This is a genomic window from Longirhabdus pacifica (assembly GCF_004115085.1).
In the GTDB taxonomy this organism is placed as follows: domain Bacteria; phylum Bacillota; class Bacilli; order Paenibacillales; family DSM-105158; genus Longirhabdus; species Longirhabdus pacifica.
The window spans coordinates 1-57,671 of the sequence record NZ_QXJP01000020.1 but is presented as its reverse complement, the minus strand read 5'-3'; the positions used below and the strand labels follow the sequence as shown (position 1 = coordinate 57,671).

Here is a 57,671-nt window from a genome sequence, read left to right as displayed (position 1 = left end):
TGATGATTACAACAAATGCTTATGCTTCTCATAATCAATTTGATGTTTGTGTAAGAAACGAGTTAAGCTCTTATAGTCTCTCTTTGGCGTAGCTAATATATATCCCTCGATGCAATGATCTATCGTTACTTCGGAAGCTTTTTTCTCTAATGCGACTTGACCAATTCTTGCAGCAATGGAGTGCTTCGCGATGTCTCTAAAAGCAGAGGGTACAGGGGATACGAGTAAATCAAGAAATTTTTTCGTTTCATCATTCCATAGATGCCTGCTTTTGTCCACATAATAATTTTGCCAATCTAATTTTGATTTCCCATCCTCTTTAGGCAGTACCTTCATAAACTTTCGAAACATAAAATAACCACCGATAGACATAGACCCAACTAATATAAATACCCAGAAAAAAATAAACCATTCGAACCACACTGGCATACTTCATTCACCTCAATTTGCATTATACATGACATTCATGAAGATTTGTAGTAGTTTGGCGCTATACATTGCCACAGCAAAGTAATATAGAGTACAATAGATGGAAGTAAAATGTGATGAAGGAGTGGAAGCAGAGTGAAGAAAATAGGTTCTCACGTTTCTTTCTCTAACAAAGGATTACTCAATGCTGCGGAAGAAGCGATTTCTTACGGATCATCTTCCTTTATGATTTACACGGGTGCACCTCAAAACACTCGTCGTAAACCGATTGAAGAGCAGTATATCGAAGAAGGCAAAACAGTAATGAAAGAAAATAATATTGAAGACATTGTGGTGCATGCTCCTTACATTATTAATCTAGGTTCTTACAAATCCAATACATATGAATTGGCAGTCGATTTCTTACAAGAAGAAATGAATAGAACCGATTATATTGGAGTGAAAAATATCGTCCTTCACCCTGGAGCTTATACCGATAAAGATGCGGAATTTGGTATACAGCGTATAGCAGAAGGATTAACAGAAGTGTTATCCGGTACAGAACGTACCGATGTAAATATTGCATTAGAAACGATGGCAGGTAAAGGAACTGAAATAGGACGCAGTTTCGAAGAGATTGCATCCATTATGGATAAAGTGAGTCATAACGAACGTTTGAAAGTTTGTTTGGATACTTGTCACATTCATGATGCTGGTTACGATATTGTGAACGATCTGGACGGTGTCATTCAAGAATTTGATCGTATCGTTGGTTTAGACAGACTTGCTGTCCTCCATTTAAATGATAGCAAGAATGTAAGAGGTGCCAAAAAAGATAGACATGCCCCTATAGGTTCGGGTATGATTGGTTTTTCCGCAATGAAACGCCTTGTAGATCACCCTGACTTGCAGCATTTACCAATGATTTTAGAAACACCTTGGATTGGTAAAGACAAAAAGACACAGCGTCCGATGTATGAAGTGGAGATAGCGCTTCTTCAAGATAGGCTAGCAGATAGATTTGGCGATTCATTTGTGGAAGAAGTAGAACAATTGAAACAATTTTTTGCGAAACAAGGATTAGCACACAGGGAGTTTATTTTGCAGCAATGGGAAATGCTAAAAAAGGATGCAAAGGCAAGAAAAGCAGACCCTAGGGAACCCATGGAAAGATTGTATGACATGGTGATGGAAGCTAACCTATTCTCAGATCTAAACGAAGAACAAATCAATCAGAGGTTAATCGCTTGGTTTGCGCAAGGAGGGGCAGAATAAACATTGTATCCTCATGATGCCAAACATCAGCAACGAATGACTTTATTTGAGCATAGGGCTACGATGTTAATATCTTGCCCAGATCAACCTGGTGTCGTTGCTGCAATATCCAGATTTCTTCATCGCTATGGAGCCAATATCGTACAGTCGGATCAGTACACTTTAGATCCTACAGGCGGTATGTTCTTTATGCGAATTGAATTTGATTTAGATGAACTATCCACAAAAATAAGTGTGTTAAGACAAGATTTTCAATCTGTAGCAGATGAATTTGATATGGAATGGCGTATTCACCTCAAGAAACAGAAGCGGAAATGTGCCATATTCGTATCGAAGGAAGATCACTGTCTGCTCGAATTATTATGGCACTGGCAAGCGGGTGATTTGCTTGCGGATATAGAGATGGTCATCAGCAACCACGATCATATGCGTCCGATTGTTGAATCATTCGGCATTCCTTATTATTATATACCTGTTACCGCAGAAACGAAGGAAGAAGCGGAACAGCAACAGCTAGCATTAATGCAAGGGAAAGTAGACACTGTAATTTTGGCAAGGTATATGCAAATTATATCGCCTACTTTTATTCAACACTATAAAAATAACATCATTAATATTCATCATTCCTTTTTACCAGCGTTCGTTGGAGGTAAGCCTTACAATCAGGCACACGATCGTGGAGTGAAAATCATAGGGGCAACGGCGCATTATGTTACCGAACAGTTGGATGGTGGACCTATTATCGAACAAGATGTACAACGTGTAAGTCACCGAGATGATGTGGACGCGTTGAAGAGAATAGGAAGCCACATTGAACGTATTGTATTGTCTAGAGCGGTTTCATGGCATGTAGATGATCGAATATTAGTACATGGCAACAAAACAGTCGTGTTTTAACTATACTTTAACGATATGATGTGACTTAAACGAAATGAGGGGGACAATATTATGACGACACAAAATACACCGATAGATCAATTAGCTGTAAATACAATTAGAACGTTATCTATTGACGCTATTAACAAAGCGAATTCAGGACACCCAGGTATGCCGATGGGTGCTGCTCCGATGGGGTACGAGCTATGGGCGAAACATATGAAGCATAATCCGGATAATCCGACATGGATAGATCGAGATCGATTTGTTTTATCCGCAGGACATGGTTCCATGTTGCTCTACAGCTTAATTCACTTGTTTGGCTATGATTTATCTATGGAAGACATCAAAAACTTTAGACAATGGGGAAGTAAGACACCTGGTCACCCTGAATATGGTCACACTGCTGGTGTGGATGCAACAACGGGTCCACTTGGACAAGGTTTTGCTATGGCTGTAGGGATGGCGATGGCAGAAACACATTTAGCAGCTACATATAACAAGCCTGACTTCTCTGTCATCGATCATCATACGTATGTGATTTGTGGTGACGGAGACTTGATGGAAGGGATTTCGAACGAATCTGCTTCTCTTGCAGGACATTTGAAACTAAATAAATTAATCGTACTTTACGATTCTAACGATATCTCTCTAGATGGAGAATTGAATTTATCTTTTTCCGAAGACGTGCATAGCAGATTTAGAGGATACGGTTGGAACGTACTAAAAGTAAACGACGGTAACGATTTAAATGAAATTAATCGTGCGATCGCACTTGCTAAAACAGAAGAGACAAAGCCAACACTCATTGAAGTGAAAACAACGATCGGGTACGGAAGTCCGAACAGAGGTGGAAAAGGCGGAAAAGAAGGTCTTCACGGTTCACCAGTTGGATTAGAAGAAACAAAACTAACGAAAGAGTACTACGGATGGCCAGCAGAGCCAGATTTCCATGTGCCGAGTGAAGTGCGAGATCACTTTGCAGCATTGAAACAACAAGGAATCGATGCACAAGCTGCTTGGAATGAGCGATATGAACAATATAAACAACAACATCCTGAACTTGCGAAACAATTAGAAATGGCGATCAACAATGAATTACCAGAAGGTTGGGACAAAGATCTTCCGCTTTATACACCGGAGGACAAAGCCATTGCTACACGTGCAGCTTCGGGCAGTGCGTTGAACGGTTTAGCGAAAAATGTACCATCTATTATCGGTGGATCAGCAGATTTAGAGTCATCAACGAATACAAACCTGAAAAATATGGGTCAATTCACTTCGCAAGACTACAGTGGTCGAAATGTATACTTTGGTGTTCGTGAGTTTGCAATGGGTGCAGCGATTAACGGAATGGTATTGCATGGAGGCGTGAAGCCATATGCGGGTACATTCTTTGTCTTCTCTGACTATGTCAGACCAGCTATCCGTTTATCTGCTCTAATGAATGTTCCTGCTATTTATGTACTAACACACGATAGTATCGGTGTAGGGGAAGACGGTCCAACGCATGAGCCGATCGAACAATTGCCAGCATTACGCATCATTCCTAACTTAACGGTGTTTAGACCTGCAGACGGTAATGAAACAAGCTATGCATGGCGTTACGCTGTGGAAAATAAAAACGAGCCAGTTGCTTTAGTATTAACGAGACAAAATTTACCGCAGCTAGAATCCACAGCAGAGAACGCAAAAGAAGGCATTGAAAAAGGAGCTTATGTCGTTTCAGATTGTAAAGAGAAACCTCAAGCACAAATTTTAGCGACAGGATCTGAAGTATCCCTTGCTATTGAAGCGCAAAAAGTTTTAGCAGAACAAGGTATTGAAGTTAGGGTCGTTAGTATGCCAAGTTGGGAAAAGTTTGAACAACAAGATCAAGCATACAAAGACGCTGTCATCTTACCAGATGTGAAGGCGAGACTTGCAGTGGAAATGGCTTACCCACAAGGATGGGAGCGTTACACAGGAGACCAAGGTGATATTGTTGGTATTAGCACATTCGGCGCTTCCGCACCAGGTTCAAAGGTGATCGAAGAATACGGATTTACAGTAGAGAATGTCGTACAAAAAGTGAAAAACTTACTGGCTTAATCTTGATTTAAGGGATGGGTATACAAGCGCATCATGACATGAAACATAGATTCAGGTTGTGATGTGCGCCTAAATAAAAAGGATAGGGGAGATATACTGTGAAACAACTTCAATTTGATTATAGTAATGCAATGCCGTACCTTGCTCAGCACGAAATAGACTATTTAGCTCCAGCGGTGAAAGTTGCACATGAACAATTACATCAAAAATCTGGTGCTGGCTCTGACTTTTTAGGGTGGGTTGAACTACCTACACAATACGATAAAGAAGAATTTGCAAGAATTAAACAAGCAGCAGAGAAAATTAATGCTGACTCTGACGTGTTAGTGGTTATCGGTATCGGAGGTTCATACTTAGGAGCTCGTGCAGCTTTGGAAATGCTTACGCATAGTTTCTACAACCAAATGCCAAATGGCAAAAAGACCGAAGTTTATTTTGCTGGACATCAAATCAGCTCTACTTACATGAGCCATCTCATCGAGTTAATTGGAGATCGTGATTTTTCATTAAACGTGATTTCTAAATCAGGTACGACGACAGAACCTGCTATCGCTTTCCGTATTTTACGTGAAGCATTAGAAAAGAAATATGGGATAGAAGAAGCAAGCAAAAGAATTTACGCGACGACGGATAAAGAAAAGGGAGCGCTGAAAAAATTAGCGGACGCTAAAGGATATGAATCCTTTATTATTCCAGATGATGTAGGTGGAAGATACTCCGTTTTGACTGCTGTAGGATTGTTGCCTATTGCTGCTGCGGGTATAAATATTGATGAAATGATGCAAGGTGCGAAGGATGCACAAGCGCAATATAACAACGATGATCTTGCTCAAAATGCAAGCTATCAGTATGCTGCTGTACGTAATGCTTTATATAGAAAAGGGAAAACAACAGAAATTTTAGTAAACTATGAGCCTTCTTTGCAATACTTCTCCGAGTGGTGGAAACAACTATTTGGTGAAAGTGAAGGGAAAGATCATAAAGGCATTTATCCTTCTTCTGTAAACTTCTCAACAGACCTTCATTCCATGGGTCAATTTATACAAGAAGGAACAAGAAATTTATTTGAGACGGTTATTCAGTTGGATAAACCAAGCATCGAATTGGAAATTCCACATGATGAAGACAACTTAGATGGACTTAATTTCCTAGCTGGTGAAACGATGGATTTCGTAAACAAAAAAGCGGCACAAGGAACAGTTCTAGCTCACTGTGATGGTGGGGTCCCAAACTTAGAAATTACGATTCCAGAGGCATCTTCCTATTGGTTCGGCCACCTCGTGTATTTCTTTGAAAAAGCATGTGGTATAAGTGGATACTTATTAGGTGTTAATCCATTTGACCAACCTGGGGTAGAAGCATACAAGAAAAATATGTTCGCTTTACTTGGGAAACCAGGATTTGAAGCAGAAAAAGCAGAATTAGAAGCTCGTCTAATTAAGTAAGCACGACAACATGTTGCACATATTTAATGTAAAGCAATTGAAAGTAATGCAAAGCAACTAAAGTAATGCACAGCAACTAAAGTAATCTAAACATATAAGCAAAGGCAGTTCATCCATTACTTTCGATGAGCTGCCTTTTTTAAGAGAGAAGGGGGAGGTGTACGCATGGATAGTGAGCGTTATTTAGCGGTAAAAGAAGCAAGTCAGACAGAGATTGTTATTAAGAAATCTAGATTTATTTGTCATGCAAAACCGGTATCCACAGAAGAAGAAGCGATGCAATTTATTGAGTCCATTCGCAAAAATCATTGGTCTGCCACGCATAACTGTTTTGCTTATTGTATAGGCCAAAACGATCAGCTGCAAAAGCAATCTGACGACGGAGAACCAAGCGGCACAGCGGGAAAACCTATACTAGAAGTGATTAAAAATAAACGAATAAAAAATGTAGCGATTGTGGTTACACGTTATTTTGGTGGTATCATGCTCGGCGCAGGTGGCTTAATAAGAGCGTATGCAAGCGGTGCATCGGCGGCGTTAGAAAGTGCAGGTATCATTGAGAAAGCGCTGCACCAGCAAGTGACGGTAACAATGGATTATACGTTACTAGGTAAAGTGGAAAATGAAGTGCGTAATCGAAACATGATGACGGAGGAAACCTTGTTCACGGATAAAGTGACGCTCATATGTTTACCTTTCTATAGCGAAGCCGATAACGTAATCAAATGGATGACGGAACTAACTCAAGGAAAGGCAGAGATAGAGAAGGGGAAAAGTTATTATATTGATCATGAACATCCTTCGCAGTAATACAATAGTCACTACACCAAACAAGCTGGAAATGAACATCATATTCCAATATCTATACATTAATAGCTATTCCAATACAGTAAATGACCTACCACAGTATCACTTCGGTAGGTCATTTACTTGTTTTACGGATGTGTTTTACTCTTATTTTTTTGTTATTTTATACGTTTTGGGTAGACGTTCAAAATTAAATGGAATAAAATTATATTACACACAATTAAATCATCATCAAACAAAGGCGAAATAAAAACACCTTTTATTGCATATTAAAGTAAGTTTATTCTACAGTGAGTTTGTCATAGAGCCCAAAATAGTGGGTGTTATTTCAAATTAATTTTTTGACTATTCTAAATTTATAGCACACTTGTTTATACTTATTATTCGTACTAGTCAGATGAGGTCGAGGTATTCATGTATTGGTTATTTTTTCATTGGAGGTTGTCTATATGCAACGGATACAACAATTACAATCTTTATTTCCTAGTGCGGATGGAAATGAGGAAGAGCGAAAACAATTTTTACAATGGATAGAGCAGCTTGTTTCGGGAATGGATGAAATGAAAGACGCAGAGCGTGCCACTTTAACAGGCTGTAAGCAAAGAGAAGATATATGTTATGAGCAAATAAAAATAGATAGTCATATCCCTCATCATGGTTTGAAAATGGAACAGGTGATTTTACTATTGCTAAAATTGATTGAAAATCATCCTTACCATTCTAAATATTATTTTTCTAACATTCATCCGATGGCCAGTATACCTAGCATGTTAGGTACGTTAGTGATGATGCTTACAAACGGAAACAATATATGGGATGTCAGTGGCCCAGCTGGTGCGGAAGCGGAAGTTGGGGTGATGAGTATGATGTCCAAATTAGTTGGATATAACCACTTGGAAAGCGGGGGATACACAACGTGGGGAGGACAGGGAGCTGTATTTACTGGCTTACGACTAGCGATTAGTAAAGCGGCACCAGACAGCATAGCAGATGGGGTGCCAAATCATCTCTATGTATTTGCATCGGAGGCTGCCCACTTTAGTATACTAAAATCTGTAGAAGCAGCGGGATTAGGTAGAAATAAGCTTATAAAAGTAAAAACAAATACAAATAACGAGATGGACGTACTGGATTTAGAGCGGAAGATGATACAAGTCATAGAAAATGGAGGGTTACCGATTTACGTTGTAGCTACTACGGGAACGACGGATAGTATGGCCATTGACAACATAAAAGATATTGCTGACATGTCATTTTCTATTGCTAAACAATATGGTGTTCAGCGGCCTCATATACATGGGGATTCTGCATTAGGAGGGTTCTTTGCATTTTTTAACGATTATGATATGAAAGAGAATAAGTGGGGTTTTTCTAATGAAGTCATCACAGCTTTAAGTGAGATAAAAGAAAAACTGAAATATTTATACGTATGTGATTCTATATGTTTTGATTTTCATAAATTAGGGCAATCTCCTTATGTTTCGAGTTTGTTTCTAGTAAAACAAGCACGTGATTTAAAATTACTTGATATTTCACCAGAAGACACCCCATACATTGGACATCGGGCTTACGGTGAATATCACACAGGTTATACATTGGAATGCTCACGAATGTGTAGTGCCATCTCTATGTATAGCACGTTGATGGCATTTGGTATGGAAAATTATCAAAAATTATTAGCTCATTATGTAGAGGTAAATCTTGTTTTAAGAAAACGGTTGAAGAACATAGATGGACTATGTATTGTTAATGATGGAAATGCAGGTATGGTAACTTTGTTTCGAATATACCATCATACTATCCGTGATGGCTTTGTATTAGAGAAAAATGGACTATTATATGCAGCAGAAGTAGAAGAAAATAATAAGCGAAACGAGATGTTGTTTGAACAATTAGGAGAAAATAGAGATAAGATGTTTTTTGGAGACACCCAGAAGCATTGTTCCGTACCAACGAAAGATGGAAGTACAGTGTCTGTGAATGCGTGCAAAATTTTTATCACTTCCCCGTACACTGAAATAAAGCATGTAGATGACATTGTAGATTATGTTCAACAGATGATCCAGCAAAGTCAGCAACGTATGCAGCAGAGGGTGAAAAGTGTTTAATAGTCTACAAGAAATAAATAAACAGTATGATTTTCTCGCGAAAATGCATACTGTTTATATTTGTGCTTATGGGTATATGTTTTTTTGCTTTCATTTTTACGTACATGCTGACTGATGTTTGCGTAATCTTTGTTTGTTTTTCTATTGCTAACGGGATCTAGCTTCCCTTGCCTCACTACATGCATTCTTTTCTTTTTTGCAGCTGAGTTTGCCATCTGCTCATCTCCTTTATGTTTGTTTCTACATGATGTATTATATCACAAAGGACGATAATGGCTTTTATTTTTTGCTTTTCATTTCCTCGTATGCAACTTGTAATGCTTCTTCATCTAGTGTTTCCTTAAATCCTTTTAGGCCAATAAATTGCTTTACAAAATCTGTTTTTGGTTTGAAAATAAGTTCATCTTTTGTACCCATCTGTTCTATCTTCCCATTGTTCATGAGAATAATAGTTGTACCGAGTTTAAACGCTTCTCCGATATCATGAGTGACAAAAATGATCGTCTTTTTTAGTTTCCGATGAATAGATAGTAATTCCTCTTGCAATCTTGTTCTTGCGATCTCATCCACCGCACCGAAAGGCTCATCCATCAATATAATATCTGGATCTGCTGCAAGCGCTCTTGCAACCCCAATGCGTTGTTTTTGACCACCACTTAATTGACTAGGATGTCGAGACAATAAATCAGGTGAAAGACCAACAAACTGGATTAATTCTGTTGCTCGTTTGTCTTTGAAGTCTTTATCTTTCTCCCCATTAATATCAAGCACGTACGTGATATTTTTTTTAATGTTCATATGTGGGAAGAGACCCACTTGTTGAATGACATAGCCTATCATGCGTCGAAGTTGAATCGTATCCCATTTATCTATCGATTTGCCTTGTACGGAAATGGTTCCACTAGTAGGTTGAATTAATGTATTAATCATTTTCAGCAGCGTGGTTTTACCACATCCAGAAGGGCCGATTAGTGTAATAAACTCCCCAGCTTCAATGCTTAAGTTAAGGTCATGTATGACAGGGTTACTGCTCTGTTTGTAAGTTTTGCTTACTTGTTGAAACGTAATGATGGACATTAATTTAATATCCCTTTCTCTGAAATAAAGTCCTTAGCTACTTTCGCTGGATCCTGCTTTTCAATCTCTACAAGATAGTTCATGTACGTCATGTCTTCCGTTGAAATGGTATCCGTTAATAGTTCTAATATTTCAGCTAGTTCAGGATATTCCTCTAATGTTTCGTTACGTATTAATGTGGCAGCGTAATAACTTGGGAAGTAATTTTTATCATCTTCTAATACTATCAAGTCGTACTCGGTTAACCTACCATCAGTAGAAAAAATATTAATAGCGTCTACTTCATCTTCTGCTATGGCTTGATATTTTAAACCGATATCCAGTTCTGTTTTTTCATTAAAATCGATCCCGTATATACTTTCCAGCCCTTTATATCCATCCTCACGTTCGAAAAAGTCAAATTCTGCTCCGAATCGCAAGTCACTTCCTTTTTCAGCTAATTGACTATACGTGGTGATGCCCATCTCTTCCGCTAATGATTGTGGTAATGCTAATCCGTATGTATTATTAAATCCATAAAGACCAGACCACGTAATATCAAATTCGCTATCATATTTTGCTTTTACTTCCTGATACAATTGCTGAGGGTCTTCTACAGAAGCTTGTTTCAGCACATCATTCCAACCTGTACCTGTGTACTCGGGGTATATGTCGATTTCCCCTTTTAACATCGCAGGGTGAATATTTTCTGTGCCTCCGCCAATGCCGAGTTTCTTTTCCACACTGATGTCTGTTTTCTCTTCAATTAACATCGCTAACATCTCTACAATTATGTATTGCTCCGTCATCGGTTTGCTAGCAATCACCACACTTTTCTCTTCACTTGAGCATGCTGCTGTACTCACTACAAGCATACAAATAAAAGCTAACGCCACTATTTTTTTCATCATGATTGAATTCCTCCTTCATTGGTTTTACCTAATATACGAATACGTAATCGTTTTTCTATAATACCTAATATGAAATCTGTGACAATGGCTAACAAAGCAACAAGCAAGCTTCCTGCCATAATCATCTCTGTGAAGTAAGTCGTAATGCCTCTCCAAATGGCCACACCCAAACCACCACCACCGATAAATGCAGCAATCGCGGCAAGTGCTATCGTCATAATGACCATCGTTCTAAAACCAGCAAAAATAACGGGTAAAGCTAGTGGAAGTTGTATTTTGAATAGTAATTGCTTCTGTGTTGTTCCCATTCCGATAGCAGATTCAATGATTTGGTTGTCCACTTCGGTAATGCCAACATAGGTATTGCGGATAATTGGCAGCAATCCATACAAACTTAACGCAATAATCGCATTTTTATCTCCTATACCGACTAAGGGGACTAAAATACCGAATAATGCAATCGATGGAATCGTATATAAAAAGTTTGTGGCTGCTAGTACAATGTTTGCTGCGACTTTATTTCTAGTGATGAGGATTCCTGAGGTCACGCCAATGATCGTAATGATGACAATGGCAATAAACGTAATGATGATGTGTTCATAAAGCAACGTTAAAAAAAATTCACTTCTTTCAAAGTACAGAGAAAAAACATCTTTCATAAACTCCATATGGTTCTATCCTCTACTTTCTTTCGCATCATCCATGTTGACATGCAGTTATGCTAATGCTGTTTTGTAAAAAGTACACAGCACTCTACATGGGACGTTTGTGGAAACATATCTACTGGTTGCATAGCACTAATGGTATAGCCGTTTTTTAATAATACATCACTATCTTTTGCTAAGGTAGATGGATTACATGAAACATAGATGAATTTATTCGGTTTATTATCGATGATGGCATGTAATAACTTTTTATCACAGCCTGTTCGTGGTGGATCGACGACAATCACATCAGGACGAAAATGCTGTTTCAACCATTCTGGCAGTAATTGCTCTGCTTTTCCCACGTAAAATCGTACGTTAGTAATGTTATTTAATGACGCGTTGCGTTTGGCGTTGTCAATGGCTTCTGGTATCGTTTCAATCCCTCTCACTTCTTTTGCTTCTTGGGATAGCCATAAACCAATGGTACCTGTACCACAATATGCATCAACGACGGTCTCGTCCCCTTGTAAACCAGCAAATTCTTTTACTGTATTATAGAGCGCAATCGTTTGCGTCGTATTAAGCTGAAAAAAAGCACGCGGAGATAAGGAAAAAACTAATGCATCAAGACGCTCTTCTATCGTTTCTTTTCCCCAAAGTATCGTTGTTTTTTTTCCAAATATAATCGAAGATCTTTCCGGTTGTATGTTTTGAGCGAGGCTGACGACTTCAGGGCAATCTCGACGAATAGCAGCAATCAGTTTCTTCTCCTGTGGTAACGTTTCTTTTGCTGTTACTAGTGTAACTTGACATATTTCATGAAGAGTACTGACGCGAGCAACGATGGTTTTTACGATACCTGTTCGTTTTCTTTCATTGTAAATGGGTATGTTCAACTGCGCTATAATATTAGTAATGGATGTTATCGTTTTGTTTACTACAGGGTGTTGAATTTCGCAATGAGAGATGTCAACGAGCTGATGAGAATGTGGTGCATAGAGACCAGCGATAATCTTGTTCTTCACTCTCCCCAACTGCAATTGTGCTTTGTTTCGATATCCCTTTGGATCACGCATTCCGATGATAGGTCTTAGCGGGAGGTCACTCACATTTGTATATCTTTGGAATGCTTCTCGTAGTATTTCTTCTTTGGCTTGCAATTGAGCTTGGTATTGGACATGTTGAAGTTGACAACCTCCGCATTGATCATACACATCGCATGAAGGCTGTATTCTGTCTTTACTCTTTTTTATGATTTTCACTAAGTTAGCTTTAACGAATGAAGGTGCGATGTGTTCTGCTTGCACTAACACAATTTCCCCCGGAAGCGCATTTGGGATGAAGATAGCTTTTCTTTTAAAATAAGCAACCCCTTCGCCATTAATACCAATACGCTTTACTTCCACTTTCATTTTTTGACCAGGTGTTATATTGACTTGGTGTTTACTATGCATGGTTTACATTCTCTCCAAATAAATAATCATGTCATGACATTCATCACGTTCATGTTATAACTCCTATTATTATAACAGAACAAAAAGTACATTGGAACAAATGGTCGTATGGTGTTTCATAAAATAGTCAAAAGTAAAATGTTAGATGCGTGTATAATTTTTATTAAATTCGATATAATGGAAAATAACAAAATGTAAACGCTGTCATTAAATTATTTTATTTCATTCATAGCATTAAATTTTATTTGGAAATAACATCACGTTAATCTGTATTTAATTTTTAAATCGTACAGTGTATGTAGAGAGATAGAAATATGAAGCATATGAGAGACATCAGATGGTCTCGGCGTAAGTAACATAGCGGAAATGAGTGGGAGAGCTTAGTCGTAAATGTTGATTATAAAACTCAAATATATGGAAAGGAGCATCATGACAAATGATTTTATATAAGATGGCCAAATGGATGGAGCAACGTAACGGAGCAGCAAATTCCCTTGACGAAACGTTAAGTAATCATAAAGAACTTGAGCTAAGTGAAACGGATGTAGAGATGATTAAACAAGTAACTCAGAAAAATCTCATACATAAATCCGAACACTTGCTGAGTGAAAGATAAAGGTAAACGTATGGTTATGCAGTGAAAGAACGGTGTGCAGATAAAGAACGTTATGCAGATAAAGAAACCCAAAACGAAGTGTTAAACCCCAAAAGGCAAAAAGCAATGTTGTTGATGTACAAATGGGATGTAGCACTTTAAAGGGTTTCTTTTTTATGTGTTACGACATTTTATGTTCATGAAAGACAGTTGAAAAAGAACGTAACTATGTATAGTATAATGGTTATGGTTTAAACATAAACGAAAAGAATCAACGATGTATTCAGTAAAAAATGGACATGGTTCATTCCTGTACTTAATCATGTACTTAATTATATAAAAGAGGTTGGATTGGATGAAAGTAGTTGTAACTACATTAAATGCAAAATATATTCATATGTCATTAGCTTTACGATATTTACAGTCATACTGCCAACAAGATTTTGATATGGAAATTGCAGAGTATACGATCAAAGACCCTGCAATGAATGTCGTTTCTGACTTGTATAAGAAAGAAGCGGACGTTATCGGTTTTTCTTGTTACATTTGGAATATGCAAGAGACGATTACACTCATTAAAATGCTCAAGAAAATTTCACCACAGACAAAAATTGTGCTCGGTGGTCCTGAAGTGTCCTACGATACAGCAGAATGGATGGAGAAAATACCAGAAGTGGATTTCATCGTCATGGGTGAGGGAGAGGAGACGTTCCATCACTTATTGTCTGAAATAAAAGGAGAGCAGAAATATCACTTTGTATTTGGTATTGCATATCGAACAGGACAAGAGGGAGAGGAGATCGCTGTAAATCCCCCTCGTCAAAAGCTAGCTCTGGATGATATTCCATCACCGCATCGCTCACCATTAGATGTACCTCAATTGCAAAATCGAGTGGTGTATTTTGAGACTAGTCGTGGATGTCCGTTCAGCTGTCAATTTTGTTTATCCAGTATTGAAGTGGGTGTCCGCTATTTTAGTATGGAGCGAACGAAACAAGATATATTGTATTTGATAGCATCGGGAGCCAAATTAATTAAGTTTGTGGATCGTACGTTTAATATTAAAAGAGATTACGCGTTAGAAGTGTTTGAATTTCTTATTGAAAATCATCAAGGTTGTGTATTTCAGTTTGAGATTACAGCAGATATTATGCGACCAGAAGTATTGAATTACCTAGCTGAACATGCACCTCCAGGTATTTTTCGTTTCGAAATTGGTGTGCAGTCTACAAATGATGCCACGAATGACATCATTCAACGCAGACAAAATTTTGATAAATTATCAAGAACCGTCACCACGATTAAAAACAGCGAAAAAATTGATCAGCATTTAGATCTCATAGCGGGATTGCCAGAGGAAGACTATGCTACATTCCGCAAAACATTCAATGATGTATTTGCACTGAGACCAGAAGAGTTGCAATTAGGATTTCTTAAAATGTTAAGAGGGACAGGGCTTCGTCACAATGCAGAAAAATACGGGTATCGTTATATGGACACACCTCCGTATGAAATGCTTTCTAATGATAAGATGCCGTTCTCTGATATCGTGCGTATTAAGCAAGTAGAAGACATACTAGAAAAATATTGGAACGCACATCGATTAGATCATACCGTGGAGTATTTGATACAACATGTTTTTGAAAGTCCATTTGATTTCTTCCAGCAGTTTGGAGCGTATTGGGAAGCGCAAGGATGGCAGCGAATTGGGCATCAGTTAGAGCATTTATTTACTCGATTGCATGCTTTTCTTCATCAGGCAGAAGTAAACGATATGGATGTTATTCTCAGCTTAATGAAATACGATTATTATTTGAATCATAATTATAAACCGCGAAAAGTTTGGTGGGATAAGCAACTAGACAAAGGTGATCATACGTATTGGATGCAGAAATTAGCTGATGATCCATTTGTCGTCTCTGCTGACTTCGCCAACTTAGAAATGAATGAAAAAGATTTACGTAAACATGTCGCATTAGAAATGCTCTCTTTCGACTTAGAAACATATTTGCAGACAGGAAAAGTGGATAAAGAAGTAAATTCCCTACTTATTTCACTATACCGATTAGGCAAAGTAGATACGTATATGGCAAAAGTCAAACAAGCTGATGTTGTTACCTAGTTGCAATTTGAATGATAATGAAGAACGATAATGAAGGTTAAGTTTCGAATTAATCATTCAACATTCAACATGAATATAAAAAACTGCTTCTACATCAAGAAGCAGTTTTTTATGATGAAAAAAATATGTAAAGCTGTAAAACGTATCTTTGTAATGTGAGACGTATAACGTAGTCTTGTAAATGTATGATGTTCTAAATAATTTAAAAGAAAAAACAAAAATTAACATGATGTGTATCTTGTACATGTTTAACCGCATTACCTTTATTTCTAATGTGAAAAATTGAACATCCTTCACAGTCAACTGTAGTAGGGACATATTCATCTAAATAAATAGTACTAACAGAGCTATCTAATGATCTTGCATGCAAAACAATTTGTTCTAAAATCTTTTCATCATAATAGTTAGACTCTATCTGATATGTTGGTGATTCATGGTGAGAAACGTCAATTTTAACCCAATTTTTAATATCATAATTTAGTATATATCCACACTCTTCACATTTTAGCAGTCAAAACAACTCCCTCTTTACTAATGTATAAGTTGAATTAATTTGTTAAACCAACTTATTACCACGATGCATAAGATGGAGAAATCTCAACATCACACTCTTTACGCCTGGCTACTGAGGCGTAAACTTGTGTTAGATCATTTTTTCATCTTATATACATACAGGAAGCGTTTATATTTTATTTGGTAGTTCTTTTTCTGAAAGCTAGTAATCTGTTCACAACGTACATCATGATAAACATAACAGTCAATATGAATATGGACCGTTATAAATGAAATGTTGTGACTTAACAATTATAGCCTTCGGAATATGTCTAAGGATAGGTTTTTACTAGTGAAAAAACCTTCAAAACATCTTTCCTATACCCAAGCATCTTTACTGTAACCTCTTTGTTCCCAATAGCCATCATGCTCATTTTCAATCAATTCAATAGATTGCACCCATTTCACTGATTTATACGCGTACATTTTAGGTACCACTAATCTAACCGGCCCCCCTAGTTTTTGAGGTAAAGGTTTTCCATCTAATAAAACAGCTAACATCACATCTTTCATAGCAGCCTGTTCTAACGTTAATGTATCGGTATAAACACCATCACCCGAAATAAATTTAACGTATTTTGCTCTCTTATCGATGCTGAGCGTATCAAGTAAATCGGATAAAGTAATTCCTTCCCATGTACATTGGTACACAGACCAACCAGTCACACAATGAAAATCGCTAACTTGAACGACTCTTGGTAATTTTAAAAACTCATTCCAGTTGTATTGGATGCTTTGCCCGACTAAACCACCAATCGTAAACGTCCATCCTACGGAATCAAATTGCGGTATTTCAGTAACCGTATATATTCTAAAGTTACCTTTTGCACCGCCGCCTATGACTTTTTGTGAATCAATTTGAGGGTTTGGTGGAGGTAACATATTATTTCTATCATTTACCCAGTATTCTGCAAGCTTTTCCCCACCAGTGTCCGTGGCTTGCTTTAACCAACGGTAAAAATACGGACCTATAGCTAATAGCAAAACGCTGACTACAGATATTTTAATAAAAGAACGACGAGATATAGGGGGGGGATTTTGGTGTCGTACCTCAACGATTTCTTTATTTTTCAACTCTTGTAACTTTAAGTTATCTACTTTATCGATAATCGTTCTTTTTGCTTGTTTTTTGACCCATCTTAACCTTGTTATGGAGTGGTAAATAATATAAGGAACTCCTATCCAAGTCAGTATATCATGCCATAATAAGGCTCCATTCACCCATGAAGGTGGGAACTGTCGATATTGCCATAGAATAATACCAGATACGGACCATCCGATGATGAGAAAGAGAACAATGATGAGGTTAATCCACTGCGCATATTTACGCCTTATCTGTTTCACATGCTTTTTTAGCAAAGGAAGGTAAAGGAGAAGAAGGAGGATAGAAACGATACCAAATATAACATGTGCTTGCTTGATAACGCTTCGAATAACGCCCAGCTCTCGCATCACAGGTGTAAATAACACAATACCTGTGATCGTCAAGGCTAATATTGTCCAAGCGTTCCAGCGGTGTAAGCTAATTAACTTTTTTCCAAATGCAAGCGATTTCCATATCCATTTTTTACGTTCCATTCTTTCATCCCCCTTCATTCTTTACACGGTCTATCATTCTCTTTGTTTATTATATTACATTTCAGTGGTTAATGTTGCATATCCGAAATCAACACTAAAAGATTTGCAGTAAATAACGACTTTGTTATAAGTAGATAAATCAATTCCGTCAGGAAGCTCGTAGTTTTGATCACCAACATTTCCTTTTAGCTTACCTAAGCTGATGCCATCACTGGTTGCTTCTGCATCAGATGAGACTAAATATACATACAAGTCTGGGCCATTTGTCGTCTCAAAATTTTCAAATCGCAAATAGTTAGTATCTTCTCCAACTATCGTATAGGCATTTCCACTAGCGGAGTGATCATCGTCTGCATTTACGAAGTCACCAGAAAAAGTAGCACTCATTGTATCTTCCATCATTTCATCGTTCATGTCTTCGGACATACCGTCTTTGTCTTCCATCATTTCATCGTTCAAGTCTTCGGACATGCCGTCTTTGTCTTCCATCATTTCGTCGTTCATGTCTTCAGACATACCGTCTTTGTCTTCCATCATTTCGTCGTTCATGTCTTCAGACATACCGTCTTTGTCTTCCATCATTTCATCTTTCATGTCTTCGGACATACCATCTTTATCTTCCATCATTTCATCGTCTTTCATTTCATCTGACATAGCTGCACCTGGTACAGGTTCATTAACAACATCATCTATGAATAGCGGGGATACTAGCCACCATCCTACAGCCAATATTCCAACACCAACTACACCAAGACCTAATTTTTTCCATAAGTTCATGTTCAACATTCCTTCCATTTATCATATTTTCAATCCCTAATGAAAATATACAGAAAGAAACTTAATAAAGGATAATCAAATTATTAACAAAGTATTAAATGCATCCGTTAAATAAATAATAATTAAAAACACCGCTTACGGTCCTATGTGACCAAGAGCGGCGTTTTAATGCTATGGAACATTTCGAAACACGAGTATTTTCATCTTACTACACTCTTATTTTCTCGTACGTTCCGTTATTCTATATTATTGAATAAACAAAATATGCTGAAAAATAGATGTACCAAGGCTTTAATGATACAATAAAAATTAAGTACATAGATTCAAGGGTGGTCGGCGTACTTCCTCACAGTAGGAGGTGATGCCATGAAAGTATACGAAGTGATATCCCTGATTTTGAAGTTTGGGACATTTCCTATTGCGTTGCTTTCGTTTATTGTGGTATTAATCAACACAATAAAATAGACCTCCCATAGAGTTTGGTCGCTCTGGAGGTCTATACCCTAGACGCTGACTGCTCTTAAAAAAGCAATCTATTGTACTGACCGTTAGGTGTCCAACCACCTGGCGGTTTTATTATTGTATCCCATTGTTAATCTTATTATATCACAAACAATTGATAAGTTGAATGATCTTGACTGAGGGGTGATAAATGATTCTTTCCTATAATATTAATTTAAGGCTTATCGTAAGTGACATACGTACCAGCTATAAAGTCATGTAGACTTCGTCTATCGTCACGCACCACAACCATAATGGCACTGACAATAAAACCTATACCTAAAGTAATCCCATAGACTATGGCAGCAACCACTAATCTGAGCAACATAGTGATGAAGGTAACCTTACTTCCGTCGGTTTTTAGTATACGGATACCTGCCATACGTTTTCCAACGGTATATCCATACCAAATGATAGGAACAAAGAAGCTATATAACATGCTTAGAGTACTGCTATACCAATTGTCCTCCCATAATGACCCTGTAAAGATAAAGCTTAGGGGAAAGAAAATAATAATGGTGTCTAATAAATTTGCTCCAAAACGAATGAGAAAACCAGCAGGATTATTAATTTCCATATTGCATAAGACTCCTTTTCATTTGACTATTTCACCAGTGAAAGATAGTGTATTGATATATTTTTTCTAAGTTAAACTTCTTTTTTTTCTTGTATGGGGAGTTTAAACCAAAAACATGTCATAGATTCTTGTGGGGTTACACCAATCTGTCCACCATGAAGCTCTACAATCGATTTGCAAATAGCAAGACCTAAACCTGCCCCTCCATTGCCATGCACACGTTGACGGGATTGATCTGCACGGTAGAAACGTTCAAAAATCTTAGACTGCTCTTCTTTTTCCATGTCCATGTGACCTTCATTACAAATTTGAACTTGAATACTTTCTTTTTCCTCAGTAACAGAAATATGAATATGCCCACGTTCATGCGTAAAATTAATCGCATTGTCCATTAAATTGGCAAGTACGCGATCGATTTGGTATGGCATCATCGGTATGCGTGGAAGTTGGTCAGGCACATCTACTTTCACTTCTATCTTTTTGCGCTCTAACTTCAATTGAAAACTTTGCAGCACTTCAAACAATCTACTTTCCATATGATGTAGCTCTGGTTCAAACGTATCTGCTTTAGAATCCAAACGGGATAGTAAGAATAGATCATCGATTAAACGGCTTAATCTGCTCGTCTCCGTCCCGATGGTCTCTAAATATTTTTGCCTTGTCTGTTCATCTTGTATGACATCGTCTTGTAGCGCTTCGACGAACGATTGAATGGATGTCATCGGTGTACGTAAATCATGGGAGACATTAGCTACAAGCTCTACACGTGCTTGTTCTGATGCTTGTACTTTTGCAAAGCTGTCATCCAGTTTGCGACTCATTTCATTAAACTGCTTGGCTAGTGACTGGAATTCTAAAGGTCCAATTTGCGGAACAGTTTCTTTAAAATTATTTTCAGATATATGTTTTGCAGTACTCGTGATGATAGAAATTGATCGTTCAATCGGACGAGTAATAATAAAATGAATGACAAATGACATGATGCCAGAGATAATGGTAACGGTAGATATAAAAATCGTTTTATCCAAAGGTAAATACATTCTTTGGTAACTGATATATAAAAAGATGAGAATCGTCATAATGCTAATGCCATTACAAATTAACAAGTATGTTCTTAGTTTCATCCTTATTTCAACCCTTCAAATTTATATCCGATACCCCATACCGTCTTGATATATGTCGGACTAGAAGCATCTTGTTCTAACTTTTCTCGTAACTTTCTAATGTGTACGGTTACGGTTGTCATGTCCCCTAAGAAATCAATATTCCAAACATGCTCTAACAATTGTTCTCTTGAAAATACTTGACCAGGATGCTCGGCGAGATAGAGTAGGAGATCAAATTCTTTCATCGTTAGATCAACTTTATGACCCCGTACAACGACGGAACGCTCAGATGGATGTATTTCCAAATCGTCAAAGCGAATACTCTGGTTTGTATCTGCTGTTGGTGTAGATTTCAATCTTCTTAAAATCACTTTGACACGTAATACGAGCTCTTGTGGACTAAATGGTTTGGTTAAATAGTCATCTGCACCTATCGTGAGGCCTAATAGTCGATCACTTTCTTCGCCTCTAGCCGTTAGCATAATGATAGGAACGTCACTTTCTTCTCGAATGGCTTTGCACAGCTGCCAACCATCCATCTTGGGCATCATTAAATCAAGGATTAACAATTGAGGACTCTTCTTTTTCCATTTATCCAGTGCTTCTTCGCCATCATGTGCAACATGACAGGTAAAGCCCTCACGTTCTAGATACCTTTTACATACATCGGTAATATTAACCTCATCATCGGCAATTAAAATGGGGGAAGACAACGTATGGTACACCTCTTTTTTTATGATATTTCTTTATCATAACGTGTGTTATCGATTTCGTCTAATTTCTCTTGCTATTCTTTTTCATTTTTTTCAATGATTTCTTTTTAATGTTGTGCATGGTGTTCTTAATTTTTAATCATTAGCATAACATTTTTTGTATTTCATATGATGTATAACTCATGTGATTGCTAAACGTATTTGTTAAAATAAATACAAGATGGAGAAATAATGGAGTGCACTTTTACATCACGTTGTTGATTGTGATAGTGAGAGTCATATTTCTTCATTTTATATCGTCATCGCTTCACGACTTTTACTATTTAGGAGTGGTCTTACATGTCGAAAATGCATCATTCTCATATTTCATGGCAGCATGGGCATGTAACGAAGCAAGATAGGCAAAAATTAAATGGCCATCCAAGCTATTTGCTGTGGTTTACGGGCCTTTCCGGTTCCGGAAAATCAACATTAACGATACAGTTAGAAAAAAGGCTTATCAACCAAAACATGCACGTATTTATTTTGGATGGAGATAATATTCGCCATGGGTTGAATAAAAATTTAGGTTTTTCACCAGAAGATCGTACGGAAAACATACGCAGAATAGCGGAAGTATCCAAGTTGATGGTGTCAGCAGGGGTTGTTACGTTAAGTGCTTTTATTTCTCCTTATCGTGCGCAAAGGCAAATGGTGAAAGATATTATGGATGATGGGGATTGTATCGAAATCTATGTGCAAGCTAATTTAAGAACTTGTGAAAAGCGTGACTCCAAAGGGTTGTATGAGAAGGCTAGAAAAGGCGAAATACGTAACTTTACGGGTATCGATGCTCCGTATGAAGAACCTGAGTCACCAGATCTTATTGTAAACACAGAAAAATATACGATCAAACAATCTGTGGATCGAATATATCAATATTTACTAAATAAAAATCTAGTTAAAAAATAAATAAGTGCTGACACGAGGAGAAAAAATAAGCAATACCTTCTACGTTACGATGAAAGAGAAGGTATTGCAACAAGAGTCATATATAACTATAAATTGGCATACACCTGCTTGAATGACTACATATTATGATTTCGGCACATAACTTCTGAGTACGGTCATGGAGCCAGTTAATGTGTAGTTTCCTAAATTAGCAGGAATTAAAATAGCATCCCCTTCTTTTAAAGAAAGCGATTCTTCTTCCCACTCTAATGTTCCAGCACCTTCACATACAATGTGAATGACGAAGCTGTCTTCTTCACTTTGTAAAGACCATGAATGCTCCAACTTCCCTTTTTCCACGATGAAATATGGTGAAGCACATAACGTTAACCACTGCTTTTCCGCCGCTAACGCTGTTTCTTTCTGAAATGCTCCATCGTTGGTCACATTCGTTACATGAATGGAGTCTTCAATATGTAGCTCCCGCATCTTGCCATCTAATCCAGGTCGATTGTAATCATATATACGATATGTGGTATCCGAATTTTGCTGAATTTCTGCTACTACGACACCTGCTTTTAACGCGTGTACTGTTCCCGCTGGAATGTAGAACGTATCTCCCGCTTTGACAGGCACTTCACGTAGATGGGACATGATGTGGTTTTCTTCGATCGCTTTTTTGAAATCTTCTTTTGTTGTGTTTTCTTTTAAACCATAAATGATACTCGCTCCTGGTTTAGCGGATATCACATACCACATCTCTGTTTTACCCAATTCTTGTTCTGCTAGATGCTCATATTCATCTGTCGGATGTACTTGTACAGATAAGTCATCTTGACAGTCCAACAATTTAACGAGTAACGGAAATCTCCCTGTCTTTTCTGAAAATCCTCGCTTTCCAAAAAAGGACGGACCTACCTTTTCTCGCACTTCATCCAACCCTAAACCTGCAAGTTCTCCATTGATTACTTTCGATGTACCGTTGGCATGATCACTAATGACCCATGCTTCCCCGATATTGCCGTCAGGCATGTCAAAACCGAATTGCTCTAGCGCTCGTCCTCCCCAAATACGTTCTTTCATCTCTGGTTTGAATTTTAATGGATAAGCTTTCATGGTTTCTCTCTCCTTTTTGATCATCAAGTTATCAAGTTGCTATAAAGTTGCTTAAGTGATGTGATCATTTCTCTTCTATTTTTTTTCTATCGCTATTAAAAATGGAGAAGAACGGCTTACATTGGTGAATGATACACTCAATACTTTAAACGCTTCCTGTGGCAAGGAGGCAGTCCATGAGGAAACAGCTTCTGCTTCTTCTGCTCCTCCTTCATGACCAGGATACAGCACGATAGTCACGATTCCATCTCTTTTTAATAGCTCTAGTGCTTGCTTTACGGCTTGTATGGATGTGTCAGGTGTTGTGATCGCTGTTGAATCTGTATGTGGCAAATATCCAAGATTAAACATTACAGCACTAATGTGACCATGGTAAGAAGGGGCAATCATTTCACTCATGTGAGCATGACTGGTCTGAAACAAATGAACCCCTTCATGATCATGATTCTCTTTTTGCAAACGTTGTTGTGTCCGTTCCAAAGCGATATCTTGAATATCGAAGCCAAAGACAGTGCCTTTTTCTCCAACTAGTTTCGTAAGGAATAAGGTATCTACACCGTTGCCGATGGTGGCATCAATGACATGGTCCCCTTCCTTCACACGTTGCTGTACGTGAAAATGTGCCTGAGACAGTATGGACATGAAACTCAAGTGACGACACTCCTTGCGAAGTGCTTTCCTTGCCAGCTGTTGCGTCTTTTTAGTTCGTCATCGATGGCATTGAGTACTTCCCATTTTTTTAAACTCCACGTTGGGCCAATGAGCAGGTCACGAGGTGCATCACCTGTAAGTCTGTGCACAATCATTTCCGGTGGCAATAATTCTAATGAATCTACGATCAGCTTAACGTACTCGTCTTTTTCCAAGAAGCGAAGCAGTCCGTCTTTCCATTGTCTAACCATCGGTGTTTTTCGCATCAGATGAAGTAAATGAATTTTAATGCCTTGAACATCCATATGGGAAACGGCCTTCAACGTTTCCATCATCATCTCATGGGTTTCTTGGGGAAGACCATAAATGATGTGGCTGCAAATGCGAATGTTGTGTTTTCTTAACTTTTCTACTGCTTCATAGTAACAGTCTGTGTCGTGGGCACGAACAATTAGATCTGATGTTTTATCATGGATGGTCTGCAACCCCATTTCCAACCATAAATACGTTCTTTCGTTTAACTCTGCTAAATATTCGATGACGTCATCTGGCAAGCAATCTGGGCGCGTGGCAATGGATAGCCCCACAACACCGGGTTGTTTCAAAATCGCTTCGTAATATTCACGTAACGTATCTACAGGAGCGTACGTATTCGTATAGGCTTGAAAGTAGCCGATATATTTAGCATGCTGCCATTTTTGATGCTGTCGATCACGAACGGTATTAAATTGCGTAATCAGATCATCGCGACGACTTCCAGCAAAGTCACCTGATCCTCTCGCGCTACAAAAAGTACAACCGCCCTGCGCAATGGTTCCATCGCGATTAGGGCAGGTAAAACCTGCATCAAGCATTACTTTAAACACTTTCGTGTCGAATTGCTTTCTCATCTCATAATTCCATGTATGAAACCGTTTTTCTCCCCACATCGTGGGTTGTTCATGATGATCCAAACTCATTTCGTATACTCCTCATATCTGAAGTCCGCGCTATAGTACCTAAGCGGTCACCCTCTCATTTTAGCAAAAAAGTATGCTGCGTGAAAATAAGAAGTTGGGGATACACTTTTTTTCCACCTTCACAAAACGATGGTGCTTACGATTCTCTTTTGAATAAAGGGATAGCTATACTTAACATTACCGCGGAAAATGCAAGTAATACAGACAAATTTACCAAAGGGGAAAAAGTGGACTGATCTAACAGGATATAACGCAATAAATCTACGCCGTAAGTGAGAGGATTCATGTATAACAAAGGAGTCAGCCATGTTGGAGCGGATGGAATAGGATAGACAGCACCACTTAAAAAAAACATCGGAAGTAATAAAAAGTTCACGATAGAGCCAAAGCTTTCGAAGCTAGTTAACTTACCTGCAATCACAATGCCTAGCGTGGCAATACTAAAGCCGATAATGAACATAGCGATTAATGCGTAAAAGGAAGACAGTAAGGGGATAGAGAGACCGATGAAAGGGAGGAAGATGAAGGTGAGTGCTCCTTGTAATGTAGCAATCGTACTTCCGCTGCACGCTTTTCCTAACACGACAGCAGTTCTAGGTACAGGAGAAACTAAAATTTCCTTCAAGTAGCCAAATTCTCGATCCCACACAATCGAAATAGCAGACTGCATCGCGGCAAATATAATACTCATACTGACAATGCCTGCAAAAATATATTGAATGTAATCCACGCCTTGGATGGGCTGTACAATAGGTTTTAAACCACCACCCATAATGAGGAGCCATAGCATAGGGCGGACGATAGAACTAATAAAATGTGAGCGTACTCGAAAAAACTTTTTCATGTCTCGAAGCCAGATGCCGTATATGCCATTTCCCATCTTATTTTTTCATCCTTCCACGAATGTCCCAAGATTGTTTTAACACATCTCTCGCTTGGTGGTGTTCCTCTCTTACTCCTTTTCCCGTCAATTGTATAAATACATCATCCAGTGTAGGCTTATGCACATTTAATGATTGAACGGTAATGTGGGTTTCGATAAGAGAGGATAAAAAAGACTCGGCATCTGCTACTTTAAAAATGAGGAGGTTGTCTTTTTTGCTATATTGTAACGAGGCAACCTTTTGTTGCAGCTTCTGTATTAGTTGTTCTTTCTCTTTCGTTTCAATCGTAATGGTACAATCTCCGATTTGGCTTTTTAATTGCTGTGGAGAGCCTTCCGCCTTGATCGTTCCTTCATCCATAATAAGCAGATGATCGCAATATTCGGCTTCTTCTAAATAATGGGTCGTTAATAATACGCTCAATCCTTTTTCTTTTTGTAAATATTGAATTAACTCCCACAGCAAGCTTCTACTTTGCGGATCTAATCCTGTCGTAGGTTCGTCTAGAAACAGTAACTTAGGTTGATGCAGCAGCGCTCGTGCGACTTCCAGCCTTCTTTTCATCCCACCTGAAAACGTCATCACTTTTTTTCGTTGATGCGGGAGTAAGGATAAGAGCTCTAGCAAGGTGTGAATGCGTTTTTTCCTCTCTTGACGCGGTATTTGATAAAACAAACAGTGCAGTTCCATATTTTCTTTTGCCGTCAGATGGTGATCCAAGCTAGGTTCTTGAAATACAAATCCTATTCGTTTTCTTACTTCATGACCTTCTTTTATACTATGAAATCCATCGATGTAAGCAGTACCAGAAGACGGTTTCATCAAAGTGCTTAACATTTTCATGGTGGTGGATTTTCCAGCTCCATTTGGCCCCAGTAATCCATATATTTTTCCTGCTGGCATGGAAATGTTGACGTCATCTACCGCATGAAAAGTTTTAAATTGCTTACACAACTGTTGAGTGTGAAGTATAAGGTTCAATGGCATCATCCTCCTTTGGTAGGAAATGCTTTAGCTTTCTGATTCTATGTCTTGCTCCATGTTGATTAGTTTTGTGCATTGTATGACATCATGTGTTAATGCTTCTATTGTATGTAGAGGTATGGATTGAAGATGTTTTTCCAAGTTCTTTTTCCACTTTTCGTCTATCGTGGTGAACACTTGTTTTCCGGAATCTGTAAGGATAACATACACGATTCGCTTATCTTTGCTAAGTCTTCCTCTGCTAACCCAATGCTGTTTTTCTAAACGATCAATCATCGGGGATATCGTGGCAGGGTTGACTTGCATCCGTTCTGCAAGCTGACTGATCGTGATGGGACCTAATGAAGCTAAATCGTTCAAAATCGTAAATTGTTGCATCGTGAGTTTCACTTCACTTTTTTTTATTTCGGTATGCAATGTGGCTCTGATGGAGTCTGAAATCAATTGAATCGCACGTGTAAATTGTTCTATATGCGCAGCGGTATGTTGGTGTTCTGGCATGTTGCATCACTCCTTTATTGAAATAATAAACGAAAAATAATTCATTTAGTTAAACTAAATATATTGTATTTATTTTCGAAAAAATGTGCAACAAAAATGTGAATTTATTTAGAAAATACAATTGTAATACGTAACATTTCATGTTATATTCTAAATATAATATAAAACTGAATATTTCTTGACATGTATGGTACCACTTTATGATTTCGTCATTGTTTAAATTTTCTTAATTTTTCGTTTTTTATATTTTTAGTCACGTTGCTGAATGAGAGACTATTTTATTTTACACAGGGTGAGTATAGCTAATGTTGGGAATCATAATGTTAAGCAAATGTAAGGTCAATTAAAGTTCTAGCGTGAGGTGATCAAATGGAAAACACAGTGAAAATTCCGCAAGGAGAAAACAAAATTAAAGTGGAATTAACTTTGAAAGAAGCCATTGCATTAACAGGAGTTCATTTCAAACATGATCCAGAATTAGTTCATCGTGCAAGAAAGAAATTGAAGCAGACGATTACGGAAGTAACGAACGAAGAAGCAGTACACTAGAAACAGAATACAATACTATATTTTAATAAATGAAGTCACCTGCATGCATCGTATGCAGGTTTTTTTGACTTCTACATAGGCTGCATGATTATATTTTGCCTAGATCGTTGACTGTCAGCTATCTTAGTGAGTTCTCATTCCAATAATAATATTATTTCCATCTAGGAAGCATTAACTTGCCGATAAAATCTTTCCATTACCTTCTATATAACTTAGGTGCAAAATAACCACTAAATTCATCTATATATCAACCCTATATGGTTATGTTAGTTTCACTATTTTCCAAACATAATGGTATGCTTCTAATGATTGCAAAGTGAATATTCCTCCACCACATACAAGTGGAGAAAAGTTACTCGTATAGACGGAAATCCAACTCCTGGAGATGGACAAATTTCAGGACAATGGAGCAGTGAAGACAAGTTTCTCGTTGTGATGGAAACCTATGCGATGAATGAAGCACAATTAGCGGATTACTGTAGAAAAAAAAGGCTGTATGTGGAACAGATTAAAGTGTGGCGGTGAAATGTGACAACTATCTTGACAAACACCGCTAATATGGATGTCAAAGATGATCAAGCTTTAGATCAACTGATGCCATGGTCCATTCGCTTTTCCTTTAACTTGTCGCGTATTCAATAGCAATAACTAATACGATAATACTATAGTCCTCATCTACTTAAAAGGTGGGGACTATTTGTCGTTCACCTTAAATCTATTATATTATTTCAAGGCAATTTCTATCTTACATAGCATAGAAAAATGGATCACCAGAGAAGAAATGAGAGTTTACAAAGTTGGGAAATACGCAGTTTTTCGGAATGTTTCAATGACGTAAAGACACCGCTCACGGTCAAATCTAGACGTGAACGGTGTTTTATAATTTGTAAAATTATGGGTAATTCATTAAGTTAATTAACTTCAAATAAATTAACAATATCATCCCATTCTTTTTTATCTTTACTACTAATTACACTATTGTTTCTTGTAGATAATTCATAATGATCGTCTTCTTCATTTAAGAAAACAATATATTCTTCCATCATTTCAACATTAGATGGTAAAGCAATAGTTTCAGTTGAAACTTCCCCTTTATAATTAGCTGTAACAACAAACTCAACAACTTTTATCGTGTTATTTTCTGCAATTATTTTAGTTGGTGTTATTTGCGCAATGTGTTGAGAGATATTGATTAATTCTTCGATATTATCGACACTATCTACTATCTTTTTGTCTGGTTGTCTTGCTTCTTCTATAAATGAAATCGAAACATTAAAATGTTCAGCAAGTTCTTCATTTGAGACGGATTTTGTATTAGCTGGAATTAGAGATATACCATTATAATTCTCATCAATGTTTACAATCCCTTTTTCTTTATCAAAGGTAGTGTAATTTGTATTTGGATAGTATACACTTTCATAATTCTAAATAAAGTAAGTATTTGTTGTCATATTGTAGATCTTCTAATGAGGTTAAATAAACGTCAATAATTTCATTAGAAGAAAGTTCTCCCTTTAACGTTTGTTCTACTTGAAATTCGAATTTAACAAAATTTGAGTTTTCTTCTTCATTTACTATTTCCCCAATAACTATATCTGTAGCGTATAAGGTTAGATCAGAGACATTATCAAATGTAATGTGTTCACTTGTGCCTATAACTGTCATTTTATTTTTTTTCTCATCTGCATCTGCTTCATTAAACAAATTCAATGAAGTAAACAATACAAAAACAGATAACATACCCATTAATGTTAATAATTTATTTTTTTTCATTTTTTTAAATTATCCTTTAATAAACTTAAGCTATATGGTTTTTATCCTGTAAGAGGGATTGTAATCGACTGTATTTGTTGACCACATTGTATCATTCTTATCATCAGAATGCCCGAACCAAACTAACGCTTGACCCATTTCATGAACTGTTGTTCTTTTATTTTCCTTTTCAAATAACTATTAGTTTTATTTGGTTTATAAATATTTGTTTTTAACATGACGTTAAATATCACCATGAAAAAGGTGCTTTACATTTCTTCATAACAAAGTAAAATAAGATGAGATAAAAGTGATTGTACTAACGGTATGGAGGTCTCATACATGAGATTAAGAAGAAGAAAAGACACGACAGATTATTTGCAAAACGAGAAGCAATGTATTGTACTAGATCCAACAGCATATAAGGGAAGATGGCATGAATTTTTCAACAATGACCATCCCATTCATGTGGAATTAGGCATGGGGAAAGGCTCCTTTGTAAGTAACATGAGTCATCAACATCCGCATATAAATTATATTGGCATTGACTTGTACGATGAATTAATACGTAAAGCAAGTGAAAGAGCACATGAAGTACACGGAGATGAAGTGAAAAACTTAGGGCTTGTCATGTACAACATTGAGGAATTAGAGCATATTTTTGCATCATCTGAAATTGATCACATTTATTTGAACTTTAGTGATCCATGGCCTAAAAAAAGACATGCTAAAAGACGGTTGACGCATCCAGATTTTTTACAAAAATATCGTGATGTACTACGTGAAACTGGTACGTTACAATTGCGTACGGATTCCGAAACGTTATTTGAATTCTCTTTAAATAGCTTTGCATCCACAAACATGCAGTTGAGTAATATAAGTTTAAATCTGCATCGGGACGAAGAACCAGAGAACCACGTGTACACGGAATATGAAAAAAAGTTTGTATCACAAGGTAAACCGATATATCAATGTCAGGGAACATTTGCAAAGCATAAGTAAAGCTCGAATAACACTGTGTGATTTATAAAACCAAATATTAACATACAAACAACCTGTTTTGACACAGCATAAGATGGAGATGACGGCTTCAAGGGAGCATTGGTCATCGTAAGCAGTTTTTAAAACACTGCTACCTCTTCCTGTAAAGCAGGTTTTTTTGTGATGTTTTCATTGCTTGATTTGCCTTTTAGAAAGGATACAAGCTGACAGGGTTTGTACCTATTTTTTGCATGAACCCAAGCAGAGCAAGCAGATAAGACATACATATAGCATTGTAAGCTGTTCTCTGTATCCTTCATTGTCAACATAAAAGGATGCTTGAGATGGGTCATACAAAATAGCACACAGAGGTGATGAGCTTGATAAGAAAGCCAGAGTTCGTTTATGTCACTAATAGTGGGTCAGATACATTATCCATTATTAATACAAAAACAAACAGAGTAGTGAAAACATTAAAGTTACTTAGGATGCCAATAGATATAGCAGAATCTCCAGATAATAAACTACTGTATATCAGTAACACAGGCACGAACAAACTATCTGTTGTCAGTACAGTTACAGACAAAGTCGTCGACACCATAAAGGTAGGTAGAATGCCTAGAGATGTTGATTTTGATACGGCGGAAAGATTCATTTTTTCAGTAGATCGCGGGTCAAATAGTGTATCGGTCATTAATGCAAATACGAATAAGGTAACAAAAACAATTAAAGTGGGAAGAAGTCCATTTGTATCTAGTTTTACTCCAGACGGAAAAAAGTACTATGTTGCTAATTCTGGTGGGAATCATGTTTCCGTTATTAACACTAATAGAATGAAAGTGTCCAAAAAAATTAGGGTCGGTAGAAATCCTCAGCAGGCTCGTGTGACACGCGATGGGAAATTTGTCTATGTGCCGAACAAAGGGTCCAATACCGTTTCCGTTATCAGGGTAGCGACAGATAAAGTTGTCAAAACAGTTAGGGTAGGCAAGGGACCAATCAGATCATTTATTACGCCAGATAACAAATTTGTCTATATAAGTAATGAAAATGCTAATAGTGTGTCTGTCATTAGAGCTTCTGACAACAAAGTCATCAAGACATTACGGGTTGGAAGAAAGCCTTTTGTAGGGATTTTCACTCCAAACGGTAAGTTTTATTATCTTAGTAACAAAGGAGGAAATACGATATCCGTCATTTCCGTCAACAAGAATCAAGTCGTCGACACGATTAGAGTAGGTAGGAATCCTGCTATTGGCAGGTTTACGGCTGATGGGAGATTTTATTATATCCCTAATTCAGGAACCAATTGCGTTTCCGTCATAAGAACATCAACAAATAAAGTGGTTCGAAATATTAGAGTGGGTAAAAATCCATTTTCCGCACTTATACTTCCAATGTAATGGGATATTAAAATAAGTGGAACATCACTATGCCGTTAATATATGTTGAGGAGAACTGTGCATGAAGAAAAAAAGAAAAGCGAGGCCGGTTGTTAATATTGTAAATCCTGCCTTTCAATCTAGTCGAGGTAGATCCTTTGCAGGTACGTCTAATATTTTGACTTTTGGCGGCAACACTTTTGCATGGGCTAGATTAGTCAATCCTTCTAGATCTAAGGTGAACTTATTTCTTGATTTTTTTAATATTACTAACTTCTCAAAGCATCCATTTTCCGCTTTTTTCTTTATTGATGCTATTCCTCCTGGAAGAAGAATTAGAACTAAAAATGTTACTAACTTAAACACGAACGTGAATACGTTACCTAGAGGCGTAGTCCAATTTAACCCATCTGTTAGAAGGAAACCAGTAGGAGGAGTAAATTATTCTGAGAGAAGAGTGCCAGGAAATGAGTCCGTAACGAGTGGTCAAATCAGCGGGAAAGTGATTATAGGTCCTGGAAATTCGATTTTAATATTTTTGACCAGTTCATCCATGACGAAAGCTAGGGTGGGATTTGAATGGTGGGAGAGAAAAACTATTTTTTAATACAACAGCATTTACAACAGCATGAAATAACCAAAATGAATCGACATGTGAATCATTTTGGTTATTTCACATATGCGTTTTTTGTCTTTCATTATGATGAATATCTAATTAAGAAAAAATAGATACAGATAATAGGGCGGCGCTATAGCCAATCATACTTCCAACGACAACATCAGAAGGATAATGCAATCCCAAATATATTCTGGATATACCTACCATCATGGATAAAGGCAGAAGAAAAAAAGTTAAAAGTGGATAATAGATCATAAACGTAGAAAATATAGAAAAAGCTGCCGTCGTGTGACCAGATGGAAATGAGTGATCGGTTAATGGATCTTTGCACGTATTTGTCTTTGGTAGTACAAGATATGGTCGCAACCTTGGTAACTTCTTTTTAATAATCGCTACGGGAATATGACTGATGGTCAATGCTAATAGTGCTGCTAAACCGATATATCTTAGGGGCTCATTTCCGAGAATGACAAAGCCTAGACACAGCGTTATCGTGAATAAAGCTCCACCTAAATATGTGATGGTATGCATGAGAAGATCGAGAATAGCATGTCTCTTTTGATTAATAAATTGAAATAAACGAATTTCATAATGTTGAAGTACATGAACGACACGATGCATACGAATCACCTCTTTTATTATTATAAACAAAAAGTTTATGGCTCCTTACAACTAGGTGAATAACATAAACAGAAGTTGATGTCTCATGTGGCTCTTTTGTAAGGAATGATAAGATGAGTATGTTTATCATTATATTATGAAAGCAGTTTGTTAATGCTGTGTTAAGTACATTTAAAATAAAATAAATTTTAAGGATAAGTTGAACTTGTTCAACTTATTACCGCTAAATATAAGATGAAGAAATTTAAATATAAAACTTTACGCCTGGCAACTGAGGCGTAAACTTGTACTTCATGATTTCTTCGTCTTTAATACAAGTTGAACTTGTTCAACTTATTACCTATAAACATAAGATGAAGAAATTTCAATATGAACCTTTACGCCTGGCAACTGAGGCGTAAACTAGTAACTCATGATTTTTTCATCTTAAATGTAAGTTGGATGAACTTGTTCAACCAACATCGCTATCATTCAAATATTATCACTAATGTACAACTTTTGCGAGTAGCGCTTACCTTAAATGCATAAGATAAAATAATATCATTTTTATCTTATTTAACAATAACATGATATTCCATTAATATTCGATGTATAATATATGGAAAGAAACACTATGGAGCGTAATAAAATTGCATATAAGCATCATGATGCATTAAAAGTATAATTTTAGGTGCAGGAAGGAGAGAAGTACGTTGCCAGTGATAAAGTACGTACAGTTATGAGAGTAGCTATATTTACTGACACTTACTTGCCTGAAGTTAACGGTGTCGCCAAAACACTTGGTCGATGGGTTGATTATTTAAAACGACAGCAAGTGGAGTGTAAAGTGTTTGCCCCTTCTCCGCAATGGGGGGATGGTAACTTGTATCATGAACAACAAATTATCGTAGAACGGTTTCACAGCTTTCCTTTTCTTTTATATCCCGAATGCAGACTAGGTATTCCCAACCCCATCCAGCTAAAAAAATCACTCAAAGAATTACAACCAGATATCATTCATGTCGCAACTCCTTTCAACATGGGCTTATACGGACAACGTTATGCAAAGAAACATGGTATACCGCTTGTGGCATCCTATCATACTCATTTCGATAAATACTTATCTTATTATAAAATTCCATGGATGGAACAAATTTTTTGGAAGTATATGCATTGGTTTCATCAAGATTGTGAGAAAGTATATGTACCTTCTCAATCCACCATGGATCATATCGCACCTCGAGGGTTTAAAAAGATGGAAATATGGGGTCGAGGCATTGACACGGAAAAATTTCAACCTGAAGTGGATCGCAAGGCTGTATTAAGTAAGCATGGCCTCGATCATCATAAGTATACGATATTATTTGTTGGACGTATTGCGCCTGAGAAGGGCATTGATGTGCTTTTATCATCGTTTCATTCCTTACCTACTCGTATTAAGGATCATGCTCAACTTACTATCGTTGGAGACGGACCATTATATTCTGAATTAAAAGAAAAATATAAAGATCATAAGTCAATAACACTACTTGGTTTTGTAAAAGGACAGCCACTCATGGATTTATATGCTGCGGCTGACGTGTTTTTATTCCCTTCTGCAACGGAAACGTTTGGCAATGTTGTTCTGGAATCCATGGCAAGTGGAACCCCTGTCATTGGCGCTAACGCAGGCGGCGTGAAAGATAATGTACAGCATGGAGTGACAGGCTTACTTTGCGAGCCGGATCGCAGTGATGAATTTACGAAAGCCTTAATACACTTGCATGATCATGAAAAACATAGAATCAGCTTATCGAAACAAGCGAGAGCCTACAGTAAAAAGCAATCGTGGGATGTTATTTTTGAAAACTTACATCATAGTTATGAAAATGTTATTTCACAAAAGGCTGCCGTTATTGTATAATGTTTTTTGCGATGATCCTTGACACATGTTCTTTTAGCTGGTAATATGTATTTGTTTGATATAACGTATCATATGAATGATGAAAGTAGAAGCGCCCGCTTCTCACCTGACTAATTACGTATTAGCTGGTATACCGTCATAGTATATAAAAGTGTGTGACACTTATTATTATAACTGTGTAACGATGAGAAGGGATGTGGGTGTGAACTCACATTTTTTTAATGCGCAATTTTACTTACCTTATGGAGGTGGCAAATTATTAGTAAAGATCATTTCGTTAATGAGAACATTCGCGCAAGGGAAGTTCGCCTAATTGGTGTTGATGGAGAACAGGTCGGAATCAAGTCAACTAGAGAAGCATTACAAATGGCTGCGGACGCAGGTTTAGACTTAGTTGCTGTTGCACCAAATGCAAAACCACCTGTTTGTCGAATCATGGATTACGGCAAATATCGTTATGAAATGCAAAAGAAAGAAAAAGAAGCGCGTAAAAATCAGAAGATTGTTGAACTAAAAGAAGTTCGTTTTAGTGCTACGATTGAAGAACATGATTACAAAACGAAACTTCGTAAAGTAGAGAAATTCTTGAAAAACGAAGATAAAGTAAAGTGCTCTGTTCGTTTTCGCGGTAGAGAAATTACACACGCAGACATCGGTAGAAAAGTGTTGGAGCGTGTAGCTAAAGAGGTTGAGGAATACGCGGTTGTTGAGCGCAGACCTAAGCTCGAAGGCAGAAGTATGATTATGATTTTAGCACCTAAATCTTAAAGTAGACCAATTTCGTCAGGAGGATTTTGTCATGCCTAAAATGAAAACTCATAGCAGTTTGAAAGGTCGCTTTAAAGTGACTGGCACAGGAAAAATCAAAAGATACAAAGCATATAAAAATCACTTATTATCTGGCAAATCACCACGTCAAAAACGTGATTTGGGCAAGCACCCTATTATGGCTGCTGGAGACGTAAAAAGATTGAAACAACAGTTAAACAACTTGAAATAATCAGGAGGTTTTATAAATGGCAAGAGTAAAGGGCGGATTTGTAGTACGTCGTCGTCGTAATAAAATATTAAAGCTTGCTAAAGGTTACTTTGGCTCAAAGCATAGATTATATAAAACAGCAAATGAACAAGTAATGAAATCTTACATGTATGCATACCGTGACCGTCGTCAGCGTAAGCGTGATTTCCGTAGATTATGGATCGTTCGTATTAACGCAGCTGCACGTATAAACGGATTGTCTTACAGTAAATTAATGCACGGTTTAAAATTAGCTGGCGTTGACATTAACCGTAAAATGTTAGCTGATTTAGCTGTTTCCGATGCAAAAGCATTTGCGGATCTTGCAGGAATCGCAAAACAAAAAGTACAAGCTTAGTCGTTTTTGCATCACGTTAAAACGATAACATAGAGCAAGAAAGCAAAAAGAACTGTGATATAAGCAGTTCTTTTTGTTTGCAATAAAATGAAAACGTTTACAATATATTCGTTATGTTTTTTTAATAAAAATACATTGACACTTTAAAATACAGCCGCTATAATGATAGAAAATTCATGAACAGTTACTAGCAATGAAGAGGAAGAAGTTGTAGGGCACTTATGTTCAGAGAGTGAAGAATTTAGCTGAGAGCTTCACCTTAATCCCTAATTAACGAGCTCACCTCGGAGCTATTTTCCTGAAAGAGACTAGTCTTTACTAGGGAAAATCGGTTAGCATACGTTATGATGCTTAGGTAAATTTTTACCTATGGAGACTATATGTCGTGAGGCATGTAGTAAATGAGGGTGGTACCACGAAAGCTAACCCCTTTCGTCCCTGTACACATATGTGTCGGGAACGAGAGGGGTTTATTTTATTTTAAATATGAGAGAGGAGGAATAAATATGCAAGCGCAAATGAAAAATCAACCATCATCGGTATTGAATGATGAGCTTAGAGAACAATTGATGCAGCCAGATGAAATTACGGGGTCAGAAATATTATTACGATCTTTATTGTTACAAGGTGTGGAATGTGTCTTTGGCTATCCTGGAGGGGCTGTACTTTACATTTACGATGCCATGCATGACAATCCGCATTTCAAGCACTTGTTAACGAGGCATGAGCAGGGTGCCATTCACGCTGCTGATGGGTATGCAAGATCCACAGGAAAAGTAGGCGTGTGTATCGCAACGTCAGGACCAGGGGCTACAAATTTGGTCACAGGCATTGCGACCGCAAATATGGACTCTGTCCCACTCGTTGTCATTACGGGTAACGTATTTACAACTGCTATTGGCACGGATGCTTTCCAAGAAGCAGACATTACTGGCATTACACTACCGATTACAAAGCATAGCTATCTTGTAAAGAAAGCGGAGGACTTATCATCCGTCATCCAAGAGGCATTTCATATTGCAAGTACTGGGAGAAAAGGCCCCGTACTAATCGATATACCGAAAGATGTTTCAGCGAACAAAGCGATATTCAATCCGCTTCCTAGCGTTAATATAAGAGGGTATCATCCTACGGTCATGCCAAATAAATTACAAGTTAACAGACTTGTAGAAGCGATACAGCAAGCGGAAAGGCCTGTCATACTAGCAGGTAATGGCGTTATTCATGCTGATGCAGATCAAGCATTGTTGCAGTTTGCCAATACGACAAATATTCCAGTGACGACGACGTTGTTGGGCATTGGTGGATTCCCTAGTAACCATGAATTATGGTTGGGCATGCCGGGTATGCATGGGACGTATGCAGCGAATCATGCCATTCAAAATTGTGATCTTCTCATTGGTATTGGAGCAAGATTTGACGATAGGGTAACGATGAATACTAAAGGATTTGCACCGAAAGCAACGATTGCCCATATCGATGTTGATCCTGCTGAAATTGGAAAAACATTAGAGACCGCTATTCCTTGTGTGGGAGATATCAAACACGTCTTGGAATATGCGAATAAGAAAGTAGAACGTGCCAATACAGATGCTTGGGTTCAGAAAGTGCAAACGTGGAAGAAAGAATATCCGTTATCCTTTGCGGACAGCGAAGAAGAGCTTAAACCTCAGTATGTTATTTCTATGATTAACGACACGACCGACGGAGAAGCCATTATTACAACGGACGTTGGTCAGCATCAGATGTGGGTTGCACAATATTATCAATTCAATCATCCTCGTTCTCTCATTACATCTGGTGGACTAGGTACGATGGGATTTGGTTTTCCTGCAGCCGTAGGGGCACAAATGGCAGATAGAAATCGCCTTGTCATTTCTATTAATGGTGATGGTGGAATGCAGATGTGTGCGCAAGAGTTAGCGATTTGTGCCATCCACAACATTCCCGTCAAAGTCGTGGTCATTAACAATGGTGTACTCGGCATGGTACGTCAGTGGCAGGAAATTATTTACGATGAGCGCTACAGTCATATTAACCTCGAAGGTAGTCCAGATTTTGTGAAATTAGCAGAAGCGTATGGGGTACGAGGGCTGCGAGCGAGCAACAAAGCAGAGGCAGCGGAAGTATGGAAGCAAGCGCTAGATATAAATGGACCTGTACTCATAGAATTTTGTGTATCTCAATCGGAAAATGTGTATCCGATGGTCACACAAGGGAAAACCATTGATCAAATGATTATGGGGGATGAGCAATGAAACAGGAAAAATATACAATCTCTATCCTCGTAAATAATCAGCCAGGAGTACTTCAACGCGTTGCTGGGTTATTTGCTAGAAGAGGATACAATATTGAAAGTATCACAGTTGGTAGTTCAGAAGAACAGGGCCTTTCCCGTATGATTATCGTGACGACTGGTGATGACAAAATTGTAGAGCAAATTAGTAAGCAGCTGTATAAATTGATTGATGTCATCAAAGTAGTGGAACTTAGTTCCAATTCTACGGTTTCCAGAGAGTTAGCGTTAATTAAAGTGGGAATAGAAGTAGAGCAAAGACAGCAAATTTTTGGCATTGTGGAAACGTTCCGTGCTTCCGTCGTCGATGTAGGTTCTAAAACGATGATGGTGCAAGTGGTTGGCGGTACGGATAAAGTAGACGCCATGATTGAATTATTAAAGCCATTTGGTATTACAGGACTTTCCCGAACGGGAGTCACTGCATTAAGAAGAGGATTAAGTCAACAAAAAACTAACTAAACGTATATTCTTGAGGAGGAATAAACAATGGCAGTAACAATGTATTATGAACAAGACGCAGACATCAATGTATTACAGGGGAAAACAATTGCAATTATAGGATATGGATCTCAAGGTCATGCGCAAGCACAAAACTTAAGAGATAGTGGACTAAACGTGATTATTGGACTTCGTCCAGGCCGTTCTTGGAATACAGCGGAAGAAGACGGATTTGAAGTGGTGACAGTAGAAGAGGCAGCAAAAAGAGCGGATGTTATTCAAATTTTAATGCCAGATGAAGTACAAGGTACAGTGTATAAAACACAAATTGAGCCACATTTGAAAGACGGGGTAGCGATATTGTTCTCCCATGGTTTCAATGTTCATTATGGCCAAATTGTACCGAATGAGAAGACGGACGTACTGCTCATTGCTCCAAAATCACCGGGACATTTAGTGCGTCGCACGTATGTTGAAGGCTTCGGAGTACCAGGGCTAATCGCGGTAGAACAAGACGCAACAGGAAATGCGCATGCCATTGGTTTAGCATATGCAAAAGGCATTGGCTGTACACGTGCGGGTTTAATCGAAACGACGTTCCGTGAGGAAACAGAAACAGACTTATTCGGAGAGCAAGCGGTACTTTGCGGCGGAGCGACAGCATTAGTAAAAGCTGGTTTCGAAACGTTGACAGAAGCAGGATACCAACCAGAAGTTGCATATTTTGAGTGTCTACATGAATTGAAATTGATCGTAGATTTAATGTATGAAGGTGGATTGGCTACGATGCGTCATTCTATTAGTGACACAGCAGAATACGGTGACTACGTAACAGGTCCAAGAATCGTGACCGAAGAAACAAAGAAAGAAATGAAAAAAGTACTAGAAGATATCCAAGATGGTACGTTCGCACGTAACTTTATTTTAGAAAATCAATCCAATCGTGCGTTCTTCACTGCAACACGTCGCAAAGAATCAGAGCATTCTATTGAGCAAGTAGGTAGTAAGCTTCGTGACATGATGCAGTGGATCAATAAATAAAAAAACAAGTTGAGTGGATGGTCTATACTAAAGGAGGTGTTGGGGATGAGAAAAATTCATGTGTTCGATACAACATTAAGAGATGGTGAGCAGTCACCAGGTGTAAATCTAAATACCCAAGAGAAGGTGCAGGTCGCGCTGCAATTAGAAAAGTTGGGTGTAGATCTCATGGAAGCGGGGTTTCCTGCAGCATCACCAGGAGATTTAACCAGTGTGAGTACCGTGGCAAAAGCGGTGAAAAACGCTACCGTCGTCGCCCTTTCTCGCTCGAGAGAACAAGATATAGAAGCGGCAAAGGAGGCATTGCAATATGCTGAAAACCCTTGTCTGCACTTATTTCTTGCAACATCTCCTATACATCGGAAATATAAATTGAAGATGAGTAAAGAGCAAGTCATGGAACAAGCGAGAGCATCTATACGATATGCGAAGCAGTATTTCTCCAAGATTGAGTTTTCCGCTGAAGATGCTGGCCGAACAGAGTTAGACTTTTTATGTGAAGTGACAGCGATGGCAGTGCAAGAAGGAGTATCCATCGTCAACTTACCAGACACGGTAGGCTATATGACACCACAAGAGTACGGGAATATTTTTAAAACGTTAAAACAAAATGTGCCTGGCATTGAAAAAATAATACTCAGCTGTCATTGCCATAATGATTTGGGCATGGCGGTTGCCAATTCCCTTGCTGCTATCGAAAATGGGGCGGATCAAATCGAGGGGACCATCAACGGAATTGGAGAACGTGCCGGCAACACAGCGATAGAAGAAGTGGCGCTTGCTCTAGAAACGAGAAACAGCGTGTATGAAGCGAAAACATCGTTGCAATTAGATGAAATATATCGCACAAGTCGTATGGTGAGTAAATTAACAGGTATGGTCGTTCCAGGCAACAAAGCCATTGTGGGAGGCAATGCGTTTGCTCATGAAGCAGGCATTCACCAAGATGGTATGCTCAAAGAGAAATCAACGTATGAAATTATGTCGCCAGACATGATTGGGGTAAAAGACAGTAAGTTGGTGCTTGGGAAGCATTCTGGACGACATGCTTTTCGTGAAAAGCTGATCGACTTAGGCTACACACTAGAAGATGATCAAATCAACACCGCTTTTCAAAAGTTCAAAGACTTAGCAGATAAGAAAAAGCAAGTCAATGACGATGATATTCGTACGATTGTAGAAGAAAAGTTAATTCAAACCGTACAGTATTTTAAACTGGAAGCGATGCAAGTCACTTACGGTAACAAATCCGTACCGATGGCTACTGTGAGTATCCATACTCGCGAAGGTGAACAACTGGAAGAAGCAGCGCTTGGGAATGGTTCTGTAGATGCGATTTACAAAGCGATAGACAAAGTAACAGGCGAATCCGTGACGTTGCAAGATTACAAAATTGTATCTGTGTCGCACGGTAAAGATGCACAAGGTGAGGTGTATGTTATCTTGGCACAAGATGACATCACCGTGCAAGGTAGAGGTGTAAGTACCGATATACTTGAGGCCAGTGCGAAAGCATACATTCATGCTGTAAATCGCTTGCTGGAAAAGCGGGAACAAGGCGATGCGAGCAAGCGCGACAATGTGTCGTTAGTGTAGGTGGGTTAAAGAAGACTGAACTACGATAAATAATATAGGTAATTTGTTTAGGGTTGAGAGCTATTTTCCATTAGGGGGAGTAGCTCTTTTTACATGTAAATATCAAGATAAAACACATACATTAGTTTTTCTCATCTAATACATAAGAAACATTCATTTTACTAATACAATAAAGGGAGATACACTTTAGTTAAGCTATAAAAAGGAAAATGAAGGAGAGATAACGATGAGAAAAATTAGGGTGTATCAAGTTGATGCTTTTACGGACAAAAAATTTAGTGGTAACGCTGCCGGTGTTGTTCTTGATGGAGATGAACTATCTGTTAAAGAAATGCAACACATTGCAGCAGAATTAAACCAATCTGAAACGGTGTTTCTTTTAAAGACAAAGCATCATGGAGCAGATTACAAAGTGAAGTATTACACACCTAAAGAGGAAATAAATTTTTGTGGTCACGCAACAGTGGCATTGGGATGGCTGCTTGCCACTCATTTTCGTTACGGTGAGATAGCGAATGAAATTATATTGGAGACGAATATAGGATTAGTGCCTTTAACGTTGATAAAAGAAGAGCAGCGTGTGGTTCAGATTGAAATGACACAAATTGCTCCAGAAATAAAAGAAATTAATATGCATCAAACAGAAGCGGCATCTTTATTAGGAATACAAGCAGAAGACATTCATGATGATTATCCCATCAAGCTAGCAAGTACAGGAAACTGGCATCTTTTAATACCAGTAAAAAATCAAAGCGCCATAGATCATGCAAAACCTAACTTTACAGCGTTAGCCGATCATAATCGAAAATATGGCATCAGCACGACGCATTTATTTACATTTCAAACAGATGAAGCAGAGTATGACCTGTATACACGTGATTTTCTTCCAGCTATCGGACTTCAAGAAGATCCGGTTACAGGTGCAGCTAATGGAGCTTTAGCAGGTTATTTAATGAAAGAAGGCTTTCTTGATGCAAAAATGCCTCATCATTTAACTATAGGTCAAGGTAATGCAATGGGAAGGCCTGGAACATTGCATGTTAACGTAGAAATGAAAAATAATCAGCCCGTTGTAAAAGTTGCTGGTTCTGCTGTTGTTGTTATGGAAGGTACGTTGATGTTATAAAGTTATTGCATTATTTTTTTCTTGCAAAGTTTCTCTAGTCATAGTAAGAAAGTGGCTGGCAGCAGGAGATAGAGAATGAAGGGAACGTGCAGCTATTCCTACTTCTCTATATACTGGTGGATTTAATTTTAATATTTTGAAAGCAAAAGGCTCTGTAACGTTGTTAGGTATAGCTAGTTCCGGAACAATAGAAAGTCCTATTCCTTCTTGCACCATAGATAAAATTGTTATATTGTCTGCCACTTCTAATATCGTATTAGGCTGAATATGATTCGCTTTGAAAGCTTGTTTGATGAGTTGATCGCATCCCGCTTTTGGCATAATGAACGCTTGTTGTGCTAGATCTTGAATCGTTACATTGTCTTTTGCATATAATGCATGCTGCTGTGGTATAAGAAGGTGTAAATAGTCTTTGCATAACGGAGTCCAATCTAATTCTTTGCATGGCGGGATGATAAAGCCTAATTCAATTTGCCCTGTTGTCAGCCATTTTAAAATGTCATCATACCCTCCTTCATGTAACTCTATTTCAATGAGGGGATATTGTTGATTGAATAACGAGATGATCTTAGGAAGTAACTTTGCTGAAACGCTTGGAAAGGAACCTAGCTTCAATTTCCCTGCGACAAGCCCTTTTATTTGTGCCGCTTCTTGTTGCATTAATTCATTATAGTACATGATTTGCTGAACATGCTTCGCGATTCTTTCTCCTGCATCTGTAAGATTACTCCCATTTCTGCTTCTATAAAAAAGTGTAACACCTAGTTCGGACTCTAGAGTGGAAATAACGTGGCTTACTCCAGATTGTGACAACCTTAATTGTTCACCAGTCTTTGTAAAACTTTTTGTTTGGATAACGGAGAGGAACACTTCATATGGAAAAAGGGACATAATCTAGCTCGCTCCTTTCGTTATCGAACTGGGTAACTCTTGTTCGTTAAAATAAAACCTTACTTTGTCAGGATTCTGTGGTATGTCTATATGTAGAATGATGCTATTTCGCAACTGATCCTCATTCACTCCATCCATTGCTTTCAAATCAAATGTTAATTCATTTCTTTTTAACTTTACATCTGCCTCTAAAGTTACATAACTAAGAGGACTTGAAAGATAGTAAATGAAAGCTTCGTATCCACTCTCGTCTCGTTTCACTTCATAAGTATGAAATTGATTAGGTTCTGCCTGATCCACCCATGCTTTCATTTCAGAGTCTAACTGATCATACTCCCATATTTCAAAATTCACACTTCTATCTCCTACTACTATCATAAATACCGCAATAGCAAGGACTACAAGTGAAATCCATATCATTAACTTCTTCTTTTTCATTTTATGTTGTTCTCCATTCTCTCTAATTCAGTGATAGTGTTGTTGTAAAAATGTATGAATTTCAACATTAATTTTAAGCTACGCCTACCGACATTCATGTCCCACTTACTCATTGGGCTACGCCATTCTCACTCCTTGAAGTGGGAGTCTTCTGTCGGAAAAAGATAATCTTTTTTCTGGTAGAGTTATGGTAAATGAAATTTATTCAAATTATATCATAGTAACAACCCAGTAACGACTCTAAGACAAAGAGTGACTGGGTTGTGGCTTTTTTTATTTACTTATTATCATCGACCTAGCTTATTTAGTTTATAGTTTTTATTTCTCATTTATCATTTAATAGGAAAATACAAGTCTACTTCTGAATCTGGATGATCGGGTCCCAAAAATCTTTCATCATAACATTCAAACTCAGGTGCACGCAAAAATACATGCTCTTTTTCTGATAGATCATTTATTTTAGAGATCGTATCTTTTATCTTACTTACCGGTCCGCGGTGTGTGTATACTGCATAGTAACTAGCAGGTATTTCTTTGTATATCATGTTGCTTAGTGCAGGTGCATCTTTTTTTACCTCAGCTCCGGCCATATACAAGAAAGAATCTTCTTCTGGAAAACAGATGCCATACGTTGATTCGCTTACTACCATGTCAGACAATTCGTGCTCACGTGCAATAAACGTATCCCACAACTGTGGTATTTGACGGGAATTGTTTTTATCTAGCGTACACTCCATCCCTATAACGCAAAATTCTTCTTTAAAAACGTTCTTCATTTTCATGCAAAACCCTCCAATATAGATTGTTATTTGTGACACCTATTTACATTGGCCAATGTAAGTTCACTCTGTTCAAACATATAAGAGCGATCAATCGTTACCTCTTGCTTATATTATGCTATATTGGAAGCTTATTATTTTGATTTCGTTTGCTTAAATGCGTTGATCATTTTTGCTATATAAGATGAAGAAATGATGGGATACAAGTTTACGCTTTGCCGATTGATATAGGTTGAACGGGAAAATATAAATCTATCTGACTATCTTCATGAAGAGGACCGAGAAACCTCTGGTCATATCGTTCAAAATCAGGAGCTTGTAATATTTCATATCCTGACTCTGGCAGCCAAGTTTTAAAAATGTGCATTAATGTTTCAGAAATCTTGTGTGTAGGTCCTTGATGGGTAAATACAGCATAGGTGTTAGCAGGCACTTTTTGTATTACCATCCCGCTTATGGTTGGGGTATTTTCGTCAACTTCTGCCCCAGCTGTGTAACAAAAATGTGTCTCATCTTGCGGTGCACATATACCGTACGTAATGTCTTTGTTTGGACTAGCAATCTCATGTTCACGTTCAAGAAGATGCTCCCACATGACAGGGATTTTATTACCGTTAGATGTACCATCATACCGGAGATGACTACATTGCATGCCCATAATATAGAAAGTATCTTTTTCCACAAAACGCGAAGGATGTATTGTAGTAAGTGTTGAACTGTCTAATTCGTTACTAATATGTATTTTTTGAAAAGTTTGTATGGGTTGCCGATCTAAACGGTATTTTCCTGGTGTAACTCCGAATTGTTGTTGAAAAGCTCTAGTAAAAGCTGCTTGCGATTCAAATTGACACTGTAAAGCGATGTCTATAATCTTTTCTTTCCCTTGCAGTATTGCAAAGGATGCGACGGTTAGTCTTCGTTTGCGGATATACTCGGTAATAGTAAAACCTGTTATGCCATGAAAGACACGGTGAAAATGGTAGGGGGAAAACCCTGCTTGCTGTGCAACTTCGTGAAAAGTAATGGGCTCCGTTAGATGCTGGTCTATATAATCAATACTGCGTTGTAGAATGGTTTTCATATGTAATGTGGACAAAATCTTTTCTCCTTTCTTTAATTCTTTGCATCCCTTTTTATATGTTTAGGAATGCATTTTCATTTTAACAAACTTTAAGATGACGACGTGTTACATTAAATCAAGAAGAATGCTATAAGTGGAGGAGTATCTTTTCTATTTTAATCGATAGTGAGACTGAAATTTTGATTAATCTTGCTATTGCTGAAAAATAAATGTTAAACAATGTTAAACAAAGTACGGTATAGAACTTTAACTTTATATGATGTCGCTTATTTGTTTGCAGACACGGGGGCGGCTTACTTTTTTTTGTTGAATAACAGTATCACCACAATTACACTAGTGAATTGTATCATTATCGTTAGTGACTGATATACTGTCATTTTCCTCACCTCCTTCCCTTTAAAAAACTGAAGGGAAATGCTGAAGGTTAAGGAGCCGACCACCTTGCCGAGCTGTATCTATGCACTCATACAGAACTAGACATGATGAAACAAATTCAAAAAGTTCTTTCTAAAAAAGGGGACACACGATCTATATCCTTTTTTATCATGGATGATACATAATGTAAGAAAGACTAGTCCAGCAAGCATAATCAATAGGTTAGATTAAGGATTAAAGAGCTTATTAGAAAACAATCATAGTGGAAGAACTTGAAAATAACAAAGAGAAGTATTAAAAGATCATTGTGTCTCAAGTTCCTTTGAATGTAGGATTTTCAGCTTTATTTAATTGGATAGCGGATTTATTCGCAAATTTCATCCAACGAGAGTTTGTATACACCTCCTCCGATACGAGGCATTACTGGGATGTTAAAGCGTATGAATCTTTCCTACACGCAACCTACCTGCGTAAAAATCAGGGTTATGAATTCGTATACTTTCATTGCATCACCTCTTACTGTGAGGAAGAACGCTCATCACCTGAATTACATTTTGTATAATTAAATATGCAAAATAACTTTGATAGTTGGTAGTGTGTATATTTAATTATACAAAAAAATTGATTGTGATATAATAAGAGTTACAAGTGGGTACACTAAAATAAAAACCACAAGTGCTCGAACACTTGTGGTGGAGTAACAATAGATGCCCAGAAGGGCATGGCTCATGTTTAGTCACAAAAAGTAAGCTGCAACCTTTGGACGAGGGCAGCTTACTTTTTTTTCGTAGTAAACTCGATGGACAATTCTCCTACCTAATCCTTTAATAACAAGTTTTAGTCTAATTATCATCGTGGCAACACCTCCTCTCTTTTCCGAGTTGATGAAAAGAAAACGATAAGGTGAGCCAAGCCCTCGTGAGCCGTTCTATTGAAAACTCTTAAATCTATCATACCATAAACTGGTTAGTGGAATGAAAAAGTATGTAGATACTACATAGGAGGGATCTAAATTTGATCGGCTACACTTAGCTGATCGGAAAAGTAGCCATAATGTGCAGTAGGACACAATTGAAATCTTCTCAGTAGCATCAGCGTCATGTTGTTGGATAAACCAATAAATTAGTTTTCTGTATCATCTGCTCTTATTCATAGTTTAAATCTATAAAGATCATAGAATTAATATCTTAGCCAACTAGAGTCATGCGTGGTATAACATGTATATAGATTAATTTAGGAGCGTGAGTGCATATGGCAAAAGTAAAAAAAATAGCAGTACTACGTGGCGATGGTATTGGTTCAGAAGTAGTAACAGAAGCGTTGAAAGTGCTGGAAAAATGTGAGTCTCTTTTCGACGTTAAATTTGAAATAGAAGAAGGTTTATTTGGAGGCATAGCGATTGATGAAGCTGGTAGTCCACTTCCTTCCTCTACATTAGAACTGTGTAAAAAAGCAGATGCTGTTTTATTAGGTGCAGTGGGAGGTCCGAAATGGGATAACAATCCCAAAGAGCTTCGCCCTGAAACAGGATTGCTTGCTTTAAGAAAAGAACTGGGGTTGTATTCTAACATTCGCCCCGCAGTCGTTTTTGATTGCTTAATGGATGCATCAACCATTAAACCAGAAGTGTTAAAAGGAACAGATATGATCGTGGTCAGAGAATTGACAGGCGGCATTTACTTTGGGGATAAATTTAGAAAAGATACGGCAGAAGGGCAAGTTGCTGTCGATACTTGTGCATATAGTGAGTCAGAAGTAGAAAGAATTGTTACGCAAGCATTTGAAATTGCGCGCAAACGAAACAAAAAACTAGCTTCCGTAGATAAGGCCAATGTGTTAGAGACATCTAGGTTATGGAGAGAAGTAGTGGAAAAAGTAGCAACAGACTATCCAGATGTGGAGTTGGAGCACGTACTTGTTGATAATTGTGCCATGCAGTTATTGCGTCGTCCGGCTAGCTTTGATGTCATTGTGACGGAGAACATGTTTGGAGATATCCTTAGTGATGAAGCGGCAATGCTCACGGGATCTATCGGAATGTTATCTTCAGCTTCATTAGGAGAAGGAAGTTTTGGTCTATATGAACCTGTACATGGATCAGCGCCAGATATAGCGGGAGAACAGCTTGCCAACCCCATTGCAACCATACTTTCCCTTGCTTTAATGTTTCAATTAAGCTTTGATGAGCAGGAAATAGCAAGTACCATTGAAAAAGCAGTAAAGAAAGTATTAGATGATGGGAATAGAACTAGCGATATTGCTGTGTCACCAGAAAGTAAGTTGACAACTTCACAAATGGGTGATGCTATTGTGGAGGCAATGGGTACGGTGTAATAGAGTTTAGAGGAACTTCATCTTCTGTTGCTGAAAGTGGATGGATTACACATCACTGTTCAATCATTGGACGCTATTGATGGAACCCCTGTGCTGGATATCAAAACGTATATGGAAGAGTTTTCTCCTTTAGGCGAGGTCAAGCAACCTGAATGGTCTAAAGAGATAATGAGGAAATACTATTCAATTTAAATCACTGTAAATATCCCCCATGTTGTGTAAGCTTTTCATTTTACTTCACAAGGTGGGGGACTTTCATTTAGGTGTTTACATTAAAGAATTACAAGCAGCTTCATTAATAAGGAACTTCCATAAACACATCATCTTCTGGCGTAAGTGTAAAATGTCCATCTGTATGAATCATTTTGTTGTTGGATTCCATTAAGCTTCTCACTTCTGCGTCATCGTTCATGGTTTTAAAAGCGTATTGATAGAAATAATGAGGAACAGCATAAACGTGTTTTTTAGCAATATCTGTTGCACTATACGCCCACGGTTTGATTTGCGTAAAGGCAACCATCTGTTCCAGCTCCCTGTTGTCATCACCTGTTAAAGGACCCGTTGCCGCACTTGTTTTTGTAGCTTCTACAATAACGCCATCTTGAATAAATTGTTGCACGTACTCACGAACCACTTCTCCTGTCCATTTACCTCCAAGATAATCTTTTGCATATTTGGAATAATACGGATCGAGTAAAGCAATTCTATTTGGCATTAAATTTTCAGCGATGTTTCCCGCCTTCACATCATCACTAATTAATTTCGTCACATGAACAGCCATCTGATTACCTAAAGAATGTCCTACTATCCGAATGTTGTTTCCTGTATAACCTTCCATGGCTTTCACATAACTATCATAGAACAATTCCCCAGCCGAGACTTGTGGCATATTATCGTATCTTGATTCACCAGTGCTATCTTTCCATCTCATACCTACATTACTATAATCGCTAGTCCAGATTTTGGCTTCTGCATCTTTCACTTCACCTTCATCAGACAATTGATTCCAGTAAAATATACCGACGTTCCATCCTTGTTGTTTCCATGAAGTCAACGTGTTGGCATATATTTCTTCACCATATTTATCTGTATCGCTAAATAAAAAGCTCTCTCTAAATTTATTTAATGTTGTTCCATTTTGCCATCCATGAACATAAATGACAGTTGGGCGATCAGCTATAAAATTTTCTGTTTTGGAAGGTTGATTGTTCTCGTCAAACCAGTACAACCCTACATCTAATTCATCCCAATTGAAAATAGCATCCCAGTCAATAGAGTAGTTTTCTTTTGCTAGTGTAGTGATGACAGAAGCTTGGAATATGGCAAAAGCAAATAAAGTGATTGTCATCATTTTTAATGACATATACAGACATTCCTCCTTAAGTATTAGTTTTAGTAAAATTAAATAAACAGAAAATTTTGAATTGTTACACTAATAGTGCTACAACCCGCTATTCGCCGCTTTCAAATAAAAATGTAGCACATAAAAAAAGAGATAGCAATGTGTTTTTACTGTAATTAAGTAAAATTTTACTAAAAATAAGTAAATATACATAAAAGAATAGCAACATGACAGGTCATCATCCTGTACTGATTATTTGTTATATTATGGTGAGTAAACAGGGAATACTAAAGTAGAAGGATGTTTGTAATAGATGGTTCATTCATTATCACAGTATATTGAAGCATATAAGGAGGACTCTCGTTAAAATGGCAGAGCGTTTAGTAGGTAAACCTGCTCCTGATTTCACCATGGAGACAGCATTAGGAGACGGACAAGCATTTGGACAGGCTTCATTATTTGATTACAAAAGCAAGTGGTTCATTATGTTTTTCTATCCACTTGATTTTACTTTTGTATGTCCTACCGAAATTACAGCTTTAAGTGATGAAGCAGAGATTTTTGAAGATCTGGAGACGGAAATTTTAGGCGTGAGCGTGGACAGCAAATTTTCTCATCGTGCATGGATTAACACACCGCGAGATTCCAATGGACTGGGCAATATAAAGTTTCCATTAGCAGCAGATATAACGAAATCAGTTGCACGTGATTATGGCGTTTTAATTGAAGAAGAAGGTGTCGCACTCCGTGGATTATTCATTATTGATCCGGAAGGGGAAGTGAAATATCAGGTCGTCAATCATAACGATGTGGGTAGGAGTGTGGATGAGACGGTTCGTGTACTTCAAGCATTGCAATCTGGTGGACTATGTCCAGCCAATTGGAAACCTGGAGATGACAATTTAGTATCAGGCTGAGATACTTTATCATATCGTACACTCTCCTTTCATGGAGGGTGTTTTCCATTTAATATAAGTAAAATGAACTTTTTGAAAAGGAGTTGAACAGGATGCCAATGCGATTGCGGTCTGAACTTCCTGCTTTTGAAGGCGTAACCGAATGGATAAATGGGGAAGTTTCCAAAGAAGATGTACAAGGAAAACCCGTTCTCATTCATTTTTGGGCAGTCAGTTGTCATATGTGTAAAGAAGGTTTACCACTAATCAATGAATGGAGAAGTAAATACGAACAGGAATATGATTTACAAGTCATCGGTGTTCATATGCCTCGGTCAGAGAAAGATACGGATATTACCGTTGTCAAAGACGTCATTAAGCAGTATAATTTGGAACATCCAGTAATGGTGGATAACAAACATGTCGTTACGGATGTATTTCAGAATGAATATGTTCCAGCCTATTACTTGTTTGATGGTGAGCAAAAGCTGAGACATTTTCAAGCAGGTGAAAAAGGTTTAGCCTTGGTGGAAAAAAGATTACATAAAGTATTAGGTGTAGAAACATAGGAGGGATAACCATGAACGTACCAAAAGAGTATAAATATAGTGATGAGCACGTATGGGTAAAAGTAGAAGGTGATGTCGTCACAGCAGGGATAACGGAATTTGCGCAAAATGAATTAGGCGAGATTGTATTCGTAGAGCTACCTGAAGTAGGGGATACAGTCGAATATGCTGAACCATTCGGTAGTTTGGAATCTGTAAAAACAGTATCCGAACTGTATGCTCCAGTAACTGGTGAAATTGTAGAAATTAATGAAGCGTTGGATGTATCGCCTGAATTCGTCAATCAATCTTCATTTGAAAAAGGCTGGATGATTAAAATTAAAGTGTCTGATACTGCTGAATTGGACAAACTATGGACAGCTGAAAAATACGTAGAAACATACAGTACAGATTCTTAATAAAAAAATATAATTTCTTTTTAGTATCGTGCAACCTATATAATAGAAAGAAAATTCTAAAATAAAAAGAAAACACTCATTTACTTCAAAGTAGAACATGTACAAACCTTATGGTATAATTATCTAGAAAAAGCCAGAGAATGAGATTCTCTGGCTTTCTTTTTCAATGTGAGAGTGTAGGGGTGAAGAGAAATGGAACATGGAACAGAAACATCACTCGTATCTTTAATGATCGTAGTGGGTGTAGCTTTTATCGTACCAATTATATTACATCGCTTTAAATTAAAAATGATTCCAGTAGTCGTAGCCGAAATTATTGCAGGTTTATTGCTGGGTAAAAGTGGTCTTGATATTATCGCGGAAGATGAATGGTTGACTTTACTGTCGACATTTGGCCTCATTTATTTAATGTTTTTGAGTGGATTAGAAATTGATTTCAAATCTTTTAGTAATAAAAGAAATAATAGTAAGGTGAAGGTCAATCCCATTACGCTATCCATCGTGATATTTATTTTTATTCTAGCTATTTCATACGGGCTTGCACTGTTATTAATGCTAGTGGGCGTCGTTACCGAACCTTATTTAATGACGATAATTATATCTACCATATCATTAGGTGTAGTCGTTCCCGTTTTGAAAGAAAAGCGTTTGCTGGAAACCCCATTGGGACAAACCTTACTCATGGTGACAGTGGTTTCAGATTTTGTGACGATGATTTTACTCGCTTTCTTTATTAGCGTATCTTCGGAGAGTAGAGAGCAAATGTTTTATTTGTTACTGTTTTTCGTCGTCGTTATTGGTGTCTTTGTATTTATTCGTCGAGTGATGCGTGGGAAAGTGCTGGATGCATTAAAAACAGGGACAGTACAGATGGGTACGCGAGCCGTGTTTGCGCTTATATTATTGTTCGTCGTCTTGTCAGAAACGCTGCAAGTAGAAATGATTTTAGGTGCATTTTTAGCGGGAGTCATTGTATCTGTAGTGGCACCGAACAGAGAATTCATACATCAATTAGATTCATTTGGTTATGGTTTTCTCATTCCGATATTCTTCGTCATGATTGGAGTCAACATGAACGTATGGGAGTTATTAACGGATGTTAAAGTGCTATTCTTTATCCCGTTACTCCTTGCTGCTATATTTATTTCTAAGTTTGTACCTGCATTAATATTAAGGTTCTGGTACTCATGGAAAGAAGTGCTCGGTTCTGGTATCTTACTATCTTCAACGTTAAGTTTAGTTATTGTCGCAGCAACGGTTGCTGTGGATGTTGGCATTATTGATGAAACGATGCAAGGCGCACTCATACTTGTTGCCGTGTTATCTTGTTTAATTGCTCCCATATTGTTTAATCAGGTATTCCCTGATGTAGAGTCTAAGCAAAAAGTTATTGCTATTGTCGGAGCAAATCATATTACACTGCCTGTATCTCAAGATTTAATACATGAAGGTTATAGTGTAGAAATGTATAGTGCACACCCACTAGAGGATGATGGGAAAGGGGACAAGCATAGTAAATTCCCACTAATGGAAGTACCATCGTTATCTGTGGATGTGTTAACGGAGCAAGGCGCATTTAATGCCGATGTGATTGTATTTGGAACGATGGATGATGATGTCAATATTGCTTTAGGTAATCATGCTAAGTCATTGTACATGGAACAAGTTATTGTACGTATTGAAGATCCTGCCAAGCTGGATGAAGTGCAGCAGGGGGTAACGACGATGTCCACTCTATATGCTTCTCGTATGCTGTTGAAAGCCGTGATAGAGCATCCAAGTGCAGTCAAGTTAATGACGGATCATGATGATTCTATACAGGAAGTCGAAGTGAACAATGGACTGTATCATAATGTATATTTGAAAGACTTACCTTTCTTAGACAACACATTGATTTTGCGTATTTACCGAGGAGATTCATTCATTATCCCTCATGGAACATCACAAATACAAATGGGTGATCGATTATTAGTAAGCGGAGATATTGAACCGATACAAGAATTAAAGCTAGCATTAGAGTAGCAGAAGCTAACAACTCATCCAATAACTTTCTCTTGCATATGGTGTGTGAAGGGATTACAGTATAACCATTATGCATGAAGTAGATGAAAGGGAGCAGGAGGAGTAGCATATGAGTTTTTGTTGTGGAGCTAGTATGATTGGAGATACAGGCAATTTACGTTATAACAAGACACACATTATTAATGTTCCGATGCTGTTTTGCCCTGTTTGTAAAAGGACAGAAGTGCATCATCGAGTGCAACAAGAGTTCGAGATTCTTGCAGAATACGCACAGGATGATCTTGCAATAGAAGTAGATTTTCAGCAGTACTTTCATGCAGAGAAATTGGAACATCTTTACGATAATTGTGTGAATACCGAATCCGATACGGAACAAAACATCGTTTCTGATCAGATTAATATAGCGTTAGATTTGTTATTGTTTGCTCAGTCTATTCAGGATAAAGATTGGGAAGGTAAGTTGAAACATCGATTGCAAGTGTTAAGTAACAAAAAAGCCAGTTTACACAGAGAGCAATACACTAGATTGACATGAACATGTGACATAGCTGGAAATGGTAAAGGTATTGTATTTCTCAGTCTAGGGTAACGTTACATTTTGTGTTTAAAGGTACACCATAGGTTAACGGGAAAGGCTATCGCGATATTGCGTTAGTCTTTTTTTGCGCAGTAGTTTGCGTAATATGATAAAATTGGAAATAAATGCTTGGGGTATACAATATCAGCACAAAACGTTACTACCTTAAATGTATGCAGAAGACAAAAGTAAAAGAAAAGGAGTGTTGATATGAAAAAATGGTTGGTGATTGCGGCGGTGATCGTTTTGTTTGCCGCGGGATATTACGTATATGAGGATGCAAAATGGACTTTTGAAGAAGAGAAAGAAGATGTATTGCAAAAGCAAAAAGAAGGTTATGTAAAAGAAAGTGATATGTTTGAAATACAAGTATCTATTAGTAGTAGCAAGGATGAAGGTTTACATTATTCGCTGGATTTAGACAATGCAAAAGAAAGAATGTACGATGTTGAATTAAGTATGGCATTGCATCAGAGTATTGTGGAGCGATTTTATTTTTATAGCATTAGCAAGTTTACTTCTACTTTGATGGGGGACTGGGATGTTGATATTGTCCCGAGAGAGTTAAAACAAGGCGATGAAGCACCAGGTATGGTAGTAGGAACTTCTTTCGGTTTAAGTGAACTAACGGTGGATGACGTTTTCCTGGAAGATTATAAGAAAGTATACGTTAAAGTCACATGGGATTCAGAAGATGGGGAAACACAATACGCTTACATGAATCTAATCGCTAATACGGATCAAGAGGTGGAAGATTTCCTCATCGCATCTTTAAAGGAATAAATATATTGCATTGAATAACCGTCTATTTGCTTTATAATGAAATAAGGTAATAGAAAAATGGAGGGTTAATGGATGAACGAAAATATGATAACTATACATCTGATTGAAGATGAAGCATATAAAACAGCAGTAACACCGCAAAGCGCTTGGATAACAGTAGTACAAGAGGGAACGTCTGATTTACCTTCTATTCATCCGCAGCTGGATCAAGCGATCGTGGATTTGCAGCAAAAAAAGATGTTTACAGGGAAGTTAAAGCAATTTCGTCTTTTCCCCACTTACGGCCTTATAGCAGCTGATTCCATTGTATACGCAGGCATAGGTTCTGACATGATGGATACGCACGCTTGGAGAATGATAGGTGTGAAAATGGGCAGGGAGGCAATGCAGCATGAATTAACAACATTGCAAGTGACTGATCTTTCTCATTTGATGAGTCAGGCAACAGAAGAGATCATCCCGATGTTAGCTGCATTTGTAGAAGGGTTGCAATTAGGACAATACGAAATTAAATCGTATCAGAAAGACGCTTCACCGTCGGTTAAACTACATACAGTGACCATAGATTTGAGCGGTAGTACACACGATAAAGTAGCCTTGGAGCAGAAGCTGACCTATGCACTGACATTAGCAAAAGGTACGAACTATGCGAGAGATTTAACCAATCTACCGGGTAATAAATTTACACCAGAAATGTTTGCAGAGGAAGCAGTGAGATTAGCAAAACAGCACAACTTCTCCTACGAAATTTTAGATGAACAACAAATGAAACAAAAGGGCATGGGTGGTGTGCTTGCAGTGGGTCAAGGTAGTGCGAATCCACCGCGTATGATTACACTTCAATATCAAGGTGACCCAAATAGTGATGACGTCATTGCACTTGTGGGAAAAGGGATTACGTTTGATACAGGTGGTATCTCCATTAAACCTAATGCCGGAATGGCAGAAATGGTTAGTGACATGGGAGGAGGCGCAGTTGTTCTTGGTGTCATGGATATTATCGGAAAGAGTTTGCCGAAAAAAAATGTCATTGCCGTCATTCCAGCTGCTGAAAATATGCCTTCAAGTACAGCGTATAAACCGGGGGATGTAATTACCACATTAAGCGGTAAAACGATTGAAGTGCTCAATACGGATGCCGAAGGTAGAATTGTATTAGCTGACGCTATGACGTATGCCAAGCAGCTTGGCGCAACAAAAATTATTGAGAACTCCACCTTAACAGGTGCTGTGCTTGTACTATTGGATCATGTAGCAACGGGTGCAGTAACAAATAATGAAGCTTTTTGGCAAGACTTCCATGAAGCAACAAAGTATAGTGGTGAAAAAGTATGGTTGATGCCATCGTACGAAGAGTTGAGAAAAAAATTAAAGAGTGATGTGGCAGATATTAATAACAGTCCTGGCAGGGGCGGTTCTATGATTACAGCTGGTTTATTTATTGGAGAGTTTGCTGAAGGAACTCCTTGGATTCATCTAGATACAGGCGGATCATCTTGGTTGAATCAACAAAGCGATATTGATCCGAAGTATGCTACAGGCGCGATGGTTAGAACGATTGCGGCATTTATTCATCCATAAACAAGAAGGAATAGTGAGCCCCCTATGGTGAGTAAGAGCATAGGGGGCTTTATCTTTTTCCGACAGAAGACTCCCACTTCAACGGTGAGAAGGGCGTAGCCCCATGAGTAAGTAGGAGATGAATGTCGGTAGGCGTAGCCTAAGATTGTTTGTTATAATTTAGATATTGCTAGAAAGTGAGGTGATAACAATGTTAGTCAATAAAGCCTATAAGTTTCGTATCTATCCGAATCAAGAACAAGAAATACTAATTGCCAAAACAATCGGCTGTTCTCGTTTTGTGTTCAATAGGTTTTTAGCACTTTGGATTGATACTTAC

At 37.8% G+C, this 57,671-nt stretch carries 59 protein-coding genes and 1 other annotated feature; of the genes, 34 read left to right on the top strand and 25 right to left on the bottom strand.

The window, feature by feature from the left end; genetic code table 11:
• Window positions 1-6: 6 nt before the first annotated feature.
• On the bottom strand, window positions 7-429 hold the full coding sequence (locus tag D1Z92_RS13450) for a DUF2621 family protein (RefSeq protein WP_128896186.1): 423 nt from the start codon (window positions 427-429) through the stop codon (window positions 7-9).
• A 135-nt stretch (window positions 430-564) separates the two neighbouring features.
• On the opposite strand from D1Z92_RS13450, the gene D1Z92_RS13445 reads away from it, so the two are divergent.
• The 6 genes from D1Z92_RS13445 (at window position 565) to D1Z92_RS13420 (ending at window position 9,010) form a co-directional block, all read left to right on the top strand.
• Window positions 565-1,683, top strand: a complete 1,119-nt coding sequence (locus D1Z92_RS13445; protein WP_128896185.1) for a deoxyribonuclease IV — start codon at window positions 565-567, stop codon at window positions 1,681-1,683.
• A 36-nt stretch (window positions 1,684-1,719) separates the two neighbouring features.
• Window positions 1,720-2,580, top strand: a complete 861-nt coding sequence (gene purU / locus D1Z92_RS13440) for a formyltetrahydrofolate deformylase (RefSeq protein WP_128896209.1) — start codon at window positions 1,720-1,722, stop codon at window positions 2,578-2,580.
• A 51-nt stretch (window positions 2,581-2,631) separates the two neighbouring features.
• Entirely contained in the window at window positions 2,632-4,650 is a 2,019-nt protein-coding gene (gene tkt, locus D1Z92_RS13435) for a transketolase (protein WP_128896184.1), read from the top strand.
• A 98-nt stretch (window positions 4,651-4,748) separates the two neighbouring features.
• On the top strand, window positions 4,749-6,095 hold the full coding sequence (locus tag D1Z92_RS13430; protein ID WP_276318877.1) for a glucose-6-phosphate isomerase: 1,347 nt from the start codon (window positions 4,749-4,751) through the stop codon (window positions 6,093-6,095).
• A 165-nt stretch (window positions 6,096-6,260) separates the two neighbouring features.
• Window positions 6,261-6,905 carry a YigZ family protein gene (locus tag D1Z92_RS13425; RefSeq protein ID WP_128896183.1) on the top strand — a complete coding sequence of 215 codons (645 nt, stop codon included), beginning with the start codon at window positions 6,261-6,263 and terminating at the stop codon, window positions 6,903-6,905.
• A 446-nt stretch (window positions 6,906-7,351) separates the two neighbouring features.
• Entirely contained in the window at window positions 7,352-9,010 is a 1,659-nt protein-coding gene (locus D1Z92_RS13420; RefSeq protein ID WP_128896182.1) for a pyridoxal phosphate-dependent decarboxylase family protein, read from the top strand.
• Here D1Z92_RS13420 and brfA read toward each other — a convergent pair.
• From brfA to rlmD, 5 genes are all read right to left on the bottom strand, one after another.
• Complete coding sequence (gene brfA / locus D1Z92_RS13415) at window positions 9,007-9,225, bottom strand: ribosome rescue factor BrfA (protein ID WP_128896181.1); 219 nt, start codon at window positions 9,223-9,225, stop codon at window positions 9,007-9,009. The two genes, D1Z92_RS13420 and brfA, sit on opposite strands and share 4 nt — an antisense overlap.
• A gap of 64 nt (window positions 9,226-9,289) precedes the next feature.
• On the bottom strand, window positions 9,290-10,087 hold the full coding sequence (locus D1Z92_RS13410; RefSeq protein ID WP_128896180.1) for an ABC transporter ATP-binding protein: 798 nt from the start codon (window positions 10,085-10,087) through the stop codon (window positions 9,290-9,292).
• On the bottom strand, window positions 10,087-10,977 hold the full coding sequence (locus D1Z92_RS17630) for a glycine betaine ABC transporter substrate-binding protein (RefSeq protein ID WP_240666730.1): 891 nt from the start codon (window positions 10,975-10,977) through the stop codon (window positions 10,087-10,089). Before D1Z92_RS17630 ends, D1Z92_RS13410 begins: the two co-directional genes overlap by 1 nt.
• Complete coding sequence (locus D1Z92_RS17625) at window positions 10,974-11,645, bottom strand: ABC transporter permease (protein ID WP_240666728.1); 672 nt, start codon at window positions 11,643-11,645, stop codon at window positions 10,974-10,976. The genes D1Z92_RS17630 and D1Z92_RS17625 overlap by 4 nt, the downstream gene beginning before the upstream one ends.
• Before the next feature lie 53 nt (window positions 11,646-11,698).
• Complete coding sequence (gene rlmD, locus D1Z92_RS13400; RefSeq protein ID WP_128896179.1) at window positions 11,699-13,078, bottom strand: 23S rRNA (uracil(1939)-C(5))-methyltransferase RlmD; 1,380 nt, start codon at window positions 13,076-13,078, stop codon at window positions 11,699-11,701.
• Between the two features lie 436 nt (window positions 13,079-13,514).
• On the opposite strand from rlmD, the gene D1Z92_RS13395 reads away from it, so the two are divergent.
• Window positions 13,515-13,694: a hypothetical protein gene (locus tag D1Z92_RS13395; protein WP_128896178.1), complete on the top strand. Its 180-nt coding sequence runs from the start codon at window positions 13,515-13,517 to the stop codon at window positions 13,692-13,694.
• A 334-nt stretch (window positions 13,695-14,028) separates the two neighbouring features.
• Window positions 14,029-15,795 (top strand): B12-binding domain-containing radical SAM protein, encoded by a 1,767-nt coding sequence (locus D1Z92_RS13390; protein ID WP_128896177.1) that lies wholly within the window; start codon window positions 14,029-14,031, stop codon window positions 15,793-15,795.
• An 870-nt stretch (window positions 15,796-16,665) separates the two neighbouring features.
• Here D1Z92_RS13390 and D1Z92_RS13385 read toward each other — a convergent pair.
• Both D1Z92_RS13385 and D1Z92_RS17510 read right to left on the bottom strand, forming a co-directional pair.
• Window positions 16,666-17,925: a molybdopterin-dependent oxidoreductase gene (locus D1Z92_RS13385; protein ID WP_128896176.1), complete on the bottom strand. Its 1,260-nt coding sequence runs from the start codon at window positions 17,923-17,925 to the stop codon at window positions 16,666-16,668.
• A 54-nt stretch (window positions 17,926-17,979) separates the two neighbouring features.
• Window positions 17,980-18,702, bottom strand: a complete 723-nt coding sequence (locus D1Z92_RS17510) for a DM13 domain-containing protein (protein ID WP_206099760.1) — start codon at window positions 18,700-18,702, stop codon at window positions 17,980-17,982.
• A 366-nt stretch (window positions 18,703-19,068) separates the two neighbouring features.
• Between D1Z92_RS17510 and D1Z92_RS17885 the strand changes: the two genes are divergently transcribed.
• The gene (locus tag D1Z92_RS17885) at window positions 19,069-19,167 is read left to right on the top strand and encodes a putative holin-like toxin (RefSeq protein ID WP_128896175.1); all 99 of its coding nucleotides are present in this window, start codon (window positions 19,069-19,071) and stop codon (window positions 19,165-19,167) included.
• 211 nt (window positions 19,168-19,378) lie between these two features.
• Here D1Z92_RS17885 and D1Z92_RS13370 read toward each other — a convergent pair whose 3' ends face one another.
• The 3 genes from D1Z92_RS13370 to D1Z92_RS13360 form a co-directional block, all read right to left on the bottom strand.
• Window positions 19,379-19,780 (bottom strand): RDD family protein, encoded by a 402-nt coding sequence (locus tag D1Z92_RS13370; RefSeq protein ID WP_128896174.1) that lies wholly within the window; start codon window positions 19,778-19,780, stop codon window positions 19,379-19,381.
• Between the two features lie 71 nt (window positions 19,781-19,851).
• Complete coding sequence (locus D1Z92_RS13365; RefSeq protein WP_128896173.1) at window positions 19,852-20,904, bottom strand: sensor histidine kinase; 1,053 nt, start codon at window positions 20,902-20,904, stop codon at window positions 19,852-19,854.
• A gap of 2 nt (window positions 20,905-20,906) precedes the next feature.
• Window positions 20,907-21,599: a response regulator transcription factor gene (locus tag D1Z92_RS13360; RefSeq protein WP_128896172.1), complete on the bottom strand. Its 693-nt coding sequence runs from the start codon at window positions 21,597-21,599 to the stop codon at window positions 20,907-20,909.
• A 339-nt stretch (window positions 21,600-21,938) separates the two neighbouring features.
• Here D1Z92_RS13360 and cysC point away from each other — a divergent pair, with 339 nt between their 5' ends.
• Window positions 21,939-22,550, top strand: a complete 612-nt coding sequence (gene cysC / locus D1Z92_RS13355; RefSeq protein ID WP_128896171.1) for an adenylyl-sulfate kinase — start codon at window positions 21,939-21,941, stop codon at window positions 22,548-22,550.
• A gap of 123 nt (window positions 22,551-22,673) precedes the next feature.
• Here the strand turns inward: cysC and manA are convergent, their stop codons facing one another.
• From manA to D1Z92_RS13325, 6 genes are all read right to left on the bottom strand, one after another.
• Window positions 22,674-23,645, bottom strand: coding sequence for a mannose-6-phosphate isomerase, class I (gene manA / locus D1Z92_RS13350; RefSeq protein ID WP_128896170.1), 972 nt, complete (start codon window positions 23,643-23,645; stop codon window positions 22,674-22,676).
• Window positions 23,646-23,720: 75 nt separating this feature from the next.
• Complete coding sequence (gene mnmM / locus D1Z92_RS13345; RefSeq protein ID WP_240666733.1) at window positions 23,721-24,287, bottom strand: tRNA 5-(aminomethyl)-2-thiouridylate-methyltransferase MnmM; 567 nt, start codon at window positions 24,285-24,287, stop codon at window positions 23,721-23,723.
• 5 nt (window positions 24,288-24,292) lie between these two features.
• On the bottom strand, window positions 24,293-25,255 hold the full coding sequence (mnmL, locus tag D1Z92_RS13340) for a tRNA modification radical SAM protein MnmL/YtqA (RefSeq protein WP_128896168.1): 963 nt from the start codon (window positions 25,253-25,255) through the stop codon (window positions 24,293-24,295).
• Window positions 25,256-25,391: 136 nt separating this feature from the next.
• Window positions 25,392-26,135, bottom strand: coding sequence for an ABC transporter permease (locus D1Z92_RS13335; RefSeq protein WP_128896167.1), 744 nt, complete (start codon window positions 26,133-26,135; stop codon window positions 25,392-25,394).
• Window position 26,136: 1 nt separating this feature from the next.
• Window positions 26,137-27,120: an ABC transporter ATP-binding protein gene (locus D1Z92_RS13330; RefSeq protein WP_164931621.1), complete on the bottom strand. Its 984-nt coding sequence runs from the start codon at window positions 27,118-27,120 to the stop codon at window positions 26,137-26,139.
• A gap of 30 nt (window positions 27,121-27,150) precedes the next feature.
• Window positions 27,151-27,624, bottom strand: a complete 474-nt coding sequence (locus tag D1Z92_RS13325) for a MarR family winged helix-turn-helix transcriptional regulator (RefSeq protein ID WP_128896165.1) — start codon at window positions 27,622-27,624, stop codon at window positions 27,151-27,153.
• A gap of 369 nt (window positions 27,625-27,993) precedes the next feature.
• Here D1Z92_RS13325 and D1Z92_RS13320 point away from each other — a divergent pair, with 369 nt between their 5' ends.
• Entirely contained in the window at window positions 27,994-28,173 is a 180-nt protein-coding gene (locus tag D1Z92_RS13320; protein ID WP_128896164.1) for a hypothetical protein, read from the top strand.
• Between the two features lie 309 nt (window positions 28,174-28,482).
• On the top strand, window positions 28,483-28,698 hold the full coding sequence (locus tag D1Z92_RS13315; protein WP_128896163.1) for a hypothetical protein: 216 nt from the start codon (window positions 28,483-28,485) through the stop codon (window positions 28,696-28,698).
• 891 nt (window positions 28,699-29,589) lie between these two features.
• On the opposite strand, the gene D1Z92_RS13310 is transcribed toward D1Z92_RS13315, so the two are convergent.
• Window positions 29,590-29,946, bottom strand: coding sequence for a hypothetical protein (locus D1Z92_RS13310; RefSeq protein WP_128896162.1), 357 nt, complete (start codon window positions 29,944-29,946; stop codon window positions 29,590-29,592).
• A 321-nt stretch (window positions 29,947-30,267) separates the two neighbouring features.
• On the opposite strand from D1Z92_RS13310, the gene trmB reads away from it, so the two are divergent.
• The 3 genes from trmB (at window position 30,268) to D1Z92_RS13295 (ending at window position 32,895) form a co-directional block, all read left to right on the top strand.
• The gene (gene trmB / locus D1Z92_RS13305) at window positions 30,268-30,927 is read left to right on the top strand and encodes a tRNA (guanosine(46)-N7)-methyltransferase TrmB (RefSeq protein WP_128896161.1); all 660 of its coding nucleotides are present in this window, start codon (window positions 30,268-30,270) and stop codon (window positions 30,925-30,927) included.
• A gap of 359 nt (window positions 30,928-31,286) precedes the next feature.
• Window positions 31,287-32,309 (top strand): YncE family protein, encoded by a 1,023-nt coding sequence (locus D1Z92_RS13300; protein WP_164931620.1) that lies wholly within the window; start codon window positions 31,287-31,289, stop codon window positions 32,307-32,309.
• Between the two features lie 61 nt (window positions 32,310-32,370).
• Window positions 32,371-32,895, top strand: a complete 525-nt coding sequence (locus D1Z92_RS13295) for a DUF6143 family protein (protein ID WP_128896159.1) — start codon at window positions 32,371-32,373, stop codon at window positions 32,893-32,895.
• 108 nt (window positions 32,896-33,003) lie between these two features.
• Here the strand turns inward: D1Z92_RS13295 and D1Z92_RS13290 are convergent, their stop codons facing one another.
• Complete coding sequence (locus D1Z92_RS13290; RefSeq protein ID WP_128896206.1) at window positions 33,004-33,528, bottom strand: phosphatase PAP2 family protein; 525 nt, start codon at window positions 33,526-33,528, stop codon at window positions 33,004-33,006.
• Window positions 33,529-34,246: 718 nt separating this feature from the next.
• On the opposite strand from D1Z92_RS13290, the gene D1Z92_RS13285 reads away from it, so the two are divergent.
• The 9 genes from D1Z92_RS13285 to D1Z92_RS13245 all read left to right on the top strand — a co-directional run bounded on the left by D1Z92_RS13285 (window position 34,247) and on the right by D1Z92_RS13245 (window position 43,286).
• On the top strand, window positions 34,247-35,410 hold the full coding sequence (locus D1Z92_RS13285; protein WP_128896205.1) for a glycosyltransferase family 4 protein: 1,164 nt from the start codon (window positions 34,247-34,249) through the stop codon (window positions 35,408-35,410).
• Between the two features lie 228 nt (window positions 35,411-35,638).
• Window positions 35,639-36,178: a translation initiation factor IF-3 gene (gene infC, locus D1Z92_RS13280; protein WP_128896158.1), complete on the top strand. Its 540-nt coding sequence runs from the start codon at window positions 35,639-35,641 to the stop codon at window positions 36,176-36,178.
• A 31-nt stretch (window positions 36,179-36,209) separates the two neighbouring features.
• Window positions 36,210-36,410, top strand: coding sequence for a 50S ribosomal protein L35 (gene rpmI / locus D1Z92_RS13275; protein WP_128896157.1), 201 nt, complete (start codon window positions 36,210-36,212; stop codon window positions 36,408-36,410).
• A gap of 16 nt (window positions 36,411-36,426) precedes the next feature.
• Window positions 36,427-36,786 carry a 50S ribosomal protein L20 gene (gene rplT / locus D1Z92_RS13270; RefSeq protein ID WP_128896156.1) on the top strand — a complete coding sequence of 120 codons (360 nt, stop codon included), beginning with the start codon at window positions 36,427-36,429 and terminating at the stop codon, window positions 36,784-36,786.
• Between the two features lie 184 nt (window positions 36,787-36,970).
• Window positions 36,971-37,229: a binding site (T-box leader), on the top strand.
• A gap of 63 nt (window positions 37,230-37,292) precedes the next feature.
• A complete protein-coding gene (ilvB, locus tag D1Z92_RS13265; RefSeq protein WP_128896155.1) occupies window positions 37,293-39,044 on the top strand; it encodes a biosynthetic-type acetolactate synthase large subunit in 1,752 nt (583 codons plus the stop codon).
• Window positions 39,041-39,544 (top strand): acetolactate synthase small subunit, encoded by a 504-nt coding sequence (gene ilvN, locus D1Z92_RS13260; protein WP_128896154.1) that lies wholly within the window; start codon window positions 39,041-39,043, stop codon window positions 39,542-39,544. Before ilvB ends, ilvN begins: the two co-directional genes overlap by 4 nt.
• 27 nt (window positions 39,545-39,571) lie before the next feature.
• Window positions 39,572-40,564, top strand: coding sequence for a ketol-acid reductoisomerase (ilvC, locus tag D1Z92_RS13255; protein WP_128896153.1), 993 nt, complete (start codon window positions 39,572-39,574; stop codon window positions 40,562-40,564).
• A 45-nt stretch (window positions 40,565-40,609) separates the two neighbouring features.
• Window positions 40,610-42,160: a 2-isopropylmalate synthase gene (locus tag D1Z92_RS13250; protein ID WP_128896152.1), complete on the top strand. Its 1,551-nt coding sequence runs from the start codon at window positions 40,610-40,612 to the stop codon at window positions 42,158-42,160.
• Window positions 42,161-42,386: 226 nt separating this feature from the next.
• A complete protein-coding gene (locus tag D1Z92_RS13245) occupies window positions 42,387-43,286 on the top strand; it encodes a PhzF family phenazine biosynthesis protein (RefSeq protein WP_128896151.1) in 900 nt (299 codons plus the stop codon).
• On the opposite strand, the gene D1Z92_RS13240 is transcribed toward D1Z92_RS13245, so the two are convergent.
• The 5 genes from D1Z92_RS13240 to D1Z92_RS18005 form a co-directional block, all read right to left on the bottom strand.
• Complete coding sequence (locus D1Z92_RS13240) at window positions 43,281-44,177, bottom strand: LysR family transcriptional regulator (RefSeq protein WP_128896150.1); 897 nt, start codon at window positions 44,175-44,177, stop codon at window positions 43,281-43,283. The two genes, D1Z92_RS13245 and D1Z92_RS13240, sit on opposite strands and share 6 nt — an antisense overlap.
• Window positions 44,178-44,180: 3 nt before the next feature.
• The gene (locus D1Z92_RS13235; protein ID WP_128896149.1) at window positions 44,181-44,615 is read right to left on the bottom strand and encodes a hypothetical protein; all 435 of its coding nucleotides are present in this window, start codon (window positions 44,613-44,615) and stop codon (window positions 44,181-44,183) included.
• Between the two features lie 332 nt (window positions 44,616-44,947).
• A complete protein-coding gene (locus tag D1Z92_RS13230) occupies window positions 44,948-45,397 on the bottom strand; it encodes a GyrI-like domain-containing protein (protein ID WP_128896148.1) in 450 nt (149 codons plus the stop codon).
• A 205-nt stretch (window positions 45,398-45,602) separates the two neighbouring features.
• Window positions 45,603-46,490, bottom strand: coding sequence for an AraC family transcriptional regulator (locus D1Z92_RS13225; RefSeq protein WP_128896147.1), 888 nt, complete (start codon window positions 46,488-46,490; stop codon window positions 45,603-45,605).
• A gap of 278 nt (window positions 46,491-46,768) precedes the next feature.
• Window positions 46,769-46,852 (bottom strand): hypothetical protein, encoded by an 84-nt coding sequence (locus tag D1Z92_RS18005; protein WP_503104917.1) that lies wholly within the window; start codon window positions 46,850-46,852, stop codon window positions 46,769-46,771.
• Between the two features lie 1,249 nt (window positions 46,853-48,101).
• Between D1Z92_RS18005 and leuB the strand changes: the two genes are divergently transcribed.
• Both leuB and D1Z92_RS13215 read left to right on the top strand, forming a co-directional pair.
• Window positions 48,102-49,184, top strand: a complete 1,083-nt coding sequence (gene leuB / locus D1Z92_RS13220; RefSeq protein ID WP_128896146.1) for a 3-isopropylmalate dehydrogenase — start codon at window positions 48,102-48,104, stop codon at window positions 49,182-49,184.
• Window positions 49,185-49,220: 36 nt separating this feature from the next.
• A complete protein-coding gene (locus D1Z92_RS13215; RefSeq protein WP_240666732.1) occupies window positions 49,221-49,376 on the top strand; it encodes a TrmO family methyltransferase domain-containing protein in 156 nt (51 codons plus the stop codon).
• Between the two features lie 103 nt (window positions 49,377-49,479).
• On the opposite strand, the gene D1Z92_RS13210 is transcribed toward D1Z92_RS13215, so the two are convergent.
• Window positions 49,480-50,547, bottom strand: coding sequence for a hypothetical protein (locus tag D1Z92_RS13210; RefSeq protein WP_128896145.1), 1,068 nt, complete (start codon window positions 50,545-50,547; stop codon window positions 49,480-49,482).
• Window positions 50,548-50,894: 347 nt separating this feature from the next.
• On the opposite strand from D1Z92_RS13210, the gene D1Z92_RS13205 reads away from it, so the two are divergent.
• The 8 genes from D1Z92_RS13205 to D1Z92_RS13170 form a co-directional block, all read left to right on the top strand.
• Complete coding sequence (locus D1Z92_RS13205) at window positions 50,895-51,443, top strand: peroxiredoxin (RefSeq protein ID WP_128896144.1); 549 nt, start codon at window positions 50,895-50,897, stop codon at window positions 51,441-51,443.
• Window positions 51,444-51,541: 98 nt separating this feature from the next.
• Entirely contained in the window at window positions 51,542-51,991 is a 450-nt protein-coding gene (locus D1Z92_RS13200) for a redoxin domain-containing protein (protein WP_128896203.1), read from the top strand.
• A gap of 11 nt (window positions 51,992-52,002) precedes the next feature.
• Entirely contained in the window at window positions 52,003-52,389 is a 387-nt protein-coding gene (gene gcvH, locus D1Z92_RS13195; protein WP_128896143.1) for a glycine cleavage system protein GcvH, read from the top strand.
• Window positions 52,390-52,581: 192 nt separating this feature from the next.
• Window positions 52,582-54,411 carry a cation:proton antiporter family protein gene (locus D1Z92_RS13190; RefSeq protein WP_128896142.1) on the top strand — a complete coding sequence of 610 codons (1,830 nt, stop codon included), beginning with the start codon at window positions 52,582-52,584 and terminating at the stop codon, window positions 54,409-54,411.
• Between the two features lie 109 nt (window positions 54,412-54,520).
• Window positions 54,521-54,946, top strand: a complete 426-nt coding sequence (locus tag D1Z92_RS13185) for a hypothetical protein (protein WP_128896141.1) — start codon at window positions 54,521-54,523, stop codon at window positions 54,944-54,946.
• Window positions 54,947-55,198: 252 nt separating this feature from the next.
• Entirely contained in the window at window positions 55,199-55,771 is a 573-nt protein-coding gene (locus tag D1Z92_RS13180) for a hypothetical protein (RefSeq protein WP_128896140.1), read from the top strand.
• A 72-nt stretch (window positions 55,772-55,843) separates the two neighbouring features.
• The gene (locus tag D1Z92_RS13175) at window positions 55,844-57,352 is read left to right on the top strand and encodes a leucyl aminopeptidase (RefSeq protein ID WP_128896139.1); all 1,509 of its coding nucleotides are present in this window, start codon (window positions 55,844-55,846) and stop codon (window positions 57,350-57,352) included.
• Window positions 57,353-57,542: 190 nt separating this feature from the next.
• On the top strand, window positions 57,543-57,671 hold a 129-nt coding region (locus D1Z92_RS13170; protein WP_164931619.1), incomplete at its 3' end, for a helix-turn-helix domain-containing protein.

Bases quoted from the DNA above. Each gene is read 5' to 3' on its own strand.
- D1Z92_RS17625 (WP_240666728.1), bottom strand. From the start codon at position 11,645: ATGGAGTTTATGAAAGATGTTTTTTCTCTGTACTTTGAAAGAAGTGAA.
- D1Z92_RS13285 (WP_128896205.1), top strand. From the start codon at position 34,247: ATGAGAGTAGCTATATTTACTGACACTTACTTGCCTGAAGTTAACGGT.
- tkt (WP_128896184.1), top strand. From the start codon at position 2,632: ATGACGACACAAAATACACCGATAGATCAATTAGCTGTAAATACAATT.
- leuB (WP_128896146.1), top strand. From the start codon at position 48,102: ATGGCAAAAGTAAAAAAAATAGCAGTACTACGTGGCGATGGTATTGGT.
- D1Z92_RS13200 (WP_128896203.1), top strand. From the start codon at position 51,542: ATGCGATTGCGGTCTGAACTTCCTGCTTTTGAAGGCGTAACCGAATGG.
- mnmM (WP_240666733.1), bottom strand. From the start codon at position 24,287: ATGTCCATACTGTCTCAGGCACATTTTCACGTACAGCAACGTGTGAAG.
- gcvH (WP_128896143.1), top strand. From the start codon at position 52,003: ATGAACGTACCAAAAGAGTATAAATATAGTGATGAGCACGTATGGGTA.
- D1Z92_RS13310 (WP_128896162.1), bottom strand. From the start codon at position 29,946: ATGAAAAAAAATAAATTATTAACATTAATGGGTATGTTATCTGTTTTT.
- D1Z92_RS13235 (WP_128896149.1), bottom strand. From the start codon at position 44,615: ATGAAAAAGAAGAAGTTAATGATATGGATTTCACTTGTAGTCCTTGCT.
- D1Z92_RS13180 (WP_128896140.1), top strand. From the start codon at position 55,199: ATGAAAAAATGGTTGGTGATTGCGGCGGTGATCGTTTTGTTTGCCGCG.
- purU (WP_128896209.1), top strand. From the start codon at position 1,720: ATGACTTTATTTGAGCATAGGGCTACGATGTTAATATCTTGCCCAGAT.
- D1Z92_RS13320 (WP_128896164.1), top strand. From the start codon at position 27,994: ATGGAAAACACAGTGAAAATTCCGCAAGGAGAAAACAAAATTAAAGTG.
- D1Z92_RS17510 (WP_206099760.1), bottom strand. From the start codon at position 18,702: ATGAACTTATGGAAAAAATTAGGTCTTGGTGTAGTTGGTGTTGGAATA.
- D1Z92_RS13390 (WP_128896177.1), top strand. From the start codon at position 14,029: ATGAAAGTAGTTGTAACTACATTAAATGCAAAATATATTCATATGTCA.
- mnmL (WP_128896168.1), bottom strand. From the start codon at position 25,255: ATGAGTTTGGATCATCATGAACAACCCACGATGTGGGGAGAAAAACGG.
- D1Z92_RS13205 (WP_128896144.1), top strand. From the start codon at position 50,895: ATGGCAGAGCGTTTAGTAGGTAAACCTGCTCCTGATTTCACCATGGAG.
- ilvC (WP_128896153.1), top strand. From the start codon at position 39,572: ATGGCAGTAACAATGTATTATGAACAAGACGCAGACATCAATGTATTA.
- D1Z92_RS13370 (WP_128896174.1), bottom strand. From the start codon at position 19,780: ATGGAAATTAATAATCCTGCTGGTTTTCTCATTCGTTTTGGAGCAAAT.
- D1Z92_RS13230 (WP_128896148.1), bottom strand. From the start codon at position 45,397: ATGAAAATGAAGAACGTTTTTAAAGAAGAATTTTGCGTTATAGGGATG.
- cysC (WP_128896171.1), top strand. From the start codon at position 21,939: ATGTCGAAAATGCATCATTCTCATATTTCATGGCAGCATGGGCATGTA.
- D1Z92_RS13385 (WP_128896176.1), bottom strand. From the start codon at position 17,925: ATGGAACGTAAAAAATGGATATGGAAATCGCTTGCATTTGGAAAAAAG.
- rplT (WP_128896156.1), top strand. From the start codon at position 36,427: ATGGCAAGAGTAAAGGGCGGATTTGTAGTACGTCGTCGTCGTAATAAA.
- ilvN (WP_128896154.1), top strand. From the start codon at position 39,041: ATGAAACAGGAAAAATATACAATCTCTATCCTCGTAAATAATCAGCCA.
- D1Z92_RS13175 (WP_128896139.1), top strand. From the start codon at position 55,844: ATGAACGAAAATATGATAACTATACATCTGATTGAAGATGAAGCATAT.
- D1Z92_RS13295 (WP_128896159.1), top strand. From the start codon at position 32,371: ATGAAGAAAAAAAGAAAAGCGAGGCCGGTTGTTAATATTGTAAATCCT.
- D1Z92_RS17885 (WP_128896175.1), top strand. From the start codon at position 19,069: ATGAAAGTATACGAAGTGATATCCCTGATTTTGAAGTTTGGGACATTT.
- D1Z92_RS18005 (WP_503104917.1), bottom strand. From the start codon at position 46,852: ATGACAGTATATCAGTCACTAACGATAATGATACAATTCACTAGTGTA.
- manA (WP_128896170.1), bottom strand. From the start codon at position 23,645: ATGAAAGCTTATCCATTAAAATTCAAACCAGAGATGAAAGAACGTATT.
- D1Z92_RS13395 (WP_128896178.1), top strand. From the start codon at position 13,515: ATGATTTTATATAAGATGGCCAAATGGATGGAGCAACGTAACGGAGCA.
- D1Z92_RS13245 (WP_128896151.1), top strand. From the start codon at position 42,387: ATGAGAAAAATTAGGGTGTATCAAGTTGATGCTTTTACGGACAAAAAA.
- D1Z92_RS13290 (WP_128896206.1), bottom strand. From the start codon at position 33,528: ATGCATCGTGTCGTTCATGTACTTCAACATTATGAAATTCGTTTATTT.
- D1Z92_RS13325 (WP_128896165.1), bottom strand. From the start codon at position 27,624: ATGCCAGAACACCAACATACCGCTGCGCATATAGAACAATTTACACGT.
- D1Z92_RS13450 (WP_128896186.1), bottom strand. From the start codon at position 429: ATGCCAGTGTGGTTCGAATGGTTTATTTTTTTCTGGGTATTTATATTA.
- brfA (WP_128896181.1), bottom strand. From the start codon at position 9,225: ATGGCAAACTCAGCTGCAAAAAAGAAAAGAATGCATGTAGTGAGGCAA.
- D1Z92_RS13420 (WP_128896182.1), top strand. From the start codon at position 7,352: ATGCAACGGATACAACAATTACAATCTTTATTTCCTAGTGCGGATGGA.
- D1Z92_RS13210 (WP_128896145.1), bottom strand. From the start codon at position 50,547: ATGTCATTAAAAATGATGACAATCACTTTATTTGCTTTTGCCATATTC.
- D1Z92_RS13190 (WP_128896142.1), top strand. From the start codon at position 52,582: ATGGAACATGGAACAGAAACATCACTCGTATCTTTAATGATCGTAGTG.
- D1Z92_RS17630 (WP_240666730.1), bottom strand. From the start codon at position 10,977: ATGATGAAAAAAATAGTGGCGTTAGCTTTTATTTGTATGCTTGTAGTG.
- trmB (WP_128896161.1), top strand. From the start codon at position 30,268: ATGAGATTAAGAAGAAGAAAAGACACGACAGATTATTTGCAAAACGAG.
- D1Z92_RS13185 (WP_128896141.1), top strand. From the start codon at position 54,521: ATGAGTTTTTGTTGTGGAGCTAGTATGATTGGAGATACAGGCAATTTA.
- D1Z92_RS13250 (WP_128896152.1), top strand. From the start codon at position 40,610: ATGAGAAAAATTCATGTGTTCGATACAACATTAAGAGATGGTGAGCAG.
- D1Z92_RS13365 (WP_128896173.1), bottom strand. From the start codon at position 20,904: ATGAAACTAAGAACATACTTGTTAATTTGTAATGGCATTAGCATTATG.
- D1Z92_RS13240 (WP_128896150.1), bottom strand. From the start codon at position 44,177: ATGTCCCTTTTTCCATATGAAGTGTTCCTCTCCGTTATCCAAACAAAA.
- rlmD (WP_128896179.1), bottom strand. From the start codon at position 13,078: ATGCATAGTAAACACCAAGTCAATATAACACCTGGTCAAAAAATGAAA.
- D1Z92_RS13335 (WP_128896167.1), bottom strand. From the start codon at position 26,135: ATGGGAAATGGCATATACGGCATCTGGCTTCGAGACATGAAAAAGTTT.
- rpmI (WP_128896157.1), top strand. From the start codon at position 36,210: ATGCCTAAAATGAAAACTCATAGCAGTTTGAAAGGTCGCTTTAAAGTG.
- D1Z92_RS13425 (WP_128896183.1), top strand. From the start codon at position 6,261: ATGGATAGTGAGCGTTATTTAGCGGTAAAAGAAGCAAGTCAGACAGAG.
- D1Z92_RS13410 (WP_128896180.1), bottom strand. From the start codon at position 10,087: ATGTCCATCATTACGTTTCAACAAGTAAGCAAAACTTACAAACAGAGC.
- ilvB (WP_128896155.1), top strand. From the start codon at position 37,293: ATGCAAGCGCAAATGAAAAATCAACCATCATCGGTATTGAATGATGAG.